This window comes from Streptomyces sp. WZ.A104, from assembly GCF_002382885.1.
In the GTDB taxonomy this organism is placed as follows: Bacteria; Actinomycetota; Actinomycetes; order Streptomycetales; family Streptomycetaceae; genus Streptomyces.
In genome coordinates this window covers 1-51,361 of sequence record NZ_NWVL01000059.1, presented here as the reverse complement: position 1 = coordinate 51,361, position 51,361 = coordinate 1, and the positions used below count along the sequence as shown (strand labels likewise).

Below are 51,361 nucleotides of genomic sequence, written 5' to 3'. Positions count from 1 at the left end.
GCGGTGCATGGTGCGGGGTTGGTGCATCGTGATGTGAAGCCGGCGAACATTTTGTTGGCGTTGGACGGGCCGCGGTTGATCGATTTCGGTATCGCTCGTGCGCTCGACGACACCGCGCTGACGGCCCACAACGTGGTGGTCGGGTCGCCGGGCTTCCTCTCCCCCGAGCAGGCGCGTGCCCAGGGCCCGCGGATCGGCCCGCCCAGTGACGTCTTCTCGCTGGGCTGCGTCCTGGCCTACGCGGCGACCGGACGGCGGCCCTTCGGCTCGGGCCCCCCGGCAGTGCTGCTGTACCGCACGGTGCACGACGCGCCGGACCTCGACGGGGTGCCGCAGGAGCTGCGCCCCCTACTGGAGGAGTGCCTGGCCAAGGACCCCGAGCAGCGCCCCGACGCCGCCGGGCTGCGGAGTCGTCTCCTCCCGGGCGAGCCGTCGGCTCCGGGCCCCGGATGGCTCCCGGAGCCGGTTCTCCGGCTGGTCACCGCCCGTGCGGCGGCGATGCTCGACCTTCCGGGAATCCCGCCGACGGAGATCTCCCGGCCGAAGAAGGGCGACCCCACTGCCACCGGGACGCCGCAGCCGGGAGACCCCCCATCCGGCCCGGCCGCCACCCCCGAACACCCCGCCCCCGAACACTCCGCCCCGCCGGAGCGGCCCGCCCCCGCCACCCCGACCCGTCGGCGCTTCCTGACCGTCGCCTCGGCGGGCGGCGCGGTGCTGGCGGCCGGGGGAATCGCCCTCTGGCGCGGCCTCGTGGACCAGCGTGACACCGGCCATGGGCAGTCGCGGGTCGCCCCGCGCCACACGATCGCCGTGCACGCCGACCTCTCCGGGCCGGACGCCGCCACCGGCAAGGCTCAGGAACGGGGCGCCCGGCTCGCGGTCGAACAGTTCAACGCGGGCCCCGACCGCCCCTTCACTCTGGCGCTGACCGTCCGTGACGATGCCGGAGACCCCGCGCGGGCCGTGGAGGTGGCCGAGGAGCTGACCGCCGCCCGCTCGGTCCTCGCCGTGGTCGGTCCGACCACCGGCACCACCTGCAAAGCGGCCGTCGGCACCTACAGCGCCGCCCAGCTCCCCCTGGTATCCGTCTCGGTGGGCACCACAGAGGTGTCGTCCACCGAGCACACCGCGTATCTGCGGACCCGCGCCACGGACGCGGAGGCGGCACTGGTGCTGATCGCCCACCTGGTCGGCGAGGTCGGCGCCCGGCGGACCGCACTGGTTCACGACGAGGCCGCAGGTGACGACTCCTGGGATGTCCTCCAGGGCATCCACCGCGGTATGGAGTCCGGCGGACACGAACTGGTACGGCACACCGCCGAGACGAGCACCGAGGACTTCGGCCCCCTGGTCGGAAAGCTCCTCGACGACGGGGTCGACGCACTGGTGTTCGGTGGCCGTCGGGCCAGGGGCGCCCGGTTCGCCCGCGCGCTGCGGCAGCGGGGATTCACCGGGGCCAGGCTCGGCACACAGGCGCTGGTCGACCCCGGGTTCCCCGAGCAGGCCGGAGCGGCCGCCGAGGGATGGGTACTGGGCTCGGCCGTCGTCGACGCGACCGGCAAGCCCGAGGCCCGGGACTTCACCGCGGCTCACCAGGAGCGTTACGGTGACCCGCCTGCCCTCTACGCAGCCGAGGCGTTCGACACGGTCCACCTGATCGCTCAGGCCGTGCGCGCGCTCGGCGAGGAGAGCGTCGAGCGCCGCGCCCTGGCCCGCCGGCTGCCCCGGACCTCCCACCGTGGCGTGTCGAAGACGTTCACCTTCCGGGAAGGCTCCGCGGCGCCGGTGCAGGAGGACAACGCGTTCCTCATCCGCGTGGAGGAGGGCCGCTTCCGCTACATCGGAGGACTCGGGGACAGCTGAGCACGTCCGGTGCTCCGCTGCGGCGCGTCCGGCCGTGCCCCGGTCGGCCTGCGCGGCCCGGTCGGTGTACGACAGCGGGTCGGTGTACGACAGAGGGCCGGCGTACGCGACCCGGTCGGTGGTACGAGAGCCGGTCAGAGCTTGCGCAGGGAGAGCCTCTGGACCTTGTGGTCCGGCCCCTTGCGGAGGACCAGGGTGGCACGGCCGCGCGTCGGAGCCACGTTCTCCAGCAGGTTCGGCTTGTTGATGGTCCGCCACATGGTGCGCGCGTACTCCAGCGCCTCCTCCTCGGAGACCTGGGTGTACTTGCGGAAGTACGAGGACGGGTCCTGGAACGCCGTGGCGCGCAGCTTGCGGAAGCGGCTGAGGTACCAGTTCTCGATGTCGTCGGCGCGCGCGTCCACGTACACGCTGAAGTCGAAGTAGTCCGCCAGCCCGACCCTGGTGCGCCCGTCCCGGCCCGGCAGGGCGGGCTGGAGGACGTTGAGCCCCTCCACGATGAGGATGTCCGGGCGGCGGACGGTGAGCCGCTCGCCGGGAACGATGTCGTAGATCAGGTGTGAGTAGACGGGCGCGGTCACCTCGTCCTTGCCCGCCTTGATGTCCGCGACGAACCGGGTCAGCGCCCGCCGGTCGTACGACTCCGGGAACCCCTTGCGCGAGGTCAGCCCGCGCGCCCGCAGCTCCTTCATCGGCAGCAGGAACCCGTCCGTGGTCACCAGCTCCACACGAGGGTGCTCCGGCCAGCGGGCCAGCAGCGCCTGGAGGATACGGGCGCTGGTGGACTTGCCCACGGCGACACTGCCCGCGACCCCTATGACGAACGGGGTGCCGCGCTGCTCCCCGTGCCCGTTCCCGGCGTCCCCGAGGAAGGTGTTCAGCGCGCCGCGCAGCCCGGAGGTGGCCTGGACGTACAGGTTGAGGAGCCGGGAGAGCGGCAGGTAGACGTCCCGCACCTCGTCCAGGTCGATGACGTCACCGAGACCCCGCAGCCGCTCCACCTCGTCGGCGGTCAGCGGCAGCGGGGTCTTGTCCCGCAGGGCGCTCCACTCGTCGCGCGAGAGGTCGACGTAGGGGGTCGGCGCATGCTCGGTGCGACGCTGCGGGCTCCGTGCGGGCGAAGTGATCACACGTTCATTGTTGCGGGAGTTCGAACGGAGCGGGGGGTGGGGTCGGTCACGTGGGTGTCGGGGCGGTGCCCCTGGCAGCGGACGTCCACGGCCAGGGGCCTCGCCGGAGGCCCACGGTCGCGGGCCCGGTGTCCGCTCCCCTGTGCCGGACACCGGGCCCGCGCCCGGGTGTGTGCGAGCCGTACGGTCAGGGCTTCTGGCCCTTGGCGTCGACGACGGCCGCTCTGGTCCTCGCGACGTTGATCAGGATGTCGCCGCGTTCGTGGACCGTGGGCTCGATGCCGTCGGGTCGGGAGACCTCGTGTGTCCTGGTGACGACGTCGCGTTCTCCCGCGTAGCTGTAGTCCACCGGGTCGATGAGGATCTCGCGCCGGGTGTCCCCCTGGTCGTAGTCGCGGGTCACGGCGATGACCTGGCGGCCGGAGGCGTCCCTGATCAGGTGGTCGGTCACCTCTACGCCGCCGACCGTGGCCATCGCCCGGTAGATCCTGGCCATCGCGTCGGGCGGGAGCGGGTACGACCCCAGCAGGACCGACAGGGCGCGGAAGCTGTGCTCGTCCTTGGCCTCGGGCGGGCCGTCGGGGCCGCTGCCGGTGGGGAACACCTTCCGCAGTTTCGCGAGCAGCGCCTCGGGGTCCTCCGGCAGGTCAGCGGCGATGCGGTAGGACTCGCGGGCGGTCCGGTAGTCGGTGTCGGACTCGTCGTTCTCCGCGGCTTTGTCGTCGTACGGGACCCAGGAGTCCGGGCTGTAGGACCACTGCATGTCCTCCCGGATCTCGGCGGGCAGCTCCGCCCACTGCTCCGCCTGCTCGGGATTCTCCTCCCGGAGGTAGATCCACTGGTCCGACCGGGGCTCCGGAGGCACCTCCTGCCGGTCCAGGAAGTCCGCAGCCCGGCCCAGGGCGGCGGACGGGCTGGACAGGTCGAGGTCGCCCGTCACGGTCGCCGGTCCCGACTGCCGGGGGTCCGAGGTGTCGACGACCTGGGTGACGAAGAGCGCCGCCGCGGTGATCGCCACCACCGCGCCGAGCGAGGCGATCCGCCAGTCGGCCCGCGCCCGGAAGGTGCGGCGGCCCCTGCCCGCGATGGTGCCGGTGAGCCGCTCGCGGCCCGGGGCGAGGGCTGCACGGTCGGGTACGGGGGCATCGGCGCGCAGCTCCCGCAGCTGGGTCATTTCGTCCATGATGGCGTCAGCTCCTGTTCGGCCGAGACGAACGTGGGATCGGTGCTCAGGGCCTCGCGCACCTTGCGGCGGGCCCGGTTCAGTCGGGATCTGACCGTGCCCAGCGGTATCCGCAGTGCGTCGGCCACCTCCTGGTAGCCGAGGTCCGCCCAGGCGACGAGCAGCAGGACGTGCCGGTCGCCGGGCGAGAGCGCGGCCAGCGCGCCCGCGAGGGGGGCCTGGACGGCGATCCGGTCGTCGGAGCGGTCGCTCCAGGACGCGGCCACCGGGTCGTGGCCCGTCCGGGCCAGCGCCTTCAGCGCGCGGACCTCGCTGCGGCGGTGCTTGCCGATCAGGTTGGCCGCGATGCCGTACAGCCAGGGCCTGGCCAGCCGGTGGGACGTGTCGTAGCGGTCCCGGGTGCGGAACGCGATCAGGAACGTCTCCGCCGTGATGTCGTCCGCTGCGCCCTCTCCGAGGCGGCGGGCGGCGTAGCGGTGGATGTCCGGGGCGTGCCGGTCGTACAGCCCGGCGAACAGCTCGGGCTCGTCGAGAGACTGCGTGATGACGACGGCGTCGTCGCGTTCGGTGCCTGGGCGGGCCGGAGGTGGTCCGGTCACTGCGCCTCCAGGGGTGTGTCGGTCGGTGTGGCTGTCACCCCTGTTGTCCGCAGTGGCCGGAAAGGTTCACGGGCGGAACGGTTCACGGGCGGTGGAGCGTCCCGAGAGACGCTCCACCGCCCGTCCGCCGGTTCCGTGCGCGGGTCCGCCCGCCCTACGCGTCCTGCGGATACCAGCGCAGTTCGACCGTGTTGCCGTCCGGGTCGAGCACGTAGACCGAGGTGGCCGAGCCCCGGGCCCCGAAGCGGGGGACCGGGCCCTCCTTCACCGTGAACACCCCGGAGTCGATGACCTCCTGCCAGTCGAGCGGGTCGACGACGAGGCAGATGTGGTCCACGTTCGACTCGCCGCGCGGACGGTCGATCAGGTCGATGATCGTGGTCGGGCTGACCCGGACCGAGGGGAACGGCACCTTGCCCGCCCGCCACTCATCGACCCGTACGGGCTCCAGGCCGAGCGGTCCGCAGTAGAACGCGATGGCCCGCTCCACGTCCCCGACATTGAGGACGAGGTGGTCGAAGTCTTTGACGTGTACGGGCATGGTCAGGACTCCGACGCGTAGGCGATGAAGTCGTTCCAGGCAGCCGGTCCGAAGCCGAGGTGGGGCCCGTCGGTGGGGAGCTGCTTGGAGTCGCGTACGTGGATGGTGGTGGGCGCGGTGGCGACCTCGACGCAGGAGGGGCCGTCGTTGGTGCTGTAGCTGCTCTTGAACCAGTTCAGCTCGGTGGCTCTCATGTCTCTCCCAGCAGTTTCTCGATGAATTCCCGCGACAGCCGGGGCGTGAGGGCCTGCGACCGGATCAGGTTGTAGCGCATCTCCAGGATCTGCACCTGCCTCGGATCGGAGATCAGCCCGCTGATGAGCTGAACCTCGTTGAGCCCGACGGTCTTTCCGTCCTTCAGCTTAAGGATGCGGTGCGAGCCGCCGAGACCCGCATGCTCCTCCGCCTCCATAGGCATGACTTGGATCTCGACATGCCGCAACTGGCTCAGGTCAAGCAGGCGTTCGAGCTGGCGTCGCAGGACCGTTCTGCCCCCGGTCTGCCTCCGGAGCGTCGACTCCTCCTGGACGAAGGTGAGCAGGGGCGCGGGCCTACGGTCGAAGACCACCTGCCGGGCCATGCGCGCGGCCACCAGGCGCTCGATGTCGTCCTCGCTGTACGCGGGCCGCCGCTGCCTGTACAGCGCACGTGCGTACTCCTCGGTCTGAAGCAGCCCGTCGATCACGCCGTTCGCGTACGAGCCGAGCTCGACCGCCTCCGCCTCCAGCTTCGTCAGGTCGCGGACCTTCCTCGGATACCGGGCCTCCTCCACGTCCTTCTTCATCGCCGCGATCTTGCCGCCCGCGCCCACGACGTCGTCCGTCCGGTCCAGGAACTCCGGCTTCGGGATGCGCCGCCCGCCCTCGACCTTGAAGACGAGGTTCTCGCTGTACCCGATGGCCGTGCCCAGTTCGGCGGCGCGCAGGCCGGCGGCCTCGCGCCAGAGCTTGACCTGCCGGCCGACCGCCGCGATGACCGCGCCCGAGTCGTCCTCCAGGCCGAACTCCTGGTCCTCTTCGTTTCCGTCAGCCATCTGCCGACCCGCTTCCAGCCGTGTGCCCGTGCGCGGACACCGTACGAACGGGACAGGGCTGTACACACCAGGGACAGTGACAGTCCGTACCCGTGCCAATACTTCTCAGGGTAGATACGTGCGGACACGCTGAGTGACATGAACCAAGAAATCACCCAACCGAGGGCGCGCACCGGACAGTTCGCCGTCCAGCTCTCCGCCACCCGCCGGGGCGCCCGGCTCGCCCGTCTGCTGGCGACCGAGCAACTGCGGTCCTGGGGGCTGCCGCTGGAGGACGCGAGCCTCGTCATCGGGGAGCTGGCGACCAACGCGGCGCTGCACGGGTACGTCCCGGGGCGGGACTTCCGCATCCTGCTGAGCGTGTACGACGACGTGCTGCGGATCGAGGTCGCCGACACCCGGGGTGACCGGGACCCGGTGAAGCGGGAGCCGTCCGGCGATTCCGAGGGCGGGCGCGGGCTGTTGCTCGTGGAGGCGCTGTCGGTGCGGTGGGGTACTGAGCACGGGCCGTTTCCGCGCAAGACGGTCTGGGCGGAGGTGGCGCTCACCGGATCGTGACAGCCGCGACCCGGTGGGGCGGGGTGGGGGTGCCGGGGCGGGAGTGACCGGGTCGCGGTGGACCGCGTCCCGGTGGCCCACGACGTAAAAGCTTTTAAGTACCCGTCTTTGAGTACGGGAGAAATAACCCGACCCAACCCTGTGCGGGCCCGCGTCAGTACGTGCGAGGCGTCTCACTCACACGGGTGAAGTGTGCCAACCGGGCTGGATTTTCGCCCTGTTGGCGGGCATATGCTCACGCTGACCACCACCAGACATGAGACGGCCCCCGGCCGGGACTGGCATCCCGACCGAAGGCCTGACCACCGAGGAAGCAGGACCTTCCCGATGGGTACCCAGCAGATTAGCGCGCCCTCGCGCGCCCCGTACTTCGGCGTCGTCCACTTCAACATCCGCCTGACCGACGGTTACACGATCGTCTCCAACCGGCTCTCCCAGCACCGGGGCCTGTCCCTGCTGGCGATCGGCCTCGGCACGCACATCCAGTCGCTGCCGGACGGGTGGCGGGTCGGCATCAAAGCGCTCGCCGCGGACTTCCCGGAGAGCGAGACCCGCATCGCCGCCGCGCTGCGCGAGCTGGAGCAGCACGGATTCCTCAGCCGCGTCCTGGAACGCGTCAAGGGCGGCAAGCTGGCCACACGCACGGTGTTCTACAACCACCCGGACGCGGCGGACCGGGCAGCGGGGGCCCCGCCCCCGTCCCCGCCGCTGCCCGCGCCGGCGCGGGAGCCGGAGCCCGAAGCCGTACCGGCGCGTGAGCCGGTGCCCACGCCCGTACGTGAGCCGTTGCCTACGCCCGTGCGTGAGCCGTTGCCCGAAACCGTACGTACGCTGGAGCCCGCGCCCGTACCGGAGGAACGCGTTCCCGCTCCCGTGCCCCGGCTCGTGCCGCCGCCCACCGCGCCCCGGCAGCAGCGGCCGCCGCTGCCCGGTCCGTGCCGCCCCACCGAGGCCTTGAACGCGGCGGCGGCCGACCTGCTCGCCGGGCTCCGGCGTACCGCGCCGCTGTTCGTCCTCTCCGAGGAGGATGTCCGGCGGCTCGTTCCCGGTGTCGCAGCCTGGCTGGAGCGGGGGATGCGGCCCGACGCGGTACGGAAGGCGCTCACCGACGATCCGCCCGTACCGCTCAGGTACCCGGCGAAGCTGCTGCGCCACCGGCTGACCGCGCTCCTCCCGCCGCCCCTGCCCGTCGCCGCGCCGATCGTGCCCCTGGTGAACTGCGACGGCTGCGACCGGGGTTTCCGGTCACCGGTGCCGGGCCTGTGCCGGCAGTGCGCCGAGGCCCGTGGGGGCGCCGACGAGCCGTGGGGGCTGAGCGCATGAAGGCGGCGCTGTCCTGTTCGCGCGGGGTTGCGCGGATCTACACTGCTGGAGTGACCGCTGCACGCGACTACGAAGACATGCACCATCTGGTGGACCGGCTCTCGCCCCGCCAGATGCGTCGCCTGCGGCTGCTGGTGACTTAGGACGAGGAACTGGCCCAGGTGGCCGATGCCCTCTCCCCGGAGCGGTCTTCCGGCGAGGGGCCCGAGGAGAGTGTCCCGGAGGGGCTGATCGCTCTGATCGGCAGCATCCAGGGCCCGGCGGACCTTGCGGAGCGGCACGACGACTACCTTCGCGAGCGCATGGAACGGCGCTTCGGGAACGCCAAGTGATCAGCACGGTACTCGACACCGGCCCACTGGCTGCGGCTCTGAACGCGGGGGACCGGCGTCATGCCGAATGCGGCAGGTTCCTGGCCGCCCTCACCGGCCGCCGACTCCTCCCCAGCCCCGTCCTCACCGAGGTCTGCTGGCTCTTGGAGCGCTGACCCAAGGTGGAGGCAGCGTTTCTGGAGGAGGTCCGACGCGGCACCTTTGAACTGGTGCACCTGGCCGCTGCCGACCTGGCGCGCATGAGCGAGCTGGTCCTCCAGTACGCGGACTTTCCCCTCGGAGCGGTCGACGCGTCGGTGATCGCCGGGGCCGAGCGTCATGGAGTGGGGCGGGTCGCGACACTCGACCGGCGCCACTTCACGGTAGTCAAGCCCAGGCATGTGTCCGCGTTGACGGTACTCCCCTGAGCTTGTCATTCAACCGTTGAGCTGCGCTTGCATCGCCTCGTGGGCAGCGAGTTCCTCCGGAGTGCCGAGGAAGGCCGGCCCGCAGCCGACGGGAAGGCGCTCCAAAACCATGGCGACGGCTTCCCCGACCGTCTCCGCAGGCCCCACGGTCTGCGAACGAAGAGGACCTGACACCCAGTAGCTACCTCCGGCCGAGGGCTGGATGTAGGGGATGTCCCACGTCCACCGTTGTTCGGTGCAGCGGCTGAAGTCAAGTCCGTGACGATGTCGGCGTCCGTGCTGATGAACCCGTGCATGCGAGCTTGCCCGGCACCTGGGCGCCGGTCGCGTTCTCGGCGGCGAGGAAGTCGCTGCCGAGAACGCTGACCACCTGGCCTGGGTCAGAGCCCCTCTGCCGCCTTCTGGTTCTCCGAAGGCCGGGGGCCCGAGTCGTTGCTGTGGGTGCCGGCCGGGATTCCGGTGGCTTCCTTCCGGACGGTTCTGGGGGCCCGGCGGGGGAATGCGAGCAGAAACGCTATGGCGAGGGCTGCGAAGAGTGCTGCGCCGGTGCCGACGAGCAGGGCGTCCTCCATGCCGGTCATGAAGGCGGTGCGGGCCTGGTCGAGTACGGGCCCGCCGATCGTGGCGGCTGCGGCGATCGATGAACGCGCGGCTCCCTCCAGGTTCTCTGGCAGGCCGGGCAGGTGGAGGCTGCTGCGATAGGAGGAGGTGAGGACGCTGCCGAGGACGGCGATGCCCAGAGCGCCGCCGAGTTCGCGGGCGAGGTCGTTCACCGCGGAGCCGACGTTCTGCAGGGCCGGCGGCAGTGCATCGGTGATCGCGGTGGTGGCCGGTGTCATCGCCAGCCCCATACCGGATCCGAGCGTCATCAGCGCGGCGGCGATCAGTCCGTAGCCGCTGTCCCGGTCCAGTTGCGAAAGAAGCGCAAGGCCCACCGAGACCAGGACCAGTCCGGTGACCCAGGGACCTCCGATACCGAAGCGGGCGGTGAGGCGGGGGCTGAGGCGCGACAGCGGCACCATGGCCGCCGCCATGGGCAGCACGCTCAGCGCGGCGACCAGGGCGCTGTCCCCCCTGACGAACTGGAGGTACTGCATGACGACGAAGATGAACCCGAAGAACCCGAAGAACTGAAAGGTGATCGAGAGTGCGCCGGCCGTGAAGCGCGGATGGCGGAACAGCCTGGGATCCAGGAGCGGGTGGCGCCGCTTCAGCTCCCACAGCACGAAGCCGGTGAGGACGATCAGTCCCAGCGTGATGCCGGCCAGGGTGATCCCGCTGCTCCAGCCGTGCACGGGGGCCTCGATGACGCTGTAGACGAGCACGCCGAGGCCTGCGGCCACCAACAGCGCCCCGAAGCGGTCGAGCGCGGGCTGGTCCGGTTCGGCGGACTCCGGTACGTACCGTGCCACGCCCGCCAGGGCGGCTGCGGCGAGCAGCAGGTTCAGGAGGAAGACCGAACTCCAGGACCAGACCGTCAGCAGCGAGCCGGAAGCCAGTAGTCCCACCACGGCGCTGGCACCGGCGACGGCGGCCCAGGTGCTGACGCCACGGGCCCGCAGAGAGGGCGGGAAAGTGGTGGTGATGGTCGAGAGCGTGGCGGGCATGACGAGCGCGGCACCGACGCCCAGCAGAGCTCTCAGCGCGATCAGCATGTTCGGGGAGGTGGTGAGCAGCGCGGCGGCTGAGCCACCGCCGAAGATCGCCAGACCGAGGAGTAGGGCGTTGCGCCGCCCGAAGCGGTCGCCGAGCGCACCGGCGGGCAGCAGCAGCGCGGCGAACACCAGGCTGTAGGAGTCGATGATCCAGGTGAGCTGGGTCTGGGTGGCCTGGGTCTCGCGGGCTATGGACGGCAGCGCCACGTTCAACGAGGACATCGCGGACACGACGGTGGCCAGCGCGAGACAGGTGACCGCGAGGACGAGGCGGTGACGGCCTGCGGACGCTTGATCGGGGGGCATGGCTCCGGGCCTTCCAGTGGGTTGCAGGAACCCGGTCAGAGTCGCTACCGCACCGCTAGCATTTCAACTGTGATGAATAAAACCTCGCGTCGTGGACGTCGGCCCGGCAGCCCCAACACCCGTGACGTCATCCTCGAAACGGCCCGCCGCCGCTTTCTGGCCGAGGGCTACCATGCGGTCACGCTGCGCTCGATTGCCGCGGAGGCAGGCGTGGACCTTGCTCTGATCAGCTACTTCTTCGGTTCCAAGAAGGGCCTGTTCGGCGCGGCGCTCGCCCTGGCCGTCAACCCGGCCGAGGTTGTCGCCCAAGTCCTGGAAGGCGACCCCAAGACCCTCTCCCAACGCGCCCTCCGTGCCATGCTCTCCGTGTGGGACGACCCGCAGTCCGGGCCGGCGCTGCTCGCCATGGTGCGCAACGCGGCCCAGGACGAGATGTTCGCCGAGCTCGTCAAGGAAGTGCTCGAACGCGAGATCGTCGACCGCATCGCGGCCTGGCTGGGCGGGTCCCACCCACGTAGACGCGCCGCGGCGTTCACCACGCAGATGGCCGGTCTGATGACCGCGCGCTACCTGCTGCGCCTGGAGCCCATGGCATCCATGACGCCTGATGAAATCGTCCGCCACCTCGCACCCTCGCTGAGAGTCGCACTCCAGGACACCTCGCACGCCAACCACCGCCGAGCTCCGCGGGACCAGCGGTGAGGCGGTTGACCACAGCAGGTAGCCAGAATCATGCGGCTGTCGGGCTTGGCGAAGGTCAGCACGCATCCGTGCCGGCGCGGCCGCCCGCCCTTCGGGCCCGAGCGAGCCGGGCCCGCGTCGCGGAGCATGACGCGGTCCGAGCGCAGACGCCCGGCCAGGACGACGGGCAGATCGGCCAGGACGTAGGAGAGGTGGGCGACGCCGTAACCGGCGTCCATCGTGATCAGGATTTCGGGGTCGCCCGGCTTCCAGTGCCCCGCCCCGCGCAGCCGGTCGAGGACCTCGCGGAGCTGGGCGGCGGTCACGGCCGTCGCGTCGTCGGCCGGTCCCAGCCGCACCGCGTCCAGCAGTGCCACCCACGAGGTGCGGCCTGTTTCCAGGGCCGCGACGAAGGAGTAGGGCCAGCGGGGGATGAACGGGCCCGAACTGCGGTCGCCCCGACCGTAGACGTGACAGAACAGCCGATCGTCGCTGGTCGGAGCATCCGGCCTCAGCCAGTGGGAGACGTCTACGGCCAGGACGATCCGCCCGTCGGCTGCCCTCGGCAGCGGCAGGCCGGCCAGTGACCGGCGGAGCCGAGCCGGCTCCAGCCGGCCCCGGTCGAGCCCCGCGTACATCGCACCGTGTCCACGGCGGTGCTCGGCCGTCAACGACAGCTCGACCAGCGTCTTCACCGGGCCGTCCGTGCACAACGCGGCGTCCGTCAGCTCGAAGAGCGCATCCGCGCGGGCGTACAGGCAGTCGTAGAACTCAACCCGAAAGCGGGACAAGACACCCAATGCCTCGCCCGCGGCCCCAGAGACAGGGAAACTCATGCACAGCGGCCGTTCTCTTGTGTGCACTTCGTGACTCGACATCTCGAAGCGTGGAGAACGGCCGCCTCCGCTGTCCCAAGAAGAACCGCAGATCAGCAGGTCGAGTGACCTGCGACGTTAAACAACAAGCTGAGGTTCGGAAGAAAACTGCGGGTGGCGTGTCGATCGGGGCCCGGTCCGTTCGTCGTCAAGGTGTAAGGCAGCCCCGCAGGGGGCTCGGAACACCCATACGACAGGAGTCGGACCATGAAGTACATGCTGCTGATCCACAGCGGGGCCGTCGACGAGCAGGGCGGGGCGCCACAGTGCACCGTCGAGGACTGGATGGCCTACGACAAGGACGTACGCGACGCGGGGATTCTCGTCTCCGGGGAGTCGCTGGCCGACCTCGTGACCGCGACCACCGTGCGGGTCTCGCCGACCGGGGAGCGGACGGTGACGGACGGGCCGTTCGCGGAGACGCGGGAGCTGCTGGGCGGGTTCCTGGTCATCGATGTGCCGGACCTCGATGCCGCCCTCGACTGGGCCGCCCGCTGCCCCGGTGCGCGGGACGGCGGCTCGGTCGTCGTCCGGCCGGTCGCGGACTTCGGGGGCTGAGAACGGTGGCGGGCGAGGACGTGTTCCCGAGGGAGGACCGGACGGCGGGGGATGCCCGGGGTGCCCAAGGCGCCCGGGGTGCCCAAGGCGCTCGGGATTCCCAGGATTCCCAGGATTCCCAGGATTCCCGGGAGGAGGCTGACGCCGTCGAGGCCAGGGTTGCCGTCGAGTCGGTCTTCCGGGAGGAGCGTGGGCTGTTGCTCGCCTCCCTCGTACGCCGGTTCGGGGATCTCGATCTGGCCGAGGAGGTGACGTCCGAGGCGATCGAGGCGGCCCTCCTCCACTGGCCCGCCGAGGGTGTCCCCGCCCGCCCCGGGGCCTGGCTGCTGACGACCGCGCGGCGCAGGGCCGTGGACCGGCTGCGGCGGGACCGGGCGTACGCCGCCCGGCTCGCCGTCCTCCAGGCCGACGCGGACCGGGCGGAGGCCGTCGCAGCCCCGACCGGTCTCGGTGAACTGCCGGACGAACGGCTCCAGTTGTTCTTCACCTGCGCCCACCCCGCCCTCGCCGCCGAGGACCGTACGGCCCTCACCCTGCGCTGCCTGGCCGGTCTCACCACCCCCGAGGTGGCACGGGCCTTCCTCGTGCCGACCGCGACCATGGCCCAGCGGATCGTGCGGGCGAAGAAGAAGATCCGCGAGGCCCGGATTCCGTTCCGGGTGCCGGGCCCCGACGAACTTCCGGACCGGCTGCCCGGGGTGCTCCAGGTCGTCTACTCGGTCTTCACGGAGGGGTACGCGGCCAGCTCCGGCCCCCGGCTCCAGCGGCTGGACCTGGCCGAGGAGGCGATCCGGCTGGCCCGGATACTGCGCCGCCTGCTCCCCGCCGAACGGGAGAGTGCCGGGCTCCTGGCGCTGCTGCTCCTCGTCCATGCCCGGCGCGGGGCGCGGACCGGCCCGGAGGGGGAGCCGGTGCTCCTGGAGGACCAGGACCGGGGGCTCTGGGACCGGGCGATGATCGAGGAGGGGCGGGGTCTGGTGGTGCAGGCGCTGACCGGGGGGCCGGCCGGGCCGTACGGGGTGCAGGCCGCGATCGCCGCCCTGCACGACGAGGCGGCGGACGTGGAGTCCACGGACTGGGCGCAGATCGTGGCCCTGTACGACGTACTGCTCACCCTCACCCCGTCTCCCGTGGTGGCGGTGAACCGCGCCGTCGCGGTGGCGATGCGCGACGGGCCGGGGGCCGGTCTCGCTCTGCTGGACGCGCTGGCGGGGGAGCCCCGGTTGCGGGCGTACCCGCCGTACGTGGTGGCGCGGGGTGATCTGCTGAGCCGCCTGGGGCGGGGCGGAGAGGCGGCTGTGGCGTACCGGGAGGCGCTGGAGCTGGCGGGCACCGAGCCGGAGCGGGCGGCGCTGAGGCGGAAGCTGGGGGAGGGGCGGGGCGGGCCTGCGCCTGCCTGAGTGGGTGGGCCCGTGTGCCTTCGAGATGTACCCGCGCTCGTCGTGGAGCGGCGGCTTCCATCCGCCCGGCGAGGTCATCGGGCGCGAGACCTCCCGCAACCGGGACGCGGTGCTGCAACTGATCGAGAACGCCGACTGCATGTACCGGTCGATCGGCAAGGAGGCGCAGTACCGCACGTGACGGGCCGAAGCCGACCCTGCCCCGGTGCGGGCCCCGGCACGTGCCCGCACCGGAGTCTCAGGCCACGTCGTGAACGCTGTGCTCGCCGAGGTCCGGGGCGTGCCGGGCGACCGTGCGGTAGTCGAGGTCGTCATGGAGGACCGTCAGGCCGTGATGGGCCGCCGTGGCCGCGATGACGAGGTCCACGGCGGAGGCGCTGCGGTGCTGCCCGGCGCGTGCCATGCGGTGCTGGACCGAGGCGATCCAGCGCCCTGCGCTCTTCGGCACCGCGACGTCCGGGTAGAGGTCGGTGAACATCTCCACGATCTCGTCGTACTCGCGTGCGTTCTGGGCGCCGTACAGGAACTCCGCCCGCTGCGGGTAGCAGGAGGCGACCGTTCCGGCCTCGATCGCATCGGACCACACCGACTGCAGAGCCGTGTCGGAGAGCAGCCGCGCAAGGCCCGACGTGTCGAGCAGGTAGATCACCGGCCGTCCTTCTCAGCCCGGTGCCGCCGCTCGGCGTCCTCGACCGCGCCCCAGTCGCGTGCGCGCTCGAAGTGGCGGCTGATCCGTGCCGCACGCTCCTGCTGCTCCGCGTAGAAGCGCAGGGCGATGTTGACGGTCTCCTTCTTCGTCCGCGCCTTGGACAGGGTCATCGCCCGCTCCAGCGCTTCATCGTCTATGTCGATCTGCGTCACCGACATGTCCGGCCTCCCGCTATGTGGCGATGTTGGTGATGTACAAAAAACTATATGGCACCAACATCTCTCCCGCGAGCCGTTTTCGGCCTTATGGTGCCGCTATGTGCGGAATCGTGGGTTATGTCGGTGGGCAGTCGGCGCAGGACGTCGTCGTCGCGGGACTCAAGCGCCTCGAATACCGGGGCTACGACTCGGCGGGTGTCGCCGTGCTCGCGGACGGCGGGCTCGCCGCCGCGAAGAAGGCGGGCAAGCTCGTCAATCTGGAGAAGGAGCTGGGGGACCGGCCGCTGCCGGCCGGGCGGACCGGGATCGGGCACACGCGGTGGGCGACGCACGGGGCGCCCAACGACGCCAACGCCCACCCCCACCTGGACAACGCGGGCCGCGTCGCCGTCGTCCACAACGGGATCATCGAGAACTTCGCGGCCCTGCGGCGCGAGCTGACCGGGCGCGGGCACGCCCTGGAGTCGGACACGGACACCGAGGTCGTCGCGCATCTGCTGGCCGAGGCGTACTCGGCGGGCGCGGACCTCGCGGAGGCGATGCGGCAGGTGTGCCGGCGGCTGGAAGGGGCGTTCACCCTCGTCGCCGTGCACGCGGACCAGCCGGACGTGGTGGTCGGCGCCCGGCGCAACTCGCCGCTCGTCGTGGGCGTCGGGCAGGACGAGTGGTTCCTCGCCTCCGATGTCGCCGCGTTCATCGCCCACACCCGTTCCGCCATCGAGCTGGGCCAGGACCAGGTCGTCGAACTGAGCCGCGAGGGCGTCACCGTCACCGGGTTCGACGGGGACCTCGCCGAGGTGCGCGAGTACCACGTCGACTGGGACGCCTCCGCCGCCGAGAAGGGCGGGTACGCCTCCTTCATGCTCAAGGAGATCGCCGACCAGCCCCAGGCCGTCGCCGACACCCTCCTCGGCCGGATCGACGGCGAGGGCTCGCTCCACCTCGACGAGGTACGCATCCCGGACGCCGAACTCCGCGAGATCGACAAGGTCGTCATCGTCGCCTGCGGGACCGCCTTCCACGCCGGAATGATCGCCAAGTACGCCATCGAGCACTGGACCCGGCTGCCCTGCGAGACCGAGCTGGCCAGTGAGTTCCGCTACCGCGACCCGATCCTCGACCAGCGCACCCTCGTCGTCGCCATCTCCCAGTCCGGCGAGACCATGGACACCCTGATGGCGCTGCGCCACGCCCGCGAACAGGGCGCCAAGGTGCTCGCCATCTGCAATACGAACGGCTCGACCATTCCCCGGGAATCCGACGCGGTCCTCTACACCCACGCCGGGCCCGAGGTCGCCGTCGCCTCCACCAAGGCCTTCCTCACCCAGCTCGTCGCCTGCTACCTCGTCGCCCTCTACCTGGGCCAGCTCCACGGCACCAAGTGGGCCGACGAGATCCGGACAGTCGTACGCCAGCTCGCCGCGATCTCCGCCGAGGTCGGACGCGTCCTGACGACCATGGAGCCCGTCCGCGAGCTGGCCCGCTCCCTCGCCCACCACGACACCGTCCTCTTCCTCGGGCGCCACGTCGGCTACCCGGTCGCCCTCGAAGGCGCGCTCAAGCTCAAGGAACTCGCCTACATGCATGCCGAAGGCTTCGCGGCCGGGGAGCTCAAGCACGGGCCGATCGCGCTCATCGAGGAAGGCCTTCCGGTCGTCGTCATCGTGCCGTCGCCACGCGGGCGTTCGGTGCTCCACGACAAGATCGTCTCCAACATCCAGGAGATCCGGGCCCGGGGCGCGCTCACCGTCGTCGTCGCCGAGGAGGGCGACCGGGCCGTCGTCCCGTACGCCGACCACCTCATCACCGTCCCCGCAACGCCTACGCTGCTTCAGCCGCTGGTCGCCACCGTGCCGCTCCAGGTCTTCGCCTGCGAGCTGGCGACGGCCCGCGGCAACGAAGTGGACCAGCCGCGCAATCTGGCGAAGTCCGTGACCGTGGAGTGAGTGGAGCGACCCGGGGCGTCCCCGGGTCGCGAGAACGACAGGGATGGCGAGGGTGGGGTCGTGATCATTGGGGTCGGCATCGACGTGGCCGAGATCGAGCGCTTCGGCGCGGCGCTGGAGCGTACGCCCCAGCTGGCGGACCGGCTCTTCGTCGAGGGCGAGCTGACACTGCCCAGCGGCGAGCGGCGCGGAATCGCCTCGCTCGCCGCCCGGTTCGCCGCGAAGGAGGCCCTGGCCAAGGCGCTCGGCGCGCCCGGCGGGCTGCTCTGGAGCGACGCGGAGGTCTGGGTCGAGGAGAGCGGGCAGCCCCGGCTGCGGGTGAGCGGCACGGTCGCCGCCCGCGCCGCCGAACTGGGCGTGCGCGGCTGGCACGTCTCGCTCAGCCATGACGCGGGGGTCGCATCAGCGGTGGTGATCGCGGAGGGGTGAGCCCGGGGCAGGTGTCCGCCGCCGTGATCGCGGAGGGGGTCGTCCATGCCGCGCCGCCGTGATCGCGGCGGGGTGAGCACGCGGCTCCACGCGTGCGGTGCCCGCTGTCCCGGTCGTCCCGGGCCGCCACGCCCCGCGGGGCTGGCGTCCGCCGTCGTGATCGCCCAGGGTTGGACCCATGCGACGTGCCTACAGCGTGGAGACCGTACGGGCCGCCGAGGCCGCCCTCATGCAGCGACTGCCCGAGGGCGCCCTGATGCAGCGCGCCGCCGCCGGACTCGCCGTGGCCTGCGGCGATCTGCTGCGCCGCGGCGGCCGGGTCTACGGGGCCCGGGTCCTGCTCCTCGTCGGCAGCGGGGACAACGGCGGCGACGCCCTGTACGCGGGCGCACGGCTCGCCCGCCGGGGGGCGGGTGTCCGGGCCCTGCTGCTCGCCCCCGACCGGGCCCACCCGGGTGGCCTCGCCGCCTTCCTCGCCGCCGGGGGGCAGGTCGCCGACGGGCCGGACGGGCTGGGCGTGCTCGACCTCGTCGTGGACGGCATCACCGGCATCGGCGGGCGCGGCGGGCTGCGCGCGGACGCCACCGCGCTGCTGGAAGCGGTGACCCGGGACCGTACCCCGGTCATCGCCGTCGACCTGCCGAGCGGGGTGGAGGCCGACACCGGGGAAGTCCACGGCGATGCCGTGCGGGCGGACGCGACGGTCACCTTCGGCACGTACAAGCCGGGCCTCCTCATCGACCCAGCCGCCGAACACGCGGGCGCCCTGCGGCTGGTGGACATCGGGCTCGGCCCGGACCTGCCCGAGCCGCCGGACCTGGAGGCGCTCCAGTACGCGGACGTCGCGGCCCTGCTGCCGGTGCCGGGCGGCGAGAGCGACAAGTACCGGCGCGGGGTAGTCGGCGTCGTCGCCGGGTCCGAGCGCTACCCGGGCGCCGCCGTCCTCGCGGTCGCGGGCGCGCTGCGCGGCGGGGCCGGGGCCGTGCGGTACGTCGGACCGGGCGCGGACGCGGTGATCGGCCGCTACCCCGAGGCGCTGGTGCACGCGGGGCCGCCCTCGAAGGCCGGGCGGGTGCAGGCCTGGGTGGTCGGGCCGGGGCTCGGGGACGGGCGGGAGGCGGAGGCGGCCGTCGCCGACGTGCTGGCCGCCGACGTCCCGGTGCTGGTCGACGCGGACGGGCTGCGGCTGCTGGACGCCGAGACCGTACGGACCCGGACCGCCCCGACCGTACTGACCCCGCACGCGGGGGAGGCCGCCGCCCTGCTCTCCACGGCTCGGGAGGACGTCGAGGCCGGGCGGCTCGCCGCCGTCCGCGAACTGGCCGCCCGCTACCGCGCCACCGTGCTCCTCAAGGGCTCCACGACCCTGGTCGCGGAGGCCCGGGACACCCCCGTACGGGTCAACCCGACCGGCACGGCCTGGCTCGCCACGGCGGGCAGCGGCGATGTGCTCTCCGGGCTGACGGGGTCCCTCCTCGCGGCCGGGCTCGCCCCGCGCGACGCCGCGTCCGTGGGCGCGTATCTCCACGGACTCGCCGCCCGGCACGGCTCCGACGGGGCCCCGCTCTCCGCGCAGGACGTCGCCGACGGCATTCCGGCCGCCTGGCGCGACGTGCGGGCGGGCTGAGGCGGGGCGAGGGTGGGAGGCCCGGCAGGAGGGTGGTCCGGACGGTGAGCGGCAGCGCATCGGTACGTGTACGCAGGGTCTACGACCCGCCCGAGGACGGCGACGGCACGCGGGTCCTCGTCGACCGGCTCTGGCCCCGGGGCGTGGCCAAGGAGCGGGCCGCGATCGACGTGTGGCTGAAGGACGTCACGCCCTCGGACGAACTGCGCTCCTGGTACCACCAGGACCGCTCCGGCGCGCGTTACGACACCTTCGTCGAGCGCTACCGCACCGAGCTGGACGACCCGGCGCACACGGAGGCCGTCGAGCGGCTCGTCGGGCTGGTGCGCGAGGGCGGGCCCGTCACGCTGGTCACCGCCGTCAAGGACGTGGCCGGCAGCCACGTCCCGGTCCTGGTCGACCACCTCCGGCATGTGATGAAACGTACATAGGCCTGGATACCGGCGTGCGCTGCCCGGGTGGCGGCAGGCGCCTCTGAGACACTGGGCGCGATGAACGAGACTGCGTCCCTGAGAGCCCGTGCCGAGATCGACCTCGCCGCGCTGCGCGCCAACGTGCGCGTTCTGCGTGGGCGGGCGGCCGGTGCGCAGCTCATGGCCGTGGTGAAGTCCGACGGGTACGGGCACGGGGCCGTGCCGTGCGCGCGGGCCGCCCGCGAGGCCGGGGCGGCCTGGCTCGGCACCGCGACCCCGCACGAGGCCCTCGCCCTGCGGGCGGCCGGACTCGACGGCCGGATCATGTGCTGGCTGTGGACGCCCGGCGGCCCCTGGCGCGAGGCGATCGAGGCCGACATCGACGTGTCGGTCAGCGGTATGTGGGCCCTGCGCGAGGTCATCGCCGCCGCCGCGGCCGTCGGGCGCCCGGCCAGGATCCAGCTCAAGGCCGACACCGGCCTCGGCCGCAGCGGCTGCCAGCCCGCCGACTGGCCCGAACTGGTCGCCGGGGCCCGTGACGCCGAGCGGACCGGACGAGTCAAGGTCACCGGCCTGTGGTCGCACTTCGCCTGCGCCGACGAGCCGGGCCACCCCTCGATCGCCGCGCAGCTCGGCGTGTTCCGGGACCTGGTCGCGTACGCCGAGAAGGAGGGCGTGGACCCCGAGGTGCGGCACCTGGCCAACTCCCCGGCCACGCTGACGGTCCCCGAGGCGCACTTCGACCTCGTACGGACCGGGATCGCGATGTACGGCATCTCGCCCAGCCCCGAGCTGGGCACGCCCGCCGACTTCGGGCTGCGCCCGGTGATGACGCTCGCGGCCTCCCTCGCCCTGGTCAAGGACGCCCCGGCCGGACACGGCGTCAGCTACGGCCACCACTACGTGACCCCCGCCGAGACGACCCTCGGCCTGATCCCCGTCGGCTACGCGGACGGCATCCCGCGCCACGCGTCGGGCCGGGGCCCCGTCCTGGTCGGCGGGCGGACGCGTACGGCGGCGGGCCGCATCGCCATGGACCAGTTCGTCGTCGACCTCGGCGGCGACCGGCCCGAACCGGGCGCTGAGGCGGTGCTGTTCGGCCCGGGCGACCGGGGCGAGCCGAGCGTCGAGGACTGGGCGGTGGCCGCCGACACCATCGGGTACGAGATCGTCACCCGGATCGGGACCCGGGTGCCGAGGGTGTACGTGAACGGGACGGATGACCCGAACGAGGCGACCGGGGGCGTACCGCAGTGAGCGACAGCAGCGCGCGGGACGTGGTGGCGACCGCCGCCACGGCGGCCGGAGGGTGGCGCCGGGCGGGGATCGCCGGGGCCGCGATAGGAGTGCTCGCCGCGGGTGCGGCGGCCGGGGTCGCGGTCGAGCGGCTCACCGTGGGGCGAGGCATGCGCAAGAAGGCCCGCCTCGCGCTGGACGCGACGGGCCCCTACGGTTCGCTGCGCGGCACCCCGGGCCGGGCCGTCGCCGAGGACGGCACGGAGCTGTACTACGAGGTCGACGAGGTGGAGGCGGGTCCGGGGGGTTCGGCGGGCGACGAGGTGCCCGGTACCCGGCGGCGCCGCCTCTTCGGCCGCAAGGCCCCCACCCCCGTCACCGTCGTCTTCAGCCACGGCTACTGCCTCGGCCAGGACTCCTGGCACTTCCAGCGGGCCGCCCTGCGCGGCCTCGTACGCGCCGTCTACTGGGACCAGCGCAGCCACGGCCGCTCCGAGCGCGGCCGGGACCAGGCGAACGGGGTGCCGGGCGGCATCGACCAGCTGGGCCGCGACCTGAAGGCGGTCATCGACACGGCGGCCCCCGAGGGGCCGCTCGTCCTGGTCGGGCACTCGATGGGCGGCATGACGATGATGGCGCTGGCCGACCAGTACCCGGCCCTGATCCGGGACCGGGTCGTCGCCGTCGCGCTGATCGGCACATCCAGCGGCAGGCTCACCGAGGTGAGCTTCGGGCTGCCGGTGGCGGGCGTGAACGCGGCGCGGCGGGTGCTGCCGGGGGTGCTGAAGGCGCTCGGTTCGCAGGCGGAACTGGTGGAGAAGGGGCGGCGGGCCACGGCGGACCTGTTCGCCGGGATCGTCAAGCGGTACTCGTTCGGTTCGCGGGACGTGGACCCGGCGGTCGCCCGGTTCGCGGAGCGGCTGATCGAGTCGACCCCGATCGATGTGGTCGCCGAGTTCTACCCGGCCTTCACCGAGCACGACAAGAGCGCGGCGCTGCCCGCGTTCCGGGACGTGCCCGTCCTGATCCTGGCCGGGGAGAAGGACCTGGTCACCCCCAGCCCGCACAGCGAGGCCATCGCGGACGTGCTGCCCGACGCCGAACTGGTCATCGTGCCGGACGCCGGGCACATGGTGATGCTGGAACACCCGGAGACGGTCACCGACCGCCTGGCCGACCTGCTCGTACGCAGTGGCACCGTGGCTGCCGCTAACGTTGACGAGCATGGAAGCACCGCACAACAGCCCGGCCGCTGAGACCGTCACGGAAGCGACCGCCGGCAGTCCCGTCGGGACCGTGCCCGAGGCCGTCACCGTGACGATCACCGTCACGTCCCCCGAGCAGATGCAGGACCTCGGCCGCCGCCTCGCCCGGGTGCTGGCCCCCGGAGACCTGGTCATGCTCACCGGGGAGCTGGGCGCCGGGAAGACCACTCTGACCCGGGGCCTCGGCGAGGGCCTCGGTGTGCGCGGCGCGGTCACCTCGCCCACCTTCGTGATCGCCCGTGTGCACCCCCCGCTCGGCGCCGGTCCGGCCCTCGTCCACGTCGACGCGTACCGCCTGGGCGGCGGGCTCGACGAGATGGAGGACCTGGACCTCGATGTGTCGCTGCCGGAGTCGGTGGTGGTCGTGGAGTGGGGTGACGGCAAGGTCGAGGAGCTGTCGGACGACCGGCTCCGGGTACTCATCGACCGCGCCACCGGCGACACCGACGACGAGCGGCGCGAGGTGACGCTGGTCGGCATCGGCCCGCGCTGGGCGGGGCTGCGGGAGGACGTCGCGTAACGCGAGGGGGCCCCTGGGAAACGCCGGGGTGGACCTTTCCGACAGGGCGTCGGTAAATTGTTGCGTCAGGGACCGTGGTCGTGGTCACATGGGTACGAGACCTGGTTAGGTATACCTAACCACGACCTCCACCGGAGCCCCCAGGAGGCATCCATGCCGACGCCCGAGCGCGCGGAACGGCAGCCCAGGCAGCAGCCGACGGCGCCCGTCCCCTCCGCCCTGTCGATGAAGGACCTGCTGGCCTCGTGCGCGGCGGCCACGGCGGTCTCCACCCCACCGAGCGAGCCGGAAGCGGCGGAGGACGACGTGGCCGTGAACGGGGGGCACGCGCCGGACAGCGCCGCGCGGAGGCACGCCGCGTAGACACGTCCCGTGCGGGCCCTACGGGATGACGACGACCTTCGCGCCGACCGTCGCGAACGTCCACATCGCGTTGCCGTCCGCGCGCTTCATCCGTACGCCACCGGTCTTCGACGTCGGGTCCGGTGAGGCCATCGAGCCGTCCTGCGCCGCGCTGAAGCCGACCGTCACCTCGTCGACGCTCGCGAAGCGGACCACGTGCTCGATCGGCACGCCGTCCGAGCCCTGGACCGTGCCCGAGCGCGAGGTGACGTGGTAGACGCCGGGCGGCGGGCTGACCGGGCTCGGCATGACGGTGAAGGCGCGGGTCGCCTTGTTGTCCTCGCCGACGAGCCACACCCGGCGGTCCTTCAGCGCGTAGACGACACGCTCACCGGTGCCGGACGCGGCCGGGACGGCCAGCGGATCGACCGGGGCCTTCGGCTTGGCGGACGCCTGGGCGGACGCCGATGCGGAGGTCTTCGGGCTCGGCGTGGAGGCCACCGAGTCGGGGGCGTTCGCCGAGGCCTGGTAAGCGAGGAAGGCGACCGCGGCGACCGCCGCCGCAGTGAGCCCGGCCACGATTCCCGAGCTGCTCCTTGCCACCGTGAACTCCCCTTTCGGCGGCCGTCCGCCGCATGTCGTACAAGCGTTTACGTCGTACCCGCGGATACCCGGTGACGGTAGCAGCCGGGAGGGCGCCGTCCGGGACGCCGTACGGACGCCGTAACGCCGTCGGCGGAGCCGTAGGCTGTTTGCGTGCTCTTGCTCGCCATGGATACCGCCACGCCCGCCGTCACCGTCGCCCTCCACGACGGTACGTCCGTCCTCGCCGCCTCCGGGCAGGTCGACGCCCGCCGGCACGGGGAGCTGCTGCTGCCCGCCGTCGACCGGGTCCTGGCCGAGGCCGGGACGAAACTCGACGCCGTGACGGACATCGTCGTCGGCATCGGCCCCGGCCCGTACACCGGACTGCGGGTCGGCCTGGTCACCGCGGCGACCTTCGGCTCCGCCCTCTCCGTACCGGTCCACGGGCTGTGCACCCTGGACGGCCTCGCGTACGCCGCCGGTCTTGAGGGGCTGGAGGGGCCCTTCGCCGTGGCGACGGACGCGCGCCGCAAGGAGGTCTACTGGGCGCGGTACGAGGACGCCCGCACCCGTACGGGCGAACCCTCCGTCGACCGGCCCGCCGACATCGCCGCCGAGCTGGCGGGGCTGCCCGTGGTCGGGGCGGGTGCGGTGCTGTATCCGGACGCCTTCCCGGACGCCCGCGGCCCCGAGCACGTCGCCGCCGGGGCGCTCGCCGCGCTCGCCGCCGAACGGCTGGCCGCCGGGCAGAAGCTGCCGGAGCCCCAGCCGCTGTACCTGCGCAGGCCCGACGCCCAGGTGCCGAAGAACTACAAGGTGGTCACGCCGAAGTGAGCGCCGCGACCTCCAAGGCCTCCGCCACCGCCGCCGTGCTGCGCGAGATGCGCTGGTGGGACATCGCACCGGTGCTGGAGCTGGAGCACGCCCTGTTCCCGGACGACGCCTGGTCGCCCGGAATGTTCTGGTCCGAGCTGGCCCACGCGCGCGGCCCCGGCGCCACCCGCCGCTATGTCGTCGCCGAGGACCCGGCCACCGGCCGGATCGTCGGCTACGCCGGGCTCGCCGCCCTCGGCGACCTCGCCGACGTCCAGACCATCGCGGTCAGCCGCGAGGCGTGGGGCACCGGCCTCGGCTCGGAACTCCTCACCGACCTGCTGAAGCACGCCACGGCCTTCGAGTGCGCCACGGTGCTCCTGGAGGTCAGGGTCGACAACACCCGGGCGCAGAAGCTGTACGAGCGGTTCGGCTTCGAACCGATCGGCTTCCGCCGCGGCTACTACCAGCCGGGGAACGTGGACGCCCTGGTCATGCGCCTCACCATGCAAGAGCACGTATCGGAAAACGGGACTGAATGATGGCTGCCGACGAACCCCTCGTACTCGGCATCGAGACCTCCTGCGACGAGACCGGCGTCGGCGTCGTCCGCGGGACGACCCTGCTCGCGGACGCCGTCGCCTCCAGCGTCGACACCCACGCCCGCTTCGGCGGCGTCGTCCCGGAGATCGCCTCCCGGGCCCACCTGGAGGCGATGGTCCCGACCATCGAGCGGGCCCTGAAACAGGCCGGGGTCAGCGCCCGGGACCTCGACGGGATCGCCGTCACCTCGGGCCCCGGGCTCGCGGGCGCGCTGCTCGTCGGCGTCTCGGCCGCGAAGGCGTACGCGTACGCGCTCGGCAAGCCGCTCTACGGGGTCAACCACCTCGCCTCGCACATCTGCGTCGACCAGCTGGAGCACGGCCCGCTGCCGGAGCCGACGATGGCGCTGCTGGTCAGCGGCGGCCACTCGTCGCTCCTGCTGGCCCCCGACATCACCAGCGACGTACGGCCCCTCGGCGCGACCATCGACGATGCGGCGGGCGAGGCGTTCGACAAGATCGCCCGTGTCCTGGACCTCGGCTTCCCCGGGGGTCCCGTCATCGACCGCCTGGCGAGGGAGGGCGACCCGAAGTCGATCGCCTTCCCGCGCGGCCTGACCGGCCCGCGCGACGCCCCCTACGACTTCTCCTTCTCCGGTCTGAAGACCTCCGTCGCCCGCTGGATCGAGGCGAAGCGCGCGGCGGGCGAGGAGGTGCCCGTACGGGACGTGGCGGCGTCCTTCCAGGAGGCCGTGGTGGACGTGCTGACCCGCAAGGCGGTCCGGGCCTGCAAGGACGAGGGCGTCGACCACCTGATGATCGGCGGCGGGGTGGCGGCCAACTCCCGCCTCCGAGCCCTGGCCGAGGAGCGCTGCGAGCGCGCGGGCATCCGGCTGCGGGTGCCGCGCCCGGGCCTGTGCACGGACAACGGCGCGATGGTCGCGGCGCTCGGCGCGGAGATGGTCGCCCGCAACCGGCGCCCCTCCGACCTGGAGCTGTCGGCGGACTCGTCGCTGCCGGTGACGGAGACGCACGTACCGGGATCCGCACACGGCCCCGGGCACTCCCATTCCCACTCCCACTCCCACGATCACGTGCACGAGATCAGCAAGGACAACCTCTACTCATGAGCGCCGCGACCGTCGTCCTGATGTGGGAGGCCCGCGCCGTGGAGGGCCGCGGCGGGGAACTCCTGGAGTGGGCGCGAGCCCGGGCCGCCGAACTGTCCCGTGAACCGGCCCGCCGCGAACTGCTCCGCGCCCCGCAGGACCGGGTGCTGGTCATGACGTGGTGGGAGGAAGTGTCGTACGCCGACGACCTCCCCGAACTCCCCGAGCCCGACGCCGCCCTGATCACTCGGCCGGTGCACCGGTGGCGGTTCGAGGCGGTGGGCTGACCCTCCGCATGCGCGGGGTGAGCGTCAGCGGCTCGTTCCCGTCCTGGGCGCGCTGACCAGGGGCAGTGGCGGGTCGGGGCGTGCCCGTGGTGCGTTCGTGGTGCGTTCGTGGTGTGTCCCGGCGGGTCCGATGAGTTCCCGCGCCGGTCGCGGTCTACCTTCCACAACGACCGGACCGGCGGAAAACCAGGAGAACGTCATGCAGAAGATCACCCCCTGCCTCTGGTACGACGGCCAGGCGAAGGAGGCGGCCGAGCACTACGTCGCGATCTTCGGCGGTGACTCCCGCATCCTGGACATCACCTACTACGGCGAGGAGGCCCCGGGCGAGACGGGCTCGGTGCTCACCGTCGAGTTCCGCCTCGCGGGCCAGGACTACATCGGGCTCAACGGCGGACCGCAGTTCCCGTTCACCGAGGCGATCTCGCTCTCCGTCGACTGTGCCGACCAGGCCGAGGTGGACCGGTTCTGGGCCGCGCTCTCCGAGGGCGGCGAGGAGAGCCAGTGCGGCTGGCTCAAGGACAAGTTCGGCCTCTCCTGGCAGGTCGTCCCCAACGAGCTGCCGAGGCTGCTGGCCGACCCGGACCCCGCGAAGGCGGAACGGACCATGAAGGCCATGCTCGGTATGGGCAAGCTGGACATCCAGGCGCTGCGGGACGCGTGAGCGGACGGTGTCGGTAGTGTTCTGCGCATGTCACGACGCGCCCCGCTGCCGCCGCCTCCTCCGCCCGTCGAGATCCGGTCCTGGCCGGGCCGCGAGGCGATGCTCGCCGACCGGGCGGTGGTCCTGGGCGAGCTGGTGAAGATGCACGTGGGGCCGGGACGGCTCGGGCTGCTGTGGATGTGGGCCGGGCTCGCCGCGCTCGGCTGGAGCTTTCTGGGCACCGGCATCCTGATGTTCCAGGAGGCCGCCGACGTCGCCGACATCGGCGCCTTCTTCGGCGGACTCGTCGCCCTCGTCCTCGGTCTGGGGCTGCTGATCCCGGCGGTCGTCTTCGTCTGCCTCGGCATCTCCCGGGACCGCGAGGTCCGCTCGCTGCTCGTCGCCTGGGGTGCGCTGGACCGCGACCCGGAGCGCGACCGGCACCTGCGCAGGCCCGGCGCGAGCCTCGCCTGGCTGCTGCTGTCGTTCGTCCTGGGCGCGGCCGGGCTGGCCCTCTGCGTGATCGCCCCCGCGAGCGCCGAACCGGGGCGGCACACGTACGGGCTGGTCGCCCTGGTGGTGGGCGTCGGCATGGTCGCCTGGCTGACCGCGCTGATCGGCGCGGTCACGGCCCTGGCCCACCGCCGCTGGGTGGTGGGCGTTCTGACGGGGACCGGGACGGGGGGCGGTGGCGTGGCCGCGGGTGTACGGCCGCCCGCGGCACGAAGGCCCGAGCCGGAGCGGCCGCCCTTCGCCCGGACCGGCGGCCCCGGCCACCGCTGAGGCCTGCGGGGGTCCGGCCGACTGTGGGCGCGGGGGTCCGGTCCGGCGGCGCGCCGGTATGTCAGTCCCGCGCGCGGCCCGGTGTTTCAACTGAGCCCAGCGGATGGCCGATCAGCATCGTCGGGGCCCCCGCCACCCGGGTCAGGAACACCGTCGCCGCGTTCGGGCCCCTCAGCTTCATCCGGCGGCGCAGCTCCTCCGGTTCGACCGCCGAGCCGCGCTTCTTGACGGTCAGTACGCCCACCTCGCGCTCCCGCAGCAGCGCCTTCAGCTTCTTCATGTTGAACGGCAGCTGATCGGTGATCTCGTACCCGGAGGTGTACGGGGACGAGTACGGACCATCGCTCGTGACGTACGCGATCGTCTCGTCCACCAGCCGCCCGTCGCACCGCTCCACGATGTCGGCGACCAGATGGGCCCGGATCACCGCCCCGTCCGGCTCGTACAGGTAACGCCCGACCGGGCCCACCGGCGGGGCGGGCAGCGGGGCCGGGGCGCTCAGGGTGGCGCCCGACGGCAGCAGCGTGGCCCGGAACGAACCGGGCGCGAAGCCCTCCCCGTACCAGAGCACCGCCTCCTTCACATCGCCGGCGTCCGAGATCCACTCGGCCTCCGCCTCCGGGCCGATCGCCTCGTGCGGGATGCCCGGGGCGATCTTCAGCGCCGCCCTGGGGGCCTTCAGCGCGGCGGCCGTCGCCCAGGAGAGCGGCGGCGAGTACGCCTCCGGATCGAAGATGCGCCCGCCCGTCGCCCGGCCACCGCCCCTGCCCGACGCGCCGCGCGCGGCCCCTCCCCTCGCGCCCCGCCGCGCCGGGTCCACGAAGACCGCGTCGTACGGGGAGGTGTCGATCTCCGTGACGTCGGCGCACCGCACCTCGATCAGTGCGGCGAGACCGAGCGCGTCCGCGTTGGCCCGGGCCACCTCGGCGGTCAGCGGGTCGCGGTCCACGGCCAGGACGCTGATCCCGGCGCGGGCCAGCGCGATGGCGTCGCCGCCGATGCCGCAGCACAGGTCCGCCACGCCGCGCACGCCGAGCGCGGCGAACCGGGCGGCGCGGTACTCGGCGACCGAGGTGCGGGTGGCCTGCTCGACCCCGTTGGGCGTGAAGTACATCCGGTACGCGTCGGCCGCCCCGAACTTCGCGACCGCCCGCTGCCGCAGCCGGGCCTGCCCCAGGGCCGCCGAGACCAGCTCCGCCGGGTGCGTGCGGCGCAGCCGGGTCGCGGTGGCCAGCTCGTCGGCGGGGTCGTGGTCGCGCAGCTCGGCCAGCAGCTGCTCGCCCTCGGGGGTGCGCAGCGCGGCGAAGGCGGCGCCGGCGGGGTCGTCGGACGGGGTGGCGGGGGTCGTTGCGTTCACCCGGTCCATTGTGGGCCAGGCACGCCGATCGGGGCCCCTGTGGGCCGGCCGGGGGACGGGGCGGATCGGCTCGCGGTGTCGGGGCGGGGCGCGGGCGGGCGGCTGGCAGGATGCGGCGCCATGCAGCTAGTACGACAAAAAGAAAAATCAGCCATGAAGCGGCTCAGATCGGGCGTGATGGTGCTGGCGGCCCTGCTGGCCGCCGCCGTCGCCTCCGGATGCGCGGCTGAGGGGGGCGGCGCAGGGGCCCCGGGCAGTCCGGCGAAGCCCGCCGCCGGGGGGCGGCCCGGCGAGGCCGCACCGCAGGCCGGGCCCGCCCGTGCCCTGGACTCGTACGCCGAGGAACTCAAGCGGAAACAGGCCGCACGCGCCGTCGCCGCGAAGAAGTGGGGGCTGGCCAAGACCCCGCTCGCGGCCCCCGAACCGCCGAAGGTGAAGCCGCGCATCACCACCCGCAAGGGGTTCGAGGTCCGGAACGACGCCGGGCTGCCACCCGTCTTCACCACGGTCCCGACCAAGGAGAAGATCGTCTTCCTGACGATGGACGACGGCGCGGAGAAGGACCCCGCCCTGCTGCGGATGATGACCGAACTGGACATCCCCTACAGCGCGTTCATCAGTGACTACGTCACCAACGACGACTACGGCTACTTCAAGAAGATGCAGAAGCGCGGAGTGGTCATCAGCAACCACACGCTCAACCACCGCTATCTGCCCGGACTGTCGTACGCCGAGCAGAAGAAGGAGATCTGCGGCCAGCAGGAGAAGATCCTCAAGCACTACGGGAAGCGGCCGACCCTCTTCCGCCCGCCCTACGGCAACTACAACCGCGACACCCTCGTCGTCGCCAAGTCCTGCGGCATCACCGCCGTGCCCCTGTGGGCCGCCGAGGCCTTCCCCGACCACATGGAATGGCGCGAGTGGGACCGGGACCTGCACCCGGGCGACATCGTCCTCACGCACTTCCGGGGCAAGGACGACTGGAAGGGCTCGATGCCCGACATGGTCCGCCGGGTCATGAAGACCATCACGGACAAGGGGTACGCGGTGGCGAAGCTGGAGGACTACGTCTGACCCGTGCCTCCTCGCCGACGTACGGATCGGAAGGCGTACGGCCCCGAATGCGCGCTCAGCCCCCGTTGAGCGCGCATTCGTCGTCGTACGGAACGCGAAGCCCCGCCCCCGCGTTGCCCGGACAGGGGCCGGGGCCGGTGACCCGGATCGGTGACCGGGCAGAGCTCCGGCCAAGACTCGCGAGGGTGGTGAATTGGCACTCCGCTTGACCGAGTGCTAATCGCGGTCATAGTCTCAGGTCTGGCACTCCCCCCGGGAGAGTGCCAGCACCACACTGTGCGACAGGGCAGGTCCGGCACCCGCGACGACGGATCGGTCTGGTCGCCACCCACAGACTGTTAAACCCCGTGAGATCTCCGAAGGGGGAGACCGGATCGTGTCGACCACCAGCTCCAAGGTTGCGATCAAGCCGCTTGAGGACCGCATTGTGGTCCAGCCGCTCGACGCCGAGCAGACCACGGCTTCCGGCCTGGTCATTCCGGACACCGCGAAGGAGAAGCCCCAGGAGGGCGTCGTCCTCGCCGTGGGCCCGGGCCGCTTCGAGAACGGCGAGCGTCTTCCGCTCGACGTCAAGACCGGCGACGTCGTCCTGTACAGCAAGTACGGCGGCACCGAGGTGAAGTACAACGGCGAGGAGTACCTCGTCCTCTCGGCCCGCGACGTTCTCGCGATCGTCGAGAAGTAATTCACCCACGTTTGCTTGTGTTCTGCGCCCCTGGCCCCCTGCGAAATAACTAGCCGGGTGGCGAGGGGCGCAGTTCGTTCGAGAGGGAAGTACAGCCCATGGCGAAGATTCTGAAGTTCGACGAGGACGCCCGTCGCGCCCTTGAGCGCGGCGTCAACAAGCTTGCCGACACGGTCAAGGTGACGATCGGCCCCAAGGGCCGCAACGTCGTCATCGACAAGAAGTTCGGCGCTCCCACCATCACCAACGACGGTGTCACCATCGCGCGCGAGGTCGAGCTCGACGACCCGTACGAGAACCTCGGTGCCCAGCTCGTCAAGGAGGTGGCGACCAAGACCAACGACGTCGCGGGTGACGGCACCACCACCGCGACCGTCCTGGCCCAGGCGCTCGTCCGCGAGGGTCTGCGCAACGTCGCCGCGGGCGCCTCCCCGGCCGCCCTGAAGAAGGGCATCGACGCCGCCGTCAAGGCCGTGTCCGAGGAGCTCCTCGCGACCGCCCGCCCGATCGACGACAAGTCCGACATCGCCGCCGTGGCCGCGCTCTCCGCGCAGGACACCCAGGTCGGCGAGCTCATCGCGGACGCGATGGACAAGGTCGGCAAGGACGGTGTCATCACCGTCGAGGAGTCCAACACCTTCGGTCTGGACCTGGAGTTCACCGAGGGCATGGCCTTCGACAAGGGCTACCTCTCCCCGTACATGGTGACCGACCAGGAGCGTATGGAGGCCGTCCTCGACGACCCGTACATCCTGATCCACCAGGGCAAGATCGGCTCCATCCAGGAGCTGCTGCCGCTCCTGGAGAAGGTCATCCAGGCCGGCGGCTCCAAGCCGCTCCTGATCATCGCCGAGGACGTCGAGGGCGAGGCGCTCTCCACCCTCGTCGTCAACAAGATCCGCGGCACCTTCAACGCCGTCGCGGTGAAGGCCCCGGGCTTCGGCGACCGCCGCAAGGCCATGCTCGGCGACATCGCCACCCTCACCGGTGCGACCGTCATCGCCGAGGAGGTCGGCCTCAAGCTCGACCAGGCCGGTCTGGACGTGCTCGGCACGGCCCGCCGCGTCACGGTCTCCAAGGACGACACGACCATCGTCGACGGCGGCGGCGACGCCGGTGACGTCAAGGGCCGTGTCAACCAGATCAAGGCCGAGATCGAGACCACGGACTCCGACTGGGACCGCGAGAAGCTCCAGGAGCGCCTCGCGAAGCTGGCCGGCGGCGTGTGCGTCATCCGCGTCGGCGCCGCCACCGAGGTGGAGCTCAAGGAGAAGAAGCACCGCCTTGAGGACGCCATCTCCGCCACCCGCGCCGCGGTCGAGGAGGGCATCGTCTCCGGCGGTGGCTCCTCCCTCGTCCACGCCGTGAAGGTCCTGGAGGGCAACCTCGGCAAGACCGGCGACGAGGCCACCGGTGTCGCGGTCGTCCGCCGCGCCGCCGTCGAGCCGCTGCGCTGGATCGCCGAGAACGCCGGCCTGGAGGGTTACGTCATCACCTCCAAGGTCGCCGAGCTCGACAAGGGCCAGGGCTTCAACGCCGCCACCGGCGAGTACGGCGACCTGGTCAAGGCCGGCGTCATCGACCCGGTCAAGGTCACCCGCTCCGCCCTGGAGAACGCCGCGTCCATCGCGTCGCTGCTGCTCACGACCGAGACCCTCGTCGTCGAGAAGCCGGCCGAGGAAGAGGCCGACGCCGGTCACGGCGGCCACGGCCACTCCCACTAGTACCTCTCCGGTACGCGCGGCAGCCCGCTACGCGTCCGAGGCCCGGTACCCCCGTCGCGGGGGCACCGGGCCTCGGTGCATTCCCGACCGGAACTACCGCGGGCCGTACTTGCGGCCCGTCCGCGACGTCACCCCGCCCAGCAGACCGCGCGGCGCCACCTTCACCAGCCCCATCAGCGCCTTGTAGCGCGGGTCCGGGACCGACACCGACTTGCCCCGCGCCAGATCCGCCAGCGCCGCCGCCACCAGCTTGTCCGCGTCCAGCCACATCCAGCCCGGGATGTTGTCCGTGCCCATCCCGGCCCGCTCGTGGAACTCCGTCCGGACGAACCCGGGGCACAGCGCCATCAGCCGCACCCCCGACCCGCCCAGGTCCCGCGCCGCGCCCTGGGTGAACTGCACGACCCAGGCCTTGGACGCCCCGTACGTACCGCGCGGCACGAACGCCGCGACGGACGCCACGTTGATCACGCCGCCCCGGCCGCGCTCCTTCATGCCCGCGACGGCGGCCGAGGTGAGCCGCAGCACCGCCTCGCAGTGGACCTTCAGCATCGTCAGCTCATCGGCCATGGACACCTCCAGGAAGCGTCCCTTGTTGCCGAACCCGGCGTTGTTGACCAGCAGGTCGACCGGGTGCCTGCGGTCCGCGAGCCGCTTCTCGACCGTCTCGATCCCGCCGTCCGTGGAGAGGTCGGCGGCCAGCACCTCGGCCTCGATGCCGTGCCGGTCGTGCAGTTCGGTGGCCTGCTCGCGCAGCCGTGCGGTGTCCCGCGCCACCAGCACCAGGTTGTGCCCCTGGGCCGCGAGCCGCCGCGCGAACGCAGCCCCGATACCCGCCGTCGCGCCCGTGATCAGTGCAGTCGTCATACGCGGCACGTTAGTGCCCCGAGTGTTCCGGCGGCTCACCCGCCCGCTGCGGCAGCGTCCCGGGGGATCGCCCGCCCGGCATGGGGCAGATCCCTGAACCGCCCCCGGCCTGGCCACTACGGCCCGGCGGGGGCGGACCCTCATGACCCGTCAGGGCCCTCCGGTCCCGGTCAGGACGGCGCGGGGGCGAACGACAGCATGCGGGCCTCGGGCCGGGCGTCGTTCCCGGTCACGACCACATGGGTGACGATGAGTCGGCCGTCGACGTAGGCCAGTCGCCCGCCGAACATCTCGAACTCGAACGGGGCGGCGGCCGCCGGGTGTTGCAGGACCGTCTTCTCCGTGCCCGCACCGCCCGGGCCCAGCAGGAAGGTCCGGCCCGGGAGGGTCGATGTGGCGGACTCGTAGACGAGGATCTCCTTGTCGCTCTCCGCGCGCAGCGGGTACAGCTTGCGGACCTGCTCGGACTTGACCCCCCAGAGGAACTTCCCGGTGTCCAGGTCGTACGTACCGACCCGGTCGGTACCGCCCAGCATGACGAGGCCCTTGCCGACCGTGCTGCCGCGGCAGGGCTGGATGTCGCCACCGGAACCGTCTCCGGCGCACTGCTCGAAGCCCTTCTCCCGCGGATCGATGGTGGTACGGAGCTTCCCCTTGGACCCCAGGACCAGGACCCGCCAGTCCTTGATGATGTCCTCGGCGTTCTCGGTGGTGAAGACGACCGGGTCGACGGAGATCAGGCTGCCGAACTTCCAGCCGGCCTTGGTCCGGTGGCGCCACAGGACCTTGCCGGAGCGCGGGTCGATCTCGCGGAGCTGGCTGTAGCTCTTGCTCCGCCCGGCGGAGAGCGCGCAGAGGGAACTCACCAGGAGCCGCGTTCCGCCCGCCACGTCGTCGGGGTAGCACTGCCCCGGGTTCTCCCGGGGGATGTCGTAGAGCTTGGTCCCGTCGTCGACCCGGAAGGCGGCTGCCCGTATGCCCCAGGCGATCGCGAGGGTGTCACCGCTGATGGCGCTGTGCACGATCAGTGTGGAGCCCTGGTCACCGGCATCGCCGAGCACCTTGTGCCAGCCCTGCTTGCCGGTCCTCAGGTCGAGCGACAGCATCTGATTGCACCGGTTCGACCGCGCGGCCTGGGCGCTCTCGCGGTAGAACAGCACGACCCTGCCGTCGGGCGTGGGGTTGGCCGGGGTCTCGCAGACGGCCGCGGGCAACGGCAGGCTCCAGACCTCGGCACCGTCCGAGAGCCGGTAGGCCGCGACCTTGCGGTGCAGGGCCTGGACGACGGTGTCGCCGACGACCCACAGGTCGTGGAGCCGGTGGATCCCGTTGGGCAGGTCGGTCTTGTCGTCGACGATCCACGCCGTCGCGTCCGCCGGCTTCCGCGAGGCGTTGATCTCATCCGTCGTCGGGATCCGCCGCGGCTCCGGGGCACGGGCCGCGGGCGTACGGGACGGGGACGCCTCCCCGGAGGGCCTGGGAGACTCCTTCGCCACGGGCTTCGCGGGCGCGTCCCGTCCCCAGTCGGTGACGGCGTACACCCCTCCCGCCACGACCACGAGCACCAGTGCGACGACCGCGGCGACGACCGGCGCCCGGCCGAAGCGCCCCCGGCGCGGCGGCGGCCCCGGCGGCGGCCCGTAACCAGGTCCGGGCGGCGGCCCGTACCCCTGAGGCTCGCCGCCCTCCGCGGCGTACGGGTTGCCTGGAACGGGCTGCTGCGGCTGGCCCGGGGTGTACCAGGGCTGCGGCGGGTTGGGCATGGGTCTCCCCCTGAGACGTGCCACTCGGCTGGAACTGCTTCTCGACGCAGGTCACTGGTGGTGGACGCACGCCGCACCGATCCAGTTCCCCCCCTCAACAGCTCAGGACCCTACGGTGAATGACATCCCGTCACCGTCCCGGGGGGTGGCGGCACGCCCCGCCGCTCAGCCCTGGCGCGCGGTGTACTCCCGGGCCTGGCGCAGCGCCTCGGGATGCAGCGCCTCCCCGGCGGCCAGCAGTGCGGGCAGCAGGGTGCGTTCGGTCGTCACGGCCCGGAACTGGAGGGCCGCCGTGACCTCGTGGTCCGGCCGGTGCACGATCTCGATGGCGTCCCCGGACCGGACCGCGCCCGGCTCGATGACCCGCAGATACGCACCGGTGGCGGCCTGCTGGGTGAACCGCCGCACCCACCCCTTCTCCCCGAGGTGATCGGCGAAAGTCCGGCACGGGATGCGCCCCGAGGTGACCTCCAGCACCAGGTCCGCGCCCACCCGCCAGCGCTCGCCGATCCGTGCGGCGCTGACGTCGAGGCCCCGCGTGGTGAAGTTCTCGCCGAACGCCCCGTTGGGCAGGGACCGGCCGCCCAGCTCGCGCTCCCAGGCGTCCAGCTCCTCCCGGGCGAAGGCGTAGACCGCCTGGTCGCTGCCGCCGTGGTGGCGCAGGTCGCACACCGTGTCCCCGGCGACCCCGCTGCCGCCCGTGCCCTTGGGGCCGGGGTCGTGGACCTCGACGGGGCCCTCCGTCGGCCGTTTGTCGATCCCGGTGAGTCCGCCGGGGCCGTCGGTCTGTGCGGAGGGACGGGGGTGCCCGATGTTCACGGTCAGCAGCTTCATACCGTCACGCTAGCCGCCCAGGCCTCAAAGGGGTAGGTCATTAATTCGCCTCGCATCCAAGAATCTCTTATGGTGATGGGGTGATCGAAGCCCGCCACCTCCGTGTCCTGCGCGCCGTCGCCGCCACCGGCTCGTTCTCCGCCGCCGCCCGCGAACTGGGCTGCACCCAGCCCGCGGTCAGCCAGCAGATGAAGGCCCTGGAGTCCTCCGCGGGCACCACGCTGCTGATCCGCACCGGGCGCGAGATGCGACTGACCCAGGCGGGCGAGGCGCTGGTGCGGCACGCCTCCGGCATCCTCGCGGGGCTGACCGCCGCCGAGGAGGAGGTCGCCGCCATCGCCGGGCTGCGGGCCGGGCGGGTCCGCCTCGTCTCCTTCCCGAGCGGCAGCTCCACCCTCGTCCCCGGAGCCCTGGCCGCCCTGCGCGCCGAACACCCCGGCACCCGCGTCTCGCTGGTCGAGGCCGAGCCGCCGCGCTCGGTGGACCTGCTGCGCGAGGGCGACTGCGATATCGCGCTGGCGTTCCGTTACGGGACCACCGGCGGCGAATGGGACGACCTGGTGGTCCGGCCGCTGCTCACCGACCGGCTGATCGGCCTGGTCCCCGACGGGCACCGGCTGGCGGAGGCGCCGAGCGTGTCCATCGGGGAGCTGGCCGAGGAGTCGTGGATCGCGGGCTGCCCGCGCTGCCGCCGTCAGCTGGTCGAGGTCTGCGAGGAGTCCGGCTTCACCCCGCGCATCGACTTCGCCACCGACGACTATCCGGCCGTGATGGGCCTGGTGGGGGCCGGGCTCGGAGTGGCGGTGCTGCCGGAGCTGGCCGTCGAGTCGGTACGCCCCAAGGGGGCCAGGACCGTGCCGGTGGAGCCCGCGATCGAGCGGGAGATCGTGGCCCTCACCCTGCCCGACCTGGCCCGGGTCCCGGCGGTGGCGGCCACCCTGGACCAGCTGTCCCGGACGGCCGCCCGCTGAGCGCCCGGGCCCCGGGGCGTGGCTGAGGACACACGTATCCCCCGGCGGCCGGTCCGCCCGCGGCCGGACGGCTGAAGTCCTCGAAGAAACGTTTCTGCGTTCAGTTGTGCCGTACGGGTGTCAGGTGCGCCCGGGGCCGGTGGCGGACCCCGAAGGCGTCGCGGTGATCAGCCGGGACCTGGCCCTGCCCATCAGTTCCTCGCGCTCGTCCTCCGTCAGGCCGCCCCACACTCCGTACGGCTCCCTCACGGCCAGGGCGTGCGCCGCGCATTCGGCCCGTACCGGGCACCGCATGCACACCTCCTTCGCCGAGGTCTCGCGGGCGCTCCGGGCCGCGCCGCGCTCTCCCTCGGGGTGGAAGAACAGGGAGCTGTCCACGCCTCGGCAGGCGGCGAGCAGCTGCCAGTCCCACAGGTCTGCGTTGGGTCCGGGAAGGCGGGAGAAATCTGCCATTGCTTGTCCCCTCGGAGCTGTGCTGCGTCGGAAGCGGCATCCTCGACCGTCTGTGATCGACGGCCCTCTTGGATTGACCGTCGTGATCGGTGTGACCGGAGTCTCGACCGTACATCTACGGTGCTAGTAGATGTAAATATGACTGATTGCGAATCTAGCCACAGACACCCTTGAAAGGGAAGAAATAGTGCCAAATAGGGCACGCCAACGGGTGAAGATCCAGTTGACGGGTGAATCACCCGCGCCGTTCTCCTCCGTGTGCGGCCCTTCACGTAGAGTGCCGAACCCGACGGTCCGACCCGTAACTCTTTCGAGTGACCATCGTTAAGAGAGCGGATGCGGTTGACGGAGAACGAGCTCGGGCACATGTCCGAGGGGGTCAACCGCACAGGTGACGACTTGTATCAGCCTGGAGGCTCAAGGTGACGCGCATCAGCTGCGGAGGACGGTCATGACATCCGTCCTCGTCTGCGACGACTCCCCGCTTGCCCGAGAAGCGCTCCGTCGCGCGGTGGCCACCGTGCCCGGCGTCGAGCGCGTGACGACCGCGGCCAACGGCGAGGAAGTCCTCCGCCGCTGGGGTGCCGATCGCTCGGATCTGATTCTGATGGACGTACGCATGCCCGGTCTCGGGGGTGTGGAGACCGTCCGGCGGCTGCTCTCCGCCGACCCCGGGGCCCGGATCATCATGCTGACCGTCGCCGAGGATCTGGACGGCGTCGCGCTCGCGGTCGCCGCGGGCGCCCGCGGGTATCTGCACAAGGACGCCTCGCGCGCCGAACTGCGGGCCACCGTCACCCAGGCGCTGGCCGACCCGACGTGGCGGCTCGCCCCGCGCCGGCTGCGGTCCGCCGAGATGGGCGCGGCCCCCACGCTCACCGCGCGGGAGATCCAGGTGCTCGAAGGCATGAGTCACGGCCGCTCCAACGCGGAGATCGGCCGGGAGCTGTTCCTCTCCGAGGACACGGTCAAGACCCACGCCCGGCGGCTGTTCAAGAAGCTCGGGGCCTCGGACCGCGCCCATGCGGTGGCCCTCGGATTCCGTTGGGGCCTGGTCCGCTGACGACCGGCCCGACCGGCCCGGGCCCGCCCCCGTCCGCAGTCCGGCGGACGGGGTCACGGAGCCGGGCCACCGGCTCCACACCCCGTATCCGGGCGCCTGCCCGGCGGCGCCATGTGACGCTTCCCGGCCGATGACGCATCCTTGAGTCGTGGAGTTCCTCAGGAACGATTCGGTCGAGCGGAAGGGGAGGGCGCAGGAGATGACATCCGGCGCACCCGCTCATAACGCTTCGGTGCACAACTCCGGACGCGGTGAAGCGGACCGTATGGCAGCAGGGCACCATGGTCCGATGCGCGACGACGAAACCACGGTGATCGGTGCCCTCGTGCACCGAGCCGTCGACGGCGACGCGCAGGCCACCCACGATCTGCTGGCCCATGTCCACCCCCTCGCCCTGCGCTACTGCCGCTCCCGGCTGAACCGCCTGCCGGGTGATGCTCGCCACTTCGTGGAGGACCTCGCGCAGGAGGTCTGTGTCGCCGTGCTGATGGCGCTGCCGCGCTACAAGGACACCGGTCGGCCCTTCGAAGCCTTCGTCTTCGCCATCGCCGGACACAAGGTCGCCGACCTCCAGCGCGCCGCGATGCGCCATCCGGGGTCGACCGCGGTGCCCTCCGACGAGATGCCGGAGCGGCCCGACGACTCGCTCGGCCCGGAGGAGCGCGCCCTGCTCAGCAGTGATGCCGCCTGGGCGAAGAAGCTCCTCGCCAACCTCCCGGAGAGCCAGCGCGAGCTGCTGGTCCTGCGGGTCGCGGTCGGGCTGACCGCGGAGGAGACCGGCCGGATGCTCGGGATGTCCCCGGGTGCGGTGCGGGTCGCCCAGCACCGCGCGCTCAGCAGGCTGCGGGCGCTCGCGGAGCAGTAGCGAAGCCCGCGCCCACGTCTGTACGAGGCGCTGTAGGAAGCTACAGAACGGCCAAGTGATCTTGATCGTGGAATGAGACACCCGTGGAGCCCGTTAGCATGGACATCCGCACCGATCAAGGCCATTTGGGGAAGGTGTCATGACTGCAAACGTCGACGGAGTGCCCGAGAAGTTCGCGACGCTCGGGCTGACCTACGACGACGTGCTGCTGTTGCCCGGCGCGTCCGAGGTCCTGCCCAACGCGGTCGACACCTCGTCGCTCATTTCGCGCAACGTACGGGTGAACATCCCCCTGCTGTCCGCCGCCATGGACAAGGTGACCGAGGCCCGGATGGCCATCGCCATGGCCCGTCAGGGCGGCGTCGGCGTGCTGCACCGCAATCTCTCGGTCGAGGACCAGGTCAACCAGGTCGACCTGGTCAAGCGCTCCGAGTCCGGCATGGTCACCGACCCGATCACCGTGCACCCCGACGCCACGCTCGGCGAGGCGGACGCGCTCTGCGCGAAGTTCCGCATCAGCGGCGTGCCGGTCACCGACCCCGCGGGCAAGCTCCTGGGCATCGTCACCAACCGCGACATGGCCTTCGAGTCGGACCGCACGCGCCAGGTGCGCGAGGTCATGACGCCGATGCCGCTCGTCACCGGCCGGGTCGGGATCTCCGGCGTCGAGGCCATGGAGCTGCTGCGCCGTCACAAGATCGAGAAGCTGCCGCTGGTCGACGAGGCGGGCATCCTCAAGGGCCTCATCACGGTCAAGGACTTCAAGAAGGCCGAGCAGTACCCGAACGCCGCCAAGGACGCCGAAGGCCGTCTGCTGGTCGGGGCGGCCGTCGGCGCCAGCCCCGAGGCGCTGGAGCGCGCACAGGCGCTCGCGTCCGCCGGGGTCGACTTCCTGATCGTCGACACCTCGCACGGACACAACCGCAACGCCCTCGACTGGATGGCGAAGATCAAGTCGAGCGTCGGCGTCGACGTCATCGGCGGCAACGTCGCCACCCGCGACGGCGCCCAGGCCCTCATCGACGCCGGTGTCGACGGCGTGAAGGTCGGCGTCGGCCCCGGCTCGATCTGCACCACCCGTGTGGTCGCCGGTATCGGCGTCCCGCAGGTCACCGCGATCTACGAGGCCGCGCTCGCCGCCCGCGCCGCAGGCGTCCCGGTGATCGGCGACGGAGGCCTCCAGTACAGCGGCGACATCGGCAAGGCGCTGGCCGCCGGTGCCGACAGCGTGATGCTGGGCAGCCTCCTCGCGGGCTGCGAGGAGTCCCCGGGCGAGCTGATGTTCATCAACGGCAAGCAGTTCAAGTCGTACCGCGGCATGGGATCGCTGGGTGCCATGCAGTCCCGCGGCCAGGGCCGCTCGTACTCCAAGGACCGCTACTTCCAGGCCGAGGTGGCCTCGGACGACAAGCTCGTCCCCGAAGGCATCGAGGGCCAGGTGCCCTACCGGGGCCCGCTGGCCAACGTCCTCCACCAGCTGGTCGGCGGGCTGCGCCAGACCATGGGCTACGTCGGTGCCGCGACCGTCGACGAGATGGAGAGCAAGGGCCGCTTCGTCCGGATCACCTCGGCGGGCCTCAAGGAGAGCCACCCGCACGACATCCAGATGACGGTCGAAGCGCCGAACTACAGCAAGAAGTAGTAAGAAGTAACGCATCAGCGCAGGTGAGGGGCGGACCGGAGTTCCCGGTACCGCCCCTTCGCCACGTGTCGGGGATACTGGTCAGCGCAGACGTAGAGGGAAAGGCCACACATCGTGACTGAGATCGAGATCGGGCGCGGCAAGCGCGGCCGCCGGGCTTACGCATTCGACGACATCGCTGTCGTTCCGAGCCGCCGCACCCGGGACCCGAAGGAGGTCTCGATCGCCTGGCAGATCGACGCCTACCGCTTCGAGCTGCCGTTCCTGGCCGCTCCCATGGACTCCGTGGTCTCCCCGCAGCACGCCATCCGCATCGGTGAGCTGGGCGGCCTTGGCGTCCTCAACCTGGAAGGGCTGTGGACCCGGCACGCCGACCCGCAGCCGCTGCTGGACGAGATCGCCGAGATGCCGGCCGAGACCGCGACCCGCCGGCTCCAGGAGATCTACTCCGCCCCCATCCAGGAGGAGCTGATCGGGCAGCGCATCAAGGAGGTGCGCGACTCCGGTGTCGTCACCGCCGCCGCGCTCTCCCCGCAGCGCACCGCCCAGTTCTCCAAGGCCGTCGTCGACGCCGGGGTGGACATCTTCGTCATCCGCGGTACGACGGTCTCCGCCGAGCACGTCTCGGGCGCGGCCGAGCCGCTGAACCTGAAGCAGTTCATCTACGAGCTGGACGTCCCGGTCATCGTCGGCGGCTGCGCCACGTACACCGCCGCCCTGCACCTGATGCGGACCGGCGCGGCCGGTGTCCTCGTCGGCTTCGGCGGCGGCGCCGCGCACACCACGCGCAACGTCTTCGGCATCCAGGTCCCGATGGCCACCGCCGTCGCGGACGTGGCCGGGGCCCGCCGCGACTACATGGACGAGTCCGGCGGCCGGTACGTGCACGTCATCGCGGACGGCGGCGTCGGCTGGTCCGGCGACCTGCCGAAGGCCATCGCCTGCGGTGCGGACGCCGTGATGATGGGCTCCCCGCTGGCCCGCGCGACGGACGCGCCCGGCCGCGGCCGCCACTGGGGCATGGAGGCCGTCCACGAGGACGTGCCGCGCGGCAAGCTGGTCGACCTCGGCACGGTCGGGACGACGGAGGAGGTCCTCACCGGTCCTTCGCACACCCCGGACGGCTCGATGAACATCTTCGGCGCCCTGCGCCGCGCGATGGCCACCACGGGCTACAGCGACCTGAAGGAGTTCCAGCGCGTCGAGGTGACGGTGGCGGACTCCCAGCACCGCCGCTGACCCGTCCCGCAGCACATGCGGAAGGGCCCGGACCGTCACGGTCCGGGCCCTTCCGCATGGTCGTACGGGGCGTCAGCCCGCCTTCTTGGCACCACCGATGGCGGCGATCGGGCCGAGGGCGAGGAAGAGGTACGTCATGAAGTCGGACTCTTCCTTCCAGATCTTCGTCACGGTGTCGAAGTGGTCGACGAAGACCTCGGAGAAGGGGATGTTGGCCACGTCCGCCATCACCATCGACATGCCGACGAGCTGGCCGAGGTAGACCGCGCCGAGCGAGAAGAGCGCCGCGGCCGCGACGATCGCGGGGTTCCGGCCGCCGACCTTGCTCGCCGCGAAGCCGGTCAGGAAGCCGACGCCGATCGCCGCGTAACCGACCTCGCGCTCGATGGAGCCCGCGATCACGCCGTACAGGATGCCGGCGACGATCGCCGCGCCCAGGGCGACCAGCACGCCGAGCGCGATGTTGTTGCGGGCCGGGGCGGGCGGGGGAGCCGGGGCGAAGGGCGCCCCGCCGTACGGGCCGGGCTGGCCGGGCTGCTGGGCCGCGAAGGGGTTGCCGGTCGGGGCCGGGGGCTGCTGGCCGTACGGGTTGCCGGTCGGGGCGGTGGGCTGGCCCGGCTGGCTCGCGTACGGGTTGCCTTCCGCGGGCTGGCCGCCGTACGGCTGCGGCTGGCCGCCGTACGGCTGCTGGGGCTGGTTCGGCGGCGGCACGGGCTGGCTCACGGTGGGACTCCCCCTGGGGCAGATGCGTATGTGTGCGCGAGATGCGCACGTCCGTGCGCTCTGTGACGCCGCACAGTAGCAGTACGTCCCGGAAACGGTCACCGGTGAATTCCGTGGCGGCCCGCCCCGCCTCAGAGCCGGTGCGCGGCCCCCGCCGGGGTGGCTCCGCGGGTGTCCAGGAGCAACTGGGCCTTGACCGCGAGGCCCTGGAGGTCGTAGGTGCGGTGCTGCTGGAGCAGTACGGTCAGGTCGGCCGCGGCGGCCGCCTCGTACAGCGAGTCCGCGCGCGGGACGGGGAGTTCGCGTACCCGCCAGTCCAGGACGTGTGGGTCGTGGTAGCCGATCTGGGCACCCATGTCCATCAGCCGGGTGGCGATCTCCCGGGCGGGGGCGGCCTCCTGGTCGGCGCTGTCCGGTTTGTAGGTGACGCCGAGCAGCAGGACGCGCGCACCTCGGACGGACTTGCCGTGCTCGTTGAGGAGGGTGGCGCAGCGCTGGATGACGTAGCTGGGCATACGGTCGTTGATCTCCTGCGCCAGCGAGACCATGCGCAACGGGTGCCCGGGGGTGCGGGTGCTGTAGGGCAGGCAGCCGGGGTCCACCGGGACGCCGTGGCCGCCGACACCGGGCCCCGGGCGGAAGGGCTGGAAGCCGAAGGGCTTGGTCTCGGCGCACCTGATGACGTCCCAGAGGTCGACGCCGAGGTCGTGGCAGGCCACTGCCATCTCGTTGACCAGCGCGATGTTGACGTGCCGGAAGTTGGTCTCCAGCACCTTCGTCATCTCCGCCTCGCGCGGGCCCCGGGCCCGTACGACCTTGTCGGTGAGGCGTCCGTAGAACGCGGCGGCCGACTCGGTGCAGGCGGGGGTGAGGCCGCCGATGACCTTGGGGGTGTTGGCCAGGGTGTGGGTGCGGTTGCCGGGGTCCAGCCGGCTGGGGGAGCAGGCGAGGTGGAAGTCGCGTCCGGCGAGGAGCCCTGAGCCCTCTTCGAGCAGGGGGCGCAGGAAGTTCTCGGTGGTGCCGGGCGGTACGGCGGACTCCAGCAGCACGGTGGTGTGCGGGCGCAGGCGGGCGGCCAGGGCGCGGGCGGCGTCGCCGAGGGCGGTGAGGTCGACGGTGCGGTCGGCGCCGAGGGGGGCGGGGGAGCAGATCACGGCGGTACGGACCCGGCCCAGTTCGGCGGCGCTCGTGGTGGGCCGGAAGCCGCCGGAGAGCATGCGGCGGACCTCGGAGGCGGTGAGGGTGCCTTCGACGGGGCTGCGGCCCGCTCTGAGCTCCGCGTAGGGGCGTGGGTCGGGGTCGTAGCCGACGGTGTCGATTCCGGCCGTCACGGCGGCCTGGGCGAGGGGCAGTCCGAGGTGGCCGAGTCCGATGACGGCGAGGTCTGCGGGCATGTCGAAACCGTCCTTCCCTAAGACCGGAGGGTGAAGATCGCAACTGCTGTGGACAGCGCAATGTCAGACTAGGCGTAAATATGACCTATATGTCGCATTGTGTGATTCCGGATGCCCGGGTGTTGTCCACAGGCGGTGGCTGAAGTCGGGGAGCGCGGACAGAATCGAGGGGTGGACACGGGCGGCCGGCCCCTCGGCCGGGTGGCACTCCCGTGTCCGACCACCCCGATCCACCGGGAGGCAGCAGTGAGGACAGCGACACTGGGACCCGCCGAGCGCACCGCCGCGCTCGCCGCCATGGCCGAGCGCGAACTGGACGTGCTGGTCGTGGGAGCGGGCGTGGTCGGAGCGGGCACGGCGCTGGACGCCGCCACCAGAGGACTCTCGACCGGCCTGGTCGAGGCCCGCGACTGGGCGTCCGGCACGTCGAGCAGGTCGAGCAAGCTGATCCACGGGGGGCTGCGCTATCTGGAGATGCTCGACTTCGCCCTGGTCCGTGAGGCGCTCAAGGAGCGCGGCCTGCTCCTGGGACGGCTCGCCCCGCACCTGGTGAAGCCGGTGCCTTTCCTCTACCCCTTGCAGCACAAGGGCTGGGAGCGGTTCTACGCAGGCTCCGGCGTGGCGCTGTACGACGCGATGTCGGTCTCCTCGGGCCACGGCCGGGGCCTGCCCGTGCACCGCCACCTCTCCCGCCGCCACGCCCTGCGCGTCGCCCCCGCGCTGAAGAAGGACGCCCTGGTCGGCGCGTTGCAGTACTACGACGCCCAGATGGACGACGCCCGCTTCGTCACCGCGCTGGTGCGCACCGCCGCCTCCTACGGGGCCCAGGTGGCCAACCGGGCCCGGGTGATCGGCTTCCTCCGCGAGGGCGAGCGGGTCGTCGGCGCGCGGGTGCAGGACGTCGAGGGCGGCAAGGAGTACGAGGTCAGGGCCAAGCAGGTGGTCAACGCGACCGGCGTCTGGACCGACGACACCCAGGGCCTCATCGGAGAGCGCGGACAGTTCCACGTCCGGGCCTCCAAGGGCATCCATCTCGTCGTCCCCAAGGACCGCATCCACTCCTCCACCGGTCTCATCCTGCGCACCGAGAAGTCCGTCCTCTTCGTCATCCCCTGGGGGAGGCACTGGATCATCGGCACCACGGACACCGACTGGGATCTGGACAAGGCCCACCCGGCCGCCTCCAGCGCCGATATCGACTATCTCCTCCAGCACGTCAACTCCGTCCTCAACACCCCGCTGACCAGGGATGACGTCCAAGGCGTCTATGCCGGCCTGCGGCCGTTGCTGGCTGGTGAGTCGGACGCCACCAGCAAGCTGTCGCGCGAGCACACCGTCGCCCACCCCGCCCCCGGGCTGGTCGTCGTGGCGGGCGGCAAGTACACGACGTACCGGGTCATGGCCAAGGACGCGGTGGACGAGGCGGTGCACGGGCTCGACCAGCGGGTCGCCGCCTGCGTCACCGAGGACATCCCCCTGCTCGGAGCCGAGGGATACAAGGCCCTGTGGAACGCCCGCGCGCGGATCGCGGCCCGCACCGGGCTCCATGTCGCCCGGGTGGAGCATCTGCTCAACCGGTACGGCTCAATGACGGAAGAAATTCTGGAACTGATCCTGGCCGACCCCTCCCTGGGTGAACCGCTGCCCGCCGCCGACGACTATCTGCGCGCCGAGATCGTCTACGCCGCCTCGCACGAGGGCGCCCGGCATCTGGACGACGTGCTGACCCGGCGCACCCGGATCTCCATCGAGACCTTCGACCGGGGTACCCGCAGCGCCCGCCTCTGCGCGGAGCTGATGGCGCCGGTGCTCGGCTGGGACGAGGGGCGGATCGACCGGGAGGTCCGGCACTACGAGAAGCGGGTGGAGGCCGAGCGCGAATCGCAGCGTCAGCCCGACGACCTGACGGCGGACGCGGCCCGGCTCGGCGCTCCGGACATCGTTCCGATCTGATCCGGACATCGCGTCGATCCCGGGTGGTACGCAGTGTCGTCGGCCATCGGCCTCGCGGCGCCCGGCAGTTGAGGAGCTGAGGCCCGGGGCCGTGCGCGGGCCCGGGTGGGCGGCCCTGGACGGAGAGGCGGGGTTGGTAGGAGGCTGTGGGGGTGGGGTGTGGTTCGCCGGGCGGACGCACGGCGGCAAGGGGCGGGCTGCGGACACGCCGAGAACTTCGGGGAACGGCAGACGGTCTCCCGGGCGTCGGTAGGGCGAAGGGCTGTCCACCGGCCGGACCGCGTCGCGGCGGACCCCGGACCCGGGACCAGGGCCGGTCCCGGGGTGAGGGACAATGAACGCTCTGCCAGGGCGGGTTGATCGCAGAGGGGACGCATGTCGGAGGCGGAGCAGGCACGGGAGCCCCAACGGGACAAGGAAGGTCGTCTCCTGGCGGGGCGCTACCGGCTCGGTGAGGTGCTCGGCCGGGGCGGCATGGGTACGGTCTGGCGCGCCGACGACGAGACGCTCGGCCGCGCGGTGGCGGTCAAGGAACTGCGGTTCCCGTCGTCCATCGACGAGGACGAGAAGCGCCGGCTGATCACGCGCACCCTGCGTGAGGCGAAGGCGATCGCACGGATCCGCAACAACAGCGCGGTCACCGTGTACGACGTGGTCGACGAGGACGACCGCCCGTGGATCGTCATGGAGCTCATCGAGGGCAAGTCACTGGCCGAAGCGATCCGCGAGGACGGCACGCTGACGCCGAAGCGGGCCGCCGAGGTCGGGCTCGCCATCCTCGACGTGCTGCGCTCGGCGCACCGCGAGGGCATCCTCCACCGGGATGTGAAGCCGTCCAACGTACTGATCGCCGAGGACGGGCGCGTCGTCCTCACCGACTTCGGCATCGCCCAGGTGGAGGGCGACCCCTCGGTCACCTCGACCGGCATGCTCGTCGGCGCCCCCTCGTACATCTCGCCGGAGCGGGCCCGTGGCCACAAGCCGGGGCCGCCCGCCGACCTGTGGTCCCTCGGCGGACTGCTGTACGCGAGCGTCGAGGGCTGCCCGCCGTACGACAAGGGCTCGGCCATCGCCACCCTCACGGCCGTGATGACCGAACCGCTCGACCCGCCGAAGAACGCCGGTCCGCTCACCGAGGTCATCTACGGGCTGCTCGCCCGGGACCCCGACCAGCGCCTCGACGACGCCGGTGCGCGGGCGCTGCTCAACGACGTGATCAATGCCCCCGACGTCCCCGTGCCGGCCCCCGCCGACTCCACCCAGGTCATGGCCCTGCCATCGGCGCCCGCTGCCGTCCCCCTCGTCAAGAAGACGGCCGTCAAGAAGGCGGTCAAGCCGGCCAGGGGCCCCAGGCCGCCGAAGCAGGCCACGGGATCGGGCGAGTCCGGCGATGGCACGCGCGACCGGCTGCGCGGAGCCCTGCGCTCCGTGCGCAACTCGAAGGCCGTGCAGGGCGCGGCCGCGGGTGCGGCGGTGGCCGGAGCGGCGGCCTCCCCGGCCGCGGCGGACACCGGTTCGCCCGCCGTCCCGCCGAAGCCCGCCACGCCGCCCGGGACTTCCGCCCGGGGGTCCCGAAACGCTTCCGGCGCTTCCGGCACTCCCGGCGCTTCCGGTGGGAAGGCGGGGGTGGCCGGTGAGGGTGCCAAGGCGTCCGCCGCCGCCTCGAAGGCTCCCGTGGGCGCCCCCCGGACGGCGATGGCTTCGAGCGCCTCCGTACCCGGGCAGCGGCCGCCGTCCTCGCCCGCCTCCACGCGCGCCTCGATCACCGACGTGGTGCCCCGCCGCACCCTCGCGATCATCGCGGCCGTCGTCGTCCTGGCCGTCCTCGGCACGATTCTCGCGATCGCCCTCAGCGGTGACGACGGGGACAAGGGCGGCAAGGGCGACACCGCGGCCTCGGCCGGAGCCGCGAGCGGCGGCGCCGACGACGACAAGGGCGACGACAAGGGCAGCGGTCCGGGCGGCGAGAAGGGCGACGGCCAGAGGGAGGGCCAGGGTTCGGACGACGGCCGGGCCTCCGAGGACCCGCCCGGCGAGGACTCCGGCGATCCGTCGAAGGAGTCGAAGGACCCCGGGGCGGACGAGCCGGGCGGCGACGCGCTGCCCGCCGGGTACGAAACGGTCACCGACAGCCGCTTCCGCTTCACCATGGCGATGCCGGGGGACTTCAAGCGCACCGCCATAGCGGGGGCCAACTCCGGCGGCATCTACAACGCCGAGCGGGGCGGCTTCCCCCGGGTCCAGGTCGACTTCAACAGCTCGCCCAAGGACGACGCGGCCGCCGCCTGGCGCGGGGCGGTCGCGAGCGCCAAGGTCCTCAGCGACAACTACAAGCACGGCAGCATAAAGAAGGTCGAGTACAACGGCTATCCGACCGTCGCCGACTGGACTTTCGAGCGCAGCCACGACGGCGTCCGGGTACGGGTGCTGAACCGCGGCTTCAAGGTCGACGCCAAGCGCGGCTACTCGATCATGATCAGCTGCAAGGTGGACGAGTGGGACGGCGACGAGTGCCGGACGCTGCGCGAGACCGCGTTCGCGACCTTCAAGCCCACGGGCTGAACGACCAGCCGCCGCGAAACGTTTGCGCGGGCCGGGTTGGTGCGACCCGGCCCGTCGGCGCGTGTTGCCACGTATCGTAAGACGCCGGAGACCGTACGCAGCCGGAACAGTAGGTCAATTGCCCGCCAAATGACCGCAACTGACGGATTCGTGCGGTCCTGGTGGCCGGGGGACAGCGCGCTCTGGGGAGGCGTCGTGGACGACTACGCGGGTCGGGTGCTTGCCGACCGCTACCGCCTTCCGCTGCCTCCGTCCGACGGGTACGAACTGGTCGAGACCCGGGCGTTCGACACTTACAGCGGTCAGGAAGTCCTGGTCCGCCAGGTGCTGTTGCCGGAGATCGTGGACGCGGAGGTGCTCGACGGCGGCGGACTGCCCTCGGCGTCGGGGCGCGCCACCGGACGGGCCGTGCGCCGCAGCACGGACCCCGCGGTCCGGAGGGCGATCGAGGCCGCGCAGGCGGCGGCCCAGGTGCCGGACCACCCCCGGCTCGACCAGGTCTTCGACGTGTTCGCCGAGGCGGGTTCGCTGTGGATAGTCAGTGAGCTGGTCGCGGCCCGTCCGCTGGCTGCTCTCCTCGCCGAACGCCCCCTCAGCCCCTACCGGGCCGCCGAGATCGGTTCCGACGTGCTGACCGCCCTGCGGGTGCTGCACGCCCACGGCTGGACCCACCGCAACATCACCGTCCGCACGGTCCTGGTCTGCGACGACGGTCGCGTCATGCTGACCGGCCTCGCGGCGGGCGCGGCCGAGGAGGCGCTCTGCGGCTACGCCCCCGCACCGCAGCCCGACGCCGAACCGGTGACCGGCGGCCCCACGACCCAGGGCATCCCGGTGGTCGGGGCGGCCCCCTCGATGGACCCCGGTGGCGCGCACTCGCTCCCGCCGGGCGAGGAGAGCGGCGACGGGCGGGAAGGCCGGGGAGGCCGGGAGCTGTTCGTTCCGCCGCTGCCACAGGGGTACGCGCCGCAGCGGGCCGGCGAGTCCCCGGAGCCGTACGAGCCGTACGGCACTGCCGGAGGGGCCGAGGCCCAATCCCAGCACGAGCCTGCGCCCGAGCCCCGGGAACCGCAGCCTTGGGAGCCCCAGTCCCAGTCCCGGGAGCCTCAGCCCCTGGAGCCCCAGGCGCCGCAGGCCGGGCAGACGATTGTTCCGCGTGCTGCCGCCCCCGCCGTCCCGTACGCCCCCGTGCCGTCGCCCGCCGAGCCGGGTGCCGCGAGCGCGGCTCAGCTGCGGGCCGCCCGCGCGGGGGCCATCGCCGCCTACCGGGCGGGGGCGCGCGCCGCCGCCCGGGTTGGCGAGGACCAGCAGCAGGCAGGCCCCGCGTCGACCGGACAGGTTTCGGCCGACCTCACGAAGGCGCCGCCCGCCTCCCGGGCCGAGGCCGACGGCGACAGCGCGGACGTCGGCGCAGGCGCTGGCGTACCCCTCGGAACCGGCCCCGGCCTCGCCCGCCCCTGGAGCAGCTCCGCCGAGGAGCCCTACCCCGACGGCGACCACCCCTACGACGACGAGGACGACGAGGACGACGACGAGGGGCCGCGCCCGCCCGGGCGCCGCGTCCACCTCACCGGGACCTGGGACGACGGGCCGGGCTCCGGGCGGCCCGTCTCCGCGGGCGGCTCCGGCGAGGACGCGTTGCGCGCCGACTCCCGGCGGCCCGGTCCGCCCGTCCCGGTCTCGAAGCCGCTCGCCCGGGCCGCGGCGCTCCCGGCGGCCCGGACCGCACCCCGGGTCTGGGAGGACGCCGTCGCGGGCGGCGACGAGCCCGCCGTCCACCGCGGCCCCGCCACCCCGCTCGCCGCCGAACGCGCCCGCCAGGCCCGGATCACCGTCGTCGGGGCCGTCACCGAACGCTGGGCTCCCGAACAGGCCGGTCCGGTCCATGAGAACTGGCAGCTCGCGCCCCCGATCGGCCCCTCCACCGACCTGTGGGCGCTCGGCGCGCTGCTCTTCCGCGCCGTCCAGGGCCACGCCCCCTACCCCGAGGAGAACGCGGCCGAGCTGGTCCAGATGGTGTGCGGCGAGCCGCCCGCCTTCGCGGAGGAATGCGGTCCGCTGCGGCCCGTCGTCGAGTCGCTGCTGCGCCAGGACCCCACGGAGCGGCCGGACTTCGAGGAGTTGCGCGGCTGGCTGCGCTCGCTGGTGCGGTCCGCGCCGGAGCCCGAGGCGGGTAGGGACGTCGTCCCGCTGCCCGCGGCCGACGCCACCCGGCTCCCCGTCGTGCGCCGCCGGGGCGAGCTGGTCCGCAGGCGCCGGGGCCGCTTCGGCGGGGGCGCGGCGCACGGCAGGCACCGCCAGGGCAAGCGGCAGCGGCCGCCGAAGCGGCGCGAGGGCG

General features: G+C 72.2%; 52 protein-coding genes and 2 pseudogenes. 35 read left to right on the top strand and 19 right to left on the bottom strand.

Features of this window, described 5'->3' with window-relative positions:
* Positions 1-3: 3 nt before the first annotated feature.
* On the top strand, positions 4-1,866 hold the full coding sequence (locus CIB93_RS27090; RefSeq protein ID WP_096630603.1) for a bifunctional serine/threonine-protein kinase/ABC transporter substrate-binding protein: 1,863 nt from the start codon (positions 4-6) through the stop codon (positions 1,864-1,866).
* Between the two features lie 134 nt (positions 1,867-2,000).
* Here the strand turns inward: CIB93_RS27090 and coaA are convergent, their stop codons facing one another.
* The 6 genes from coaA to CIB93_RS27060 form a co-directional block, all read right to left on the bottom strand.
* The gene (gene coaA, locus CIB93_RS27085; protein ID WP_096630601.1) at positions 2,001-2,996 is read right to left on the bottom strand and encodes a type I pantothenate kinase; all 996 of its coding nucleotides are present in this window, start codon (positions 2,994-2,996) and stop codon (positions 2,001-2,003) included.
* 187 nt (positions 2,997-3,183) lie between these two features.
* Positions 3,184-4,179, bottom strand: coding sequence for a CU044_5270 family protein (locus tag CIB93_RS27080; RefSeq protein ID WP_096630600.1), 996 nt, complete (start codon positions 4,177-4,179; stop codon positions 3,184-3,186).
* The gene (locus tag CIB93_RS27075) at positions 4,167-4,778 is read right to left on the bottom strand and encodes an RNA polymerase sigma factor (protein WP_096630598.1); all 612 of its coding nucleotides are present in this window, start codon (positions 4,776-4,778) and stop codon (positions 4,167-4,169) included. Before CIB93_RS27075 ends, CIB93_RS27080 begins: the two co-directional genes overlap by 13 nt.
* Positions 4,779-4,932: 154 nt before the next feature.
* Positions 4,933-5,319 (bottom strand): VOC family protein, encoded by a 387-nt coding sequence (locus CIB93_RS27070; protein ID WP_096630597.1) that lies wholly within the window; start codon positions 5,317-5,319, stop codon positions 4,933-4,935.
* A 2-nt stretch (positions 5,320-5,321) separates the two neighbouring features.
* Positions 5,322-5,513 (bottom strand): DUF397 domain-containing protein, encoded by a 192-nt coding sequence (locus CIB93_RS27065; RefSeq protein WP_096630595.1) that lies wholly within the window; start codon positions 5,511-5,513, stop codon positions 5,322-5,324.
* A complete protein-coding gene (locus CIB93_RS27060; RefSeq protein WP_096630594.1) occupies positions 5,510-6,352 on the bottom strand; it encodes a helix-turn-helix transcriptional regulator in 843 nt (280 codons plus the stop codon). Before CIB93_RS27060 ends, CIB93_RS27065 begins: the two co-directional genes overlap by 4 nt.
* Before the next feature lie 138 nt (positions 6,353-6,490).
* On the opposite strand from CIB93_RS27060, the gene CIB93_RS27055 reads away from it, so the two are divergent.
* The 5 genes from CIB93_RS27055 (at position 6,491) to CIB93_RS38475 (ending at position 8,972) form a co-directional block, all read left to right on the top strand.
* Positions 6,491-6,910 (top strand): ATP-binding protein, encoded by a 420-nt coding sequence (locus CIB93_RS27055; RefSeq protein WP_096630592.1) that lies wholly within the window; start codon positions 6,491-6,493, stop codon positions 6,908-6,910.
* A gap of 327 nt (positions 6,911-7,237) precedes the next feature.
* A complete protein-coding gene (locus CIB93_RS27050) occupies positions 7,238-8,233 on the top strand; it encodes a hypothetical protein (RefSeq protein ID WP_096630590.1) in 996 nt (331 codons plus the stop codon).
* Between the two features lie 161 nt (positions 8,234-8,394).
* The gene (locus tag CIB93_RS39180) at positions 8,395-8,565 is read left to right on the top strand and encodes a hypothetical protein (protein ID WP_257002398.1); all 171 of its coding nucleotides are present in this window, start codon (positions 8,395-8,397) and stop codon (positions 8,563-8,565) included.
* Complete coding sequence (locus CIB93_RS38480; protein WP_218839803.1) at positions 8,562-8,720, top strand: hypothetical protein; 159 nt, start codon at positions 8,562-8,564, stop codon at positions 8,718-8,720. Before CIB93_RS39180 ends, CIB93_RS38480 begins: the two co-directional genes overlap by 4 nt.
* A gap of 6 nt (positions 8,721-8,726) precedes the next feature.
* Positions 8,727-8,972 (top strand): PIN domain-containing protein, encoded by a 246-nt coding sequence (locus CIB93_RS38475; RefSeq protein ID WP_218839804.1) that lies wholly within the window; start codon positions 8,727-8,729, stop codon positions 8,970-8,972.
* A gap of 9 nt (positions 8,973-8,981) precedes the next feature.
* On the opposite strand, the gene CIB93_RS39175 is transcribed toward CIB93_RS38475, so the two are convergent.
* Together CIB93_RS39175 and CIB93_RS27030 are read right to left on the bottom strand one after the other, a co-directional pair.
* Positions 8,982-9,356, bottom strand: coding sequence for a DUF6193 family natural product biosynthesis protein (locus CIB93_RS39175; RefSeq protein ID WP_257002399.1), 375 nt, complete (start codon positions 9,354-9,356; stop codon positions 8,982-8,984).
* A complete protein-coding gene (locus CIB93_RS27030) occupies positions 9,353-10,933 on the bottom strand; it encodes an MFS transporter (protein WP_096630588.1) in 1,581 nt (526 codons plus the stop codon). The genes CIB93_RS39175 and CIB93_RS27030 overlap by 4 nt, the downstream gene beginning before the upstream one ends.
* 72 nt (positions 10,934-11,005) lie before the next feature.
* On the opposite strand from CIB93_RS27030, the pseudogene CIB93_RS27025 reads away from it, so the two are divergent.
* Positions 11,006-11,518: pseudogene (locus CIB93_RS27025) on the top strand (TetR family transcriptional regulator); the annotation flags it as partial.
* Here the strand turns inward: CIB93_RS27025 and CIB93_RS27020 are convergent.
* A complete protein-coding gene (locus tag CIB93_RS27020; RefSeq protein ID WP_306454827.1) occupies positions 11,500-12,450 on the bottom strand; it encodes a transposase in 951 nt (316 codons plus the stop codon). The pseudogene CIB93_RS27025 and the gene CIB93_RS27020 sit on opposite strands and share 19 nt — an antisense overlap.
* A gap of 246 nt (positions 12,451-12,696) precedes the next feature.
* Here CIB93_RS27020 and CIB93_RS27015 point away from each other — a divergent pair, with 246 nt between their 5' ends.
* The 3 genes and pseudogenes from CIB93_RS27015 to CIB93_RS27005 all read left to right on the top strand — a co-directional run.
* On the top strand, positions 12,697-13,047 hold the full coding sequence (locus CIB93_RS27015) for a YciI family protein (RefSeq protein ID WP_096630585.1): 351 nt from the start codon (positions 12,697-12,699) through the stop codon (positions 13,045-13,047).
* 20 nt (positions 13,048-13,067) lie between these two features.
* Positions 13,068-14,447, top strand: a complete 1,380-nt coding sequence (locus CIB93_RS27010; RefSeq protein ID WP_373558812.1) for an RNA polymerase sigma factor — start codon at positions 13,068-13,070, stop codon at positions 14,445-14,447.
* A gap of 19 nt (positions 14,448-14,466) precedes the next feature.
* Positions 14,467-14,628 (top strand): annotated as a pseudogene (locus tag CIB93_RS27005) (zinc carboxypeptidase); the annotation flags it as partial.
* 57 nt (positions 14,629-14,685) lie between these two features.
* Here CIB93_RS27005 and CIB93_RS27000 read toward each other — a convergent pair.
* Both CIB93_RS27000 and CIB93_RS26995 read right to left on the bottom strand, forming a co-directional pair.
* A complete protein-coding gene (locus CIB93_RS27000; RefSeq protein WP_096630584.1) occupies positions 14,686-15,096 on the bottom strand; it encodes a PIN domain-containing protein in 411 nt (136 codons plus the stop codon).
* Positions 15,093-15,314, bottom strand: a complete 222-nt coding sequence (locus tag CIB93_RS26995) for a type II toxin-antitoxin system VapB family antitoxin (protein ID WP_179500260.1) — start codon at positions 15,312-15,314, stop codon at positions 15,093-15,095. The genes CIB93_RS27000 and CIB93_RS26995 overlap by 4 nt, the downstream gene beginning before the upstream one ends.
* 98 nt (positions 15,315-15,412) lie before the next feature.
* Here CIB93_RS26995 and glmS point away from each other — a divergent pair, with 98 nt between their 5' ends.
* The 8 genes from glmS to CIB93_RS26955 all read left to right on the top strand — a co-directional run bounded on the left by glmS (position 15,413) and on the right by CIB93_RS26955 (position 23,113).
* Positions 15,413-17,260 (top strand): glutamine--fructose-6-phosphate transaminase (isomerizing), encoded by a 1,848-nt coding sequence (gene glmS / locus CIB93_RS26990; RefSeq protein ID WP_096630582.1) that lies wholly within the window; start codon positions 15,413-15,415, stop codon positions 17,258-17,260.
* A 60-nt stretch (positions 17,261-17,320) separates the two neighbouring features.
* Positions 17,321-17,689, top strand: coding sequence for a holo-ACP synthase (locus tag CIB93_RS26985; RefSeq protein ID WP_096630580.1), 369 nt, complete (start codon positions 17,321-17,323; stop codon positions 17,687-17,689).
* A 178-nt stretch (positions 17,690-17,867) separates the two neighbouring features.
* The gene (locus tag CIB93_RS26980) at positions 17,868-19,316 is read left to right on the top strand and encodes an NAD(P)H-hydrate dehydratase (protein WP_096630579.1); all 1,449 of its coding nucleotides are present in this window, start codon (positions 17,868-17,870) and stop codon (positions 19,314-19,316) included.
* A gap of 44 nt (positions 19,317-19,360) precedes the next feature.
* Positions 19,361-19,747, top strand: a complete 387-nt coding sequence (locus CIB93_RS26975; protein WP_096630609.1) for a DUF488 domain-containing protein — start codon at positions 19,361-19,363, stop codon at positions 19,745-19,747.
* A 60-nt stretch (positions 19,748-19,807) separates the two neighbouring features.
* The gene (alr, locus tag CIB93_RS26970) at positions 19,808-20,986 is read left to right on the top strand and encodes an alanine racemase (protein ID WP_096630577.1); all 1,179 of its coding nucleotides are present in this window, start codon (positions 19,808-19,810) and stop codon (positions 20,984-20,986) included.
* Entirely contained in the window at positions 20,983-22,221 is a 1,239-nt protein-coding gene (locus tag CIB93_RS26965) for an alpha/beta fold hydrolase (RefSeq protein ID WP_096630576.1), read from the top strand. Before alr ends, CIB93_RS26965 begins: the two co-directional genes overlap by 4 nt.
* On the top strand, positions 22,190-22,750 hold the full coding sequence (gene tsaE / locus CIB93_RS26960) for a tRNA (adenosine(37)-N6)-threonylcarbamoyltransferase complex ATPase subunit type 1 TsaE (protein WP_096630574.1): 561 nt from the start codon (positions 22,190-22,192) through the stop codon (positions 22,748-22,750). Before CIB93_RS26965 ends, tsaE begins: the two co-directional genes overlap by 32 nt.
* 153 nt (positions 22,751-22,903) lie before the next feature.
* Entirely contained in the window at positions 22,904-23,113 is a 210-nt protein-coding gene (locus CIB93_RS26955; RefSeq protein WP_096630573.1) for a hypothetical protein, read from the top strand.
* A gap of 18 nt (positions 23,114-23,131) precedes the next feature.
* Here the strand turns inward: CIB93_RS26955 and CIB93_RS26950 are convergent, their stop codons facing one another.
* Positions 23,132-23,671 (bottom strand): hypothetical protein, encoded by a 540-nt coding sequence (locus CIB93_RS26950; protein WP_096630571.1) that lies wholly within the window; start codon positions 23,669-23,671, stop codon positions 23,132-23,134.
* Between the two features lie 192 nt (positions 23,672-23,863).
* Here CIB93_RS26950 and tsaB point away from each other — a divergent pair, with 192 nt between their 5' ends.
* From tsaB to CIB93_RS26920, 6 genes are all read left to right on the top strand, one after another.
* Positions 23,864-24,511, top strand: a complete 648-nt coding sequence (tsaB, locus tag CIB93_RS26945; protein ID WP_096630607.1) for a tRNA (adenosine(37)-N6)-threonylcarbamoyltransferase complex dimerization subunit type 1 TsaB — start codon at positions 23,864-23,866, stop codon at positions 24,509-24,511.
* A 47-nt stretch (positions 24,512-24,558) separates the two neighbouring features.
* Positions 24,559-25,032 carry a ribosomal protein S18-alanine N-acetyltransferase gene (gene rimI / locus CIB93_RS26940; RefSeq protein WP_096630605.1) on the top strand — a complete coding sequence of 158 codons (474 nt, stop codon included), beginning with the start codon at positions 24,559-24,561 and terminating at the stop codon, positions 25,030-25,032.
* The gene (gene tsaD / locus CIB93_RS26935) at positions 25,032-26,162 is read left to right on the top strand and encodes a tRNA (adenosine(37)-N6)-threonylcarbamoyltransferase complex transferase subunit TsaD (protein WP_096630569.1); all 1,131 of its coding nucleotides are present in this window, start codon (positions 25,032-25,034) and stop codon (positions 26,160-26,162) included. The genes rimI and tsaD overlap by 1 nt, the downstream gene beginning before the upstream one ends.
* Positions 26,159-26,428, top strand: a complete 270-nt coding sequence (locus tag CIB93_RS26930) for a hypothetical protein (protein WP_096630568.1) — start codon at positions 26,159-26,161, stop codon at positions 26,426-26,428. Before tsaD ends, CIB93_RS26930 begins: the two co-directional genes overlap by 4 nt.
* A gap of 199 nt (positions 26,429-26,627) precedes the next feature.
* Positions 26,628-27,092, top strand: coding sequence for a VOC family protein (locus CIB93_RS26925; RefSeq protein ID WP_096630566.1), 465 nt, complete (start codon positions 26,628-26,630; stop codon positions 27,090-27,092).
* Positions 27,093-27,119: 27 nt separating this feature from the next.
* Complete coding sequence (locus CIB93_RS26920) at positions 27,120-27,854, top strand: hypothetical protein (RefSeq protein ID WP_257002396.1); 735 nt, start codon at positions 27,120-27,122, stop codon at positions 27,852-27,854.
* 61 nt (positions 27,855-27,915) lie between these two features.
* Here the strand turns inward: CIB93_RS26920 and CIB93_RS26915 are convergent, their stop codons facing one another.
* Positions 27,916-29,220 (bottom strand): methyltransferase domain-containing protein, encoded by a 1,305-nt coding sequence (locus CIB93_RS26915; RefSeq protein ID WP_096630565.1) that lies wholly within the window; start codon positions 29,218-29,220, stop codon positions 27,916-27,918.
* A 144-nt stretch (positions 29,221-29,364) separates the two neighbouring features.
* Here CIB93_RS26915 and CIB93_RS26910 point away from each other — a divergent pair, with 144 nt between their 5' ends.
* The 3 genes from CIB93_RS26910 to groL all read left to right on the top strand — a co-directional run bounded on the left by CIB93_RS26910 (position 29,365) and on the right by groL (position 32,694).
* Positions 29,365-30,285, top strand: coding sequence for a polysaccharide deacetylase family protein (locus CIB93_RS26910; RefSeq protein ID WP_096630563.1), 921 nt, complete (start codon positions 29,365-29,367; stop codon positions 30,283-30,285).
* A gap of 376 nt (positions 30,286-30,661) precedes the next feature.
* Positions 30,662-30,970 (top strand): co-chaperone GroES, encoded by a 309-nt coding sequence (groES, locus tag CIB93_RS26905; protein WP_003966899.1) that lies wholly within the window; start codon positions 30,662-30,664, stop codon positions 30,968-30,970.
* 98 nt (positions 30,971-31,068) lie between these two features.
* Positions 31,069-32,694: a chaperonin GroEL gene (groL, locus tag CIB93_RS26900; RefSeq protein WP_096630562.1), complete on the top strand. Its 1,626-nt coding sequence runs from the start codon at positions 31,069-31,071 to the stop codon at positions 32,692-32,694.
* 93 nt (positions 32,695-32,787) lie between these two features.
* Here the strand turns inward: groL and CIB93_RS26895 are convergent, their stop codons facing one another.
* The 3 genes from CIB93_RS26895 to CIB93_RS26885 all read right to left on the bottom strand — a co-directional run bounded on the left by CIB93_RS26895 (position 32,788) and on the right by CIB93_RS26885 (position 36,158).
* Complete coding sequence (locus tag CIB93_RS26895) at positions 32,788-33,561, bottom strand: SDR family oxidoreductase (protein WP_096630560.1); 774 nt, start codon at positions 33,559-33,561, stop codon at positions 32,788-32,790.
* A gap of 170 nt (positions 33,562-33,731) precedes the next feature.
* The gene (locus tag CIB93_RS26890) at positions 33,732-35,324 is read right to left on the bottom strand and encodes a PQQ-binding-like beta-propeller repeat protein (protein WP_096630558.1); all 1,593 of its coding nucleotides are present in this window, start codon (positions 35,322-35,324) and stop codon (positions 33,732-33,734) included.
* A gap of 165 nt (positions 35,325-35,489) precedes the next feature.
* Positions 35,490-36,158 carry an MOSC domain-containing protein gene (locus CIB93_RS26885; protein WP_096630556.1) on the bottom strand — a complete coding sequence of 223 codons (669 nt, stop codon included), beginning with the start codon at positions 36,156-36,158 and terminating at the stop codon, positions 35,490-35,492.
* An 80-nt stretch (positions 36,159-36,238) separates the two neighbouring features.
* On the opposite strand from CIB93_RS26885, the gene CIB93_RS26880 reads away from it, so the two are divergent.
* Positions 36,239-37,129 (top strand): LysR family transcriptional regulator, encoded by an 891-nt coding sequence (locus CIB93_RS26880; protein ID WP_096630555.1) that lies wholly within the window; start codon positions 36,239-36,241, stop codon positions 37,127-37,129.
* A gap of 120 nt (positions 37,130-37,249) precedes the next feature.
* Here CIB93_RS26880 and CIB93_RS26875 read toward each other — a convergent pair whose 3' ends face one another.
* Positions 37,250-37,582, bottom strand: a complete 333-nt coding sequence (locus CIB93_RS26875; protein ID WP_096630553.1) for a WhiB family transcriptional regulator — start codon at positions 37,580-37,582, stop codon at positions 37,250-37,252.
* A gap of 451 nt (positions 37,583-38,033) precedes the next feature.
* Between CIB93_RS26875 and CIB93_RS26870 the strand changes: the two genes are divergently transcribed.
* The 4 genes from CIB93_RS26870 to CIB93_RS26855 all read left to right on the top strand — a co-directional run bounded on the left by CIB93_RS26870 (position 38,034) and on the right by CIB93_RS26855 (position 42,391).
* A complete protein-coding gene (locus CIB93_RS26870) occupies positions 38,034-38,645 on the top strand; it encodes a response regulator transcription factor (protein ID WP_003948568.1) in 612 nt (203 codons plus the stop codon).
* Positions 38,646-38,934: 289 nt separating this feature from the next.
* Entirely contained in the window at positions 38,935-39,510 is a 576-nt protein-coding gene (locus tag CIB93_RS26865; protein WP_006126954.1) for a sigma-70 family RNA polymerase sigma factor, read from the top strand.
* 139 nt (positions 39,511-39,649) lie between these two features.
* Positions 39,650-41,152 carry an IMP dehydrogenase gene (gene guaB, locus CIB93_RS26860; RefSeq protein WP_096630552.1) on the top strand — a complete coding sequence of 501 codons (1,503 nt, stop codon included), beginning with the start codon at positions 39,650-39,652 and terminating at the stop codon, positions 41,150-41,152.
* 114 nt (positions 41,153-41,266) lie between these two features.
* Positions 41,267-42,391, top strand: coding sequence for a GuaB3 family IMP dehydrogenase-related protein (locus CIB93_RS26855; protein WP_096630550.1), 1,125 nt, complete (start codon positions 41,267-41,269; stop codon positions 42,389-42,391).
* A 72-nt stretch (positions 42,392-42,463) separates the two neighbouring features.
* Here CIB93_RS26855 and CIB93_RS26850 read toward each other — a convergent pair whose 3' ends face one another.
* Together CIB93_RS26850 and CIB93_RS26845 are read right to left on the bottom strand one after the other, a co-directional pair.
* On the bottom strand, positions 42,464-43,114 hold the full coding sequence (locus tag CIB93_RS26850; RefSeq protein ID WP_096630549.1) for a hypothetical protein: 651 nt from the start codon (positions 43,112-43,114) through the stop codon (positions 42,464-42,466).
* Positions 43,115-43,245: 131 nt separating this feature from the next.
* Positions 43,246-44,508 carry a nucleotide sugar dehydrogenase gene (locus CIB93_RS26845; protein ID WP_096630547.1) on the bottom strand — a complete coding sequence of 421 codons (1,263 nt, stop codon included), beginning with the start codon at positions 44,506-44,508 and terminating at the stop codon, positions 43,246-43,248.
* A gap of 246 nt (positions 44,509-44,754) precedes the next feature.
* On the opposite strand from CIB93_RS26845, the gene CIB93_RS26840 reads away from it, so the two are divergent.
* The 3 genes from CIB93_RS26840 to CIB93_RS26830 form a co-directional block, all read left to right on the top strand.
* Positions 44,755-46,461 (top strand): glycerol-3-phosphate dehydrogenase/oxidase, encoded by a 1,707-nt coding sequence (locus CIB93_RS26840; protein ID WP_096630545.1) that lies wholly within the window; start codon positions 44,755-44,757, stop codon positions 46,459-46,461.
* A gap of 375 nt (positions 46,462-46,836) precedes the next feature.
* Positions 46,837-49,023, top strand: coding sequence for a serine/threonine-protein kinase (locus CIB93_RS26835; protein WP_096630544.1), 2,187 nt, complete (start codon positions 46,837-46,839; stop codon positions 49,021-49,023).
* Between the two features lie 195 nt (positions 49,024-49,218).
* Positions 49,219-51,361 (top strand): protein kinase (locus CIB93_RS26830; RefSeq protein ID WP_107470983.1); only part of this gene is annotated, 2,143 nt, incomplete at its 3' end.

Coding starts and splice junctions, on each gene's coding strand:
- CIB93_RS27080 (WP_096630600.1), bottom strand. CDS start 4,179: ATGGACGAAATGACCCAGCTGCGGGAGCTGCGCGCCGATGCCCCCGTA.
- CIB93_RS27070 (WP_096630597.1), bottom strand. CDS start 5,319: ATGCCCGTACACGTCAAAGACTTCGACCACCTCGTCCTCAATGTCGGG.
- CIB93_RS27065 (WP_096630595.1), bottom strand. CDS start 5,513: ATGAGAGCCACCGAGCTGAACTGGTTCAAGAGCAGCTACAGCACCAAC.
- CIB93_RS27060 (WP_096630594.1), bottom strand. CDS start 6,352: ATGGCTGACGGAAACGAAGAGGACCAGGAGTTCGGCCTGGAGGACGAC.
- CIB93_RS27055 (WP_096630592.1), top strand. CDS start 6,491: ATGAACCAAGAAATCACCCAACCGAGGGCGCGCACCGGACAGTTCGCC.
- CIB93_RS27050 (WP_096630590.1), top strand. CDS start 7,238: ATGGGTACCCAGCAGATTAGCGCGCCCTCGCGCGCCCCGTACTTCGGC.
- CIB93_RS27030 (WP_096630588.1), bottom strand. CDS start 10,933: ATGCCCCCCGATCAAGCGTCCGCAGGCCGTCACCGCCTCGTCCTCGCG.
- CIB93_RS27020 (WP_306454827.1), bottom strand. CDS start 12,450: ATGAGTTTCCCTGTCTCTGGGGCCGCGGGCGAGGCATTGGGTGTCTTG.
- CIB93_RS27015 (WP_096630585.1), top strand. CDS start 12,697: ATGAAGTACATGCTGCTGATCCACAGCGGGGCCGTCGACGAGCAGGGC.
- CIB93_RS26995 (WP_179500260.1), bottom strand. CDS start 15,314: ATGTCGGTGACGCAGATCGACATAGACGATGAAGCGCTGGAGCGGGCG.
- glmS (WP_096630582.1), top strand. CDS start 15,413: ATGTGCGGAATCGTGGGTTATGTCGGTGGGCAGTCGGCGCAGGACGTC.
- CIB93_RS26980 (WP_096630579.1), top strand. CDS start 17,868: ATGCGACGTGCCTACAGCGTGGAGACCGTACGGGCCGCCGAGGCCGCC.
- alr (WP_096630577.1), top strand. CDS start 19,808: ATGAACGAGACTGCGTCCCTGAGAGCCCGTGCCGAGATCGACCTCGCC.
- tsaE (WP_096630574.1), top strand. CDS start 22,190: ATGGAAGCACCGCACAACAGCCCGGCCGCTGAGACCGTCACGGAAGCG.
- CIB93_RS26955 (WP_096630573.1), top strand. CDS start 22,904: ATGCCGACGCCCGAGCGCGCGGAACGGCAGCCCAGGCAGCAGCCGACG.
- tsaB (WP_096630607.1), top strand. CDS start 23,864: ATGGATACCGCCACGCCCGCCGTCACCGTCGCCCTCCACGACGGTACG.
- rimI (WP_096630605.1), top strand. CDS start 24,559: ATGCGCTGGTGGGACATCGCACCGGTGCTGGAGCTGGAGCACGCCCTG.
- tsaD (WP_096630569.1), top strand. CDS start 25,032: ATGGCTGCCGACGAACCCCTCGTACTCGGCATCGAGACCTCCTGCGAC.
- CIB93_RS26930 (WP_096630568.1), top strand. CDS start 26,159: ATGAGCGCCGCGACCGTCGTCCTGATGTGGGAGGCCCGCGCCGTGGAG.
- CIB93_RS26925 (WP_096630566.1), top strand. CDS start 26,628: ATGCAGAAGATCACCCCCTGCCTCTGGTACGACGGCCAGGCGAAGGAG.
- CIB93_RS26920 (WP_257002396.1), top strand. CDS start 27,120: ATGTCACGACGCGCCCCGCTGCCGCCGCCTCCTCCGCCCGTCGAGATC.
- CIB93_RS26915 (WP_096630565.1), bottom strand. CDS start 29,220: ATGGACCGGGTGAACGCAACGACCCCCGCCACCCCGTCCGACGACCCC.
- CIB93_RS26910 (WP_096630563.1), top strand. CDS start 29,365: ATGAAGCGGCTCAGATCGGGCGTGATGGTGCTGGCGGCCCTGCTGGCC.
- groL (WP_096630562.1), top strand. CDS start 31,069: ATGGCGAAGATTCTGAAGTTCGACGAGGACGCCCGTCGCGCCCTTGAG.
- CIB93_RS26895 (WP_096630560.1), bottom strand. CDS start 33,561: ATGACGACTGCACTGATCACGGGCGCGACGGCGGGTATCGGGGCTGCG.
- CIB93_RS26890 (WP_096630558.1), bottom strand. CDS start 35,324: ATGCCCAACCCGCCGCAGCCCTGGTACACCCCGGGCCAGCCGCAGCAG.
- CIB93_RS26885 (WP_096630556.1), bottom strand. CDS start 36,158: ATGAAGCTGCTGACCGTGAACATCGGGCACCCCCGTCCCTCCGCACAG.
- CIB93_RS26875 (WP_096630553.1), bottom strand. CDS start 37,582: ATGGCAGATTTCTCCCGCCTTCCCGGACCCAACGCAGACCTGTGGGAC.
- CIB93_RS26870 (WP_003948568.1), top strand. CDS start 38,034: ATGACATCCGTCCTCGTCTGCGACGACTCCCCGCTTGCCCGAGAAGCG.
- CIB93_RS26865 (WP_006126954.1), top strand. CDS start 38,935: ATGCGCGACGACGAAACCACGGTGATCGGTGCCCTCGTGCACCGAGCC.
- guaB (WP_096630552.1), top strand. CDS start 39,650: ATGACTGCAAACGTCGACGGAGTGCCCGAGAAGTTCGCGACGCTCGGG.
- CIB93_RS26845 (WP_096630547.1), bottom strand. CDS start 44,508: ATGCCCGCAGACCTCGCCGTCATCGGACTCGGCCACCTCGGACTGCCC.
- CIB93_RS26835 (WP_096630544.1), top strand. CDS start 46,837: ATGTCGGAGGCGGAGCAGGCACGGGAGCCCCAACGGGACAAGGAAGGT.